Raw genomic sequence first — 46,972 nt, 5'->3', positions numbered from 1 at the left:
AGATGGATTGTGGAAAGAACATTCTCATGGATGGATTACAATAGAAGGCTCTGCCGAAACTATGAACTAACATTCGACTCGGCAGAGGAAATGGTCAAATTAGCCAGTATAAGATTATTATTGAGGAAAATTTAAACAGGCTCTAAACCTTTATTGCTATCGTTGTAAAATGGCTGGTAATGTCTTTTATAGATGTGCTTATTTACTTGTGTCTTCTTTTTGAGGACGGCTTATTATGTACTTTTTCTATTTAAATGTATATCATTCAAAAAAAAAGAGTATTTTTGGTCTATCTTTTAAGAACATTTTTAAAACAATTGTGCAATATGGAGACTCAAGAAAATAATAATGGACAGCTTCAGATAGAATTGAAAGAAGAAGTGGCGCAAGGTACGTATGCCAATCTAGCTATTATAACCCATTCCAGTTCGGAATTTATTCTCGACTTTATCCGCGTGATGCCGGGTATGCCAAAGGCTGGCGTACAATCGCGCATTGTTTTGGCACCCGAACATGCCAAGCGGTTGTTGCGTGCACTCGAAGAAAATATCGGAAAATATGAACGCTCATTCGGATTGATTCGCATGCCGGATGAACAAACATTCCCGCCACTTCCCAACATCAAGGGTGAAGCGTAGAATAAAAAAAACTTGTAGTGCATTGATTATTCAAAACTTATTAGTATCTTTGCAGCCCAAAAGTGTATAGTTTTGAATTAATATAAACAATAATATATAACTAAAAACAATTAAAATGCCTACAATTCAGCAATTAGTAAGAAAAGGACGCGAAGTGCTGGTGGAGAAATCAAAGTCTCCCGCATTGGATTCTTGTCCTCAAAGACGTGGCGTTTGCGTGAGAGTGTATACAACCACTCCGAAGAAACCGAATTCAGCTATGCGTAAAGTAGCTCGTGTGCGTTTGACCAATGGTAAAGAGGTGAACTCTTATATTCCGGGAGAAGGTCACAACTTGCAGGAACACTCTATTGTGCTGGTACGTGGTGGTCGTGTGAAAGACCTTCCGGGTGTGCGTTATCACATCGTACGTGGTACTTTGGATACTGCAGGTGTTGCAGGACGTACGCAAAGACGTTCCAAATATGGCGCAAAACGTCCGAAGCCGGGTCAAGCTCCTGCTAAGAAGAAATAATCAGGTAGCCTGATGTCCTAAAACAGAAAAATTAAAAGTAATAACTTACGTTTTAGTTTGTTGGAAATGCTGGCGGTTGAGTAAATCCTCCGGAGGGAGAGTTGAAGAAGACAGAAGTAAACAACCAAGAACGAAAAACATTATTCTTTCAGAAAATGAGAAAAGCAAAACCCAAAAAACGCGTTATCCTGCCGGATCCCGTGTTCAATGATGTAAAAGTTTCCAAGTTTGTGAATCATCTGATGTATGATGGAAAGAAGAATACTTCTTATGAAATCTTCTATGCTGCTTTGGAAACAGTGAAGAATAAAATGCAGAATGAAGAGAAGTCCGCTCTTGAAATCTGGAAAAAAGCTCTGGATAATGTGACTCCTCAAGTGGAAGTTAAGTCTCGCCGTGTGGGTGGTGCTACTTTCCAGGTTCCTACAGAAATTCGTGCTGATCGTAAGGAATCAATTTCCATGAAGAACTTGATAATCTTTGCACGTAAGCGTGGTGGTAAATCAATGGCTGATAAACTGGCTGCCGAAATCATGGATGCTTTCAATGAACAGGGCGGTGCTTACAAACGTAAAGAAGATATGCATAGAATGGCAGAAGCTAACCGTGCATTTGCTCATTTCAGATTCTAAATACTATAAGAGACTACTAATTAGAAGATTAAAAACTTAAAGTAAGAGAATTAGAAAATGGCAAAGAGTGATTTACATTTGACACGCAATATCGGTATCATGGCTCACATTGATGCCGGAAAGACAACAACCTCTGAACGTATTTTGTTTTACACGGGTTTGACCCACAAAATCGGTGAGGTGCATGACGGTGCCGCTACAATGGACTGGATGGAACAAGAGCAGGAACGTGGTATTACTATCACTTCTGCGGCTACCACTACTCGTTGGAAATATGCAGGTGATACTTATAAAATTAACTTGATTGACACTCCGGGACACGTTGACTTTACCGCTGAGGTAGAACGTTCTTTGCGTATTCTTGATGGTGCCGTTGCTGCTTATTGTGCAGTCGGTGGCGTTGAACCGCAATCTGAAACAGTTTGGCGTCAGGCTGACAAATATAGCGTACCGCGTATTGCTTACGTTAATAAAATGGACCGTTCGGGTGCTGACTTCTTTGAAGTAGTTCGCCAAATGAAGGACGTTTTGGGTGCTAATCCGTGTCCTATCGTTATTCCTATCGGTGCTGAGGAGTCTTTCAAAGGTCTGGTGGACCTTATCAAAATGAAAGCTATCTATTGGCATGATGAAACAATGGGTGCTGATTATACTGTAGAGGAAATCCCTGCAAACTTGGCAGACGAAGCTAACGAATGGAGAGATAAGATGCTCGAAAAAGTGGCTGAGTTTGACGATGCTTTGATGGAGAAATATTTCGATGATCCTTCTACCATTACGGAAGAAGAGGTTTTGAGAGCTCTCCGTAACGCAACAGTGCAAATGGCTGTAGTTCCGATGCTTTGCGGTTCTTCATTCAAGAATAAAGGTGTACAGACGTTGCTCGACTACGTTTGTGCATTCTTGCCTTCCCCGTTGGATACAGAAAACGTTGTGGGTTCAAATCCCGAAACTGGCGCTGAAGAAGATCGTAAACCGAGCGAAGATGAAAAGACTTCTGCTTTGGCATTTAAAATTGCAACTGACCCGTATGTGGGTCGTTTGACTTTCTTCCGCGTTTATTCGGGTAGGATTGAGGCTGGTTCTTATATCTATAACTCTCGTTCTGGTAAGAAAGAGCGTGTATCTCGTTTGTTCCAGATGCACTCAAACAAGCAGAACCCGGTAGAAGTTATTAGTGCTGGTGATATTGGTGCTGGCGTAGGTTTCAAGGATATACATACTGGTGATACATTGTGTGACGAAACTGCACCGATTGTATTGGAGTCTATGGACTTCCCGGAACCGGTAATTGGTATCGCAGTTGAGCCTAAGACCCAGAAGGATATGGATAAACTGTCAAATGGTTTGGCTAAGCTGGCTGAAGAAGACCCGACGTTCACAGTTAAGACTGACGAACAGACTGGGCAGACAGTTATCTCTGGTATGGGTGAACTTCACTTGGATATTATTATCGATCGTCTTAAGCGTGAGTTCAAGGTTGAATGTAACCAAGGTAAGCCTCAGGTTAACTACAAGGAAGCCATTACTAAGACAGTTAACTTGCGTGAAGTTTACAAGAAGCAGTCTGGTGGTCGTGGTAAGTTCGCAGATATTATCGTGAACATCGGTCCGGTTGATGAAGACTTCAAGGAAGGTGGATTGCAATTCGTTGACGAAGTGAAGGGTGGTAATATTCCTAAGGAATTTATCCCGTCTGTGCAGAAGGGCTTCACTACTGCCATGAAGAATGGTGTGTTGGCAGGTTATCCGTTAGATTCACTGAAGGTAACTTTGATTGATGGTTCTTTCCATCCGGTTGACTCTGATCAGTTGTCTTTCGAAATCTGTGCTATTCAAGCATACAAGAATGCTTGTGCTAAGGCAGGTCCGGTATTGATGGAGCCTATTATGAAGCTGGAAGTTGTTACTCCGGAAGAAAACATGGGTGACGTTATCGGTGACTTGAACAAGCGTCGTGGTCAGGTAGAAGGTATGGAATCCAGCCGTTCTGGTGCACGTATTGTAAAGGCAATGGTTCCGTTGGCAGAAATGTTCGGTTACGTAACAGCTTTGCGTACCATTAGTTCTGGCCGTGCAACCTCTTCAATGGTATACTCTCACCATGCCCAAGTTTCCAACTCTATTGCCAAGGCTGTATTGGAGGAAGTGAAAGGTCGTGCTGACTTAATCTAAAAAAACTTGAAGTCCCGTAGGTTAGCGAATGACTCTTAGCCTGCGGAACTTCATCTTATATATAACTATTTAATAACTAAAGACAGTAATGAGTCAAAAAATTAGAATCAAACTGAAATCTTACGACCACAACTTGGTTGACAAGTCAGCTGAGAAGATTGTAAGAACGGTAAAGACAACGGGCGCCATCGTTAGCGGTCCGATTCCTCTCCCTACGCACAAGCGTATCTTTACCGTGAATCGTTCGACTTTCGTTAACAAGAAGTCGCGTGAACAATTCGAACTCTCTTCTTACAAGAGACTGATTGACATCTATAGTTCAACAGCTAAGACAGTAGATGCTCTGATGAAGTTGGAGTTGCCGAGTGGTGTGGAAGTAGAAATCAAAGTGTAAGTATTAAAAAAATAAGTGAAATGCCAGGATTATTAGGAAAAAAAATCGGAATGACATCCGTTTTCAGTGCCGAGGGTAAGAATGTACCATGCACTGTTATCGAAGCAGGTCCTTGTGTTGTTACTCAAGTGAAAACTGTAGAAAAGGACGGTTATGAAGCTGTTCAGTTGGGCTTCCAGGATAAGAAGGAGAAGCACACTACAAAGCCTTTGATGGGGCACTTTAAGAAAGCTGGAGTAACTCCCAAGAAACACTTGGCTGAGTTCAAGGAATTTGAAACAGAATTGAATCTGGGTGACACTGTTACCGTAGAATTGTTCAATGGCGCAACTTTTGTTGATGTTGTAGGTACTTCTAAGGGTAAAGGTTTCCAAGGTGTAGTAAAACGTCATGGTTTCGGTGGTGTAGGTCAGACTACTCACGGTCAGCATAACCGTGCTCGCAAGCCGGGTTCTATCGGTGCTTGTTCTTATCCCGCAAAGGTATTCAAGGGAATGCGCATGGGTGGACAGCTTGGTGGCGACAGAGTGACTGTTCAAAACCTGCAGGTATTAAAGGTAATCGCGGAGCATAATCTTCTTTTGATTAAGGGTTCTGTTCCTGGTTGCAAAGGTTCAATCGTAATAATTGAGAAATAATGGAAGTTAACGTATATAACATTAAAGGTGAAGACACTGGGAGAAAGATTACGTTAAACGAGTCTATCTTCGGAATTGAGCCCAACGACCATGCTATCTACTTGGATGTTAAACAGTTTATGGCTAACCAGCGTCAGGGTACACACAAATCAAAGGAAAGAAGCGAAATCAGTGGTTCTACTCGTAAAATCGGTCGCCAGAAAGGTGGTGGTGGTGCACGTCGTGGTGACATGAACTCACCGGTACTGGTTGGTGGTGGACGCGTATTCGGTCCGAAACCGAGAGATTACTACTTCAAATTAAATAAAAAAGTAAAGGCTCTGGCTCGTAAGTCGGCTTTGTCATACAAGGCTCAGAACAACGCGGTTGTAGTAGTAGAAGACTTCTCTTTTGAAGCTCCGAAGACTAAAGATTTCGTTGCAATGACAAAAAATCTTAAAGTATCTGACAAAAAGCTGCTTATGATTTTACCAGAAGCAAATAAAAACGTATATTTGTCGGCTCGTAATGTGAAGGGCGCTAATGTGCAGACTGTCTCAGGGTTAAATACTTACAGAGTATTGGACGCTGGGGTTGTTGTGTTTGCTGAAAGTGCACTTTTTGCTATCGACAATATCTTAATGTAAAAAGGAGGCTTAAATAATGGGAATTATTATTAAACCGTTAGTGACAGAGAAGATGACTGCAATTACTGATAAGACGAACAATCGTTTCGGCTTTATCGTGCGTCCTGAAGCTAATAAACTGGAAATTAAGAAGGAAGTTGAAGCCCTTTACAACGTTACAGTAGTTGATGTGAATACAATGAAGTATGCTGGCAAGAACAAGAGCCGCTATACTCGTGCCGGTATCATCAACGGACGTACGAATGCGTTCAAGAAGGCTATCGTTACGTTGAAAGAAGGAGATACTATTGATTTTTATAGCAATATTTAATAAAAATGGCAGTACGTAAATTTAAGCCCACAACACCGGGGCAAAGACATAAAATTATTGGTACTTACGAAGAGATTACTGCACGGGTACCAGAAAAGTCTCTTGTATTTGGTAAGAAATCTTCAGGTGGTCGTAATAACGAAGGTAAGATGACCATGCGTTACATTGGTGGCGGTAGTAAGAAGATTATTCGTATCGTAGATTTCAAGAGAAATAAAGACGGTGTGCCTGCAGTGGTTAAAACAATTGAATACGATCCGAACCGTTCGGCTCGTATCGCTCTGTTGTTTTATGCAGATGGAGAAAAAAGATATATTATTGCTCCCAATGGATTGCAAGTTGGTACAACTTTGATGTCAGGTGAAACTGCTACTCCGGAAATCGGAAACGCACTTCCGCTTCAGAATATTCCGGTCGGTACTGTAATTCATAATATCGAATTACGCCCGGGACAAGGCGCTGCCTTGGTTCGCTCGGCTGGTAACTTTGCTCAGTTGACTTCTAGAGAAGGTAAATACTGCGTTATCAAGTTGCCTTCAGGCGAGGTTCGTCAGATTCTCAGCACATGTAAGGCTACTATCGGTAGTGTAGGTAACTCAGATCATGGATTGGAAAGTTCAGGTAAGGCTGGACGTTCTCGTTGGTTAGGACGTCGTCCGCGTAACCGTGGTGTTGTTATGAACCCGGTTGATCACCCGATGGGTGGTGGTGAAGGACGTGCTTCAGGAGGACACCCGAGATCTCGTAAGGGATTGTACGCTAAGGGTCTTAAGACAAGAGCTCCGAAGAAACAATCGTCTAAGTATATTATTGAGAGAAGAAAGAAGTAATCTGATTAATTGAGTAAATTATGAGTCGTTCATTAAAAAAAGGTCCGTATATTAACGTTAAGCTTGAGAAGAAAGTGCTTGCCATGAATGAATCGGGCAAGAAAGTGGTAGTTAAGACCTGGGCCAGAGCTTCAATGATTTCGCCTGATTTCGTAGGCCATACTGTTGCAGTTCACAACGGAAATAAATTTATTCCTGTTTATGTTACCGAAAATATGGTAGGACACAAGTTGGGTGAATTTGCTCCAACTCGTACTTTCAGAGGACACGCTGGTAACAAGAAAAAATAGAACAGGATTTATCTGAAATAATAAAGTAATAATATAATGGGAGCAAGAAAAAAAATATCGGCTGAAAAAAGAAAAGAAGCCCTTAAGACCATGTATTTTGCGAAATTGCAAAATGTTCCTACTTCCCCCCGTAAAATGCGTCTCGTGGCTGACATGATTCGCGGGATGGAAGTGAACAGAGCACTCGGCGTCCTGAAGTTCTCTTCAAAAGAGGCTGCCGCAAGAGTGGAAAAGTTGCTGCGCTCTGCAATTGCTAACTGGGAGCAGAAAAACGAACGTAAAGCTGAAAGTGGCGAGCTGTTCGTAACCAAGATTTTTGTTGATGGTGGTGCTACGCTCAAAAGAATGAGACCGGCTCCGCAGGGTAGAGGTTACAGAATTCGTAAACGTTCAAACCACGTAACGTTGTTCGTTGGTTCTAAAAGTAATAACGAAGATCAAAATTAAGGTAAATGGGACAAAAAGTTAATCCAATAAGCAACCGTTTAGGAATTATCAGAGGATGGGATTCCAATTGGTATGGTGGAAAGAATTACGGCGACTCTCTGCTGGAAGATAGCAAGATTCGTAAATATTTGAACGCTCGTCTGGCAAAGGCTAGTGTGTCAAGAATTGTAATTGAACGTACACTGAAACTCGTGACTATTACCGTTTGTACTGCACGTCCGGGTATCATTATCGGCAAAGGTGGCCAAGAAGTTGACAAGTTGAAGGAGGAGTTGAAGAAGGTTACGGATAAGGATGTGCAGATTAATATCTTCGAAGTTAAAAGACCTGAGTTGGATGCTGTTATCGTGGCTAACAACATTGCCCGTCAGGTTGAAGGTAAAATTGCCTACCGTCGTGCTATCAAGATGGCCATTGCCAATACCATGCGTATGGGTGCGGAAGGTATCAAGATTCAGATTTCAGGACGTTTGAATGGTGCAGAAATGGCCCGTTCTGAAATGTATAAGGAAGGAAGAACTCCGTTGCACACTTTCAGAGCAGATATTGACTACTGTCATGCAGAAGCATTGACAAAGGTTGGTCTTCTCGGTATTAAAGTTTGGATTTGTAGAGGTGAAGTTTATGGTAAGAGGGAGTTGGCTCCGAACTTTACGCAAAGCAAGGAAAGTGGTCGTGGAAGCAATAGCGGAAACAATGGCGGAAAGAACTTCAAAAGAAAGAAAAATAATCGCTAACGAATTTGATTTTTAGGAATTATGTTACAACCGAAAAAAACAAAATTCAGAAGACAACAAAAAGGCCGTCAAAAGGGTAATGCCCAAAGAGGAAACCAGTTGGCTTTCGGATCTTTTGGTATTAAGGCCTTGGAAACGAAATGGATTACAGGCCGTCAGATTGAAGCTGCGCGTATTGCAGTGACAAGATATATGCAACGTCAAGGACAGATTTGGATTCGTATTTTCCCCGATAAACCTATTACCAGAAAGCCTGCTGATGTACGTATGGGTAAAGGTAAGGGTGCACCGGAGGGATTCGTAGCCCCTGTTACACCGGGTAGAATTATTATCGAAGCCGAGGGAGTATCTTATGAAATCGCTAAAGAGGCTTTGCGCTTGGCTGCACAGAAGCTTCCTATCACAACCAAGTTTGTGGTTAGACGTGATTATGATATTCAAAATCAAAATGCGTAAGGAGTATGAAAATAGCAGAAATTAAAGAGATGCCTACCAACGACTTGGTAGAAAGAGTAGAAGCAGAAGTAGCTAATTACAACCAAATGGTTTTAAATCATTCTATTTCTCCTTTGGATAATCCTGCTCAAATCAAACAATTACGCAGGACTATTGCGCGTATGAAAACAGAATTACGCCAAAGAGAACTTAACAATAAATGATGAGCTTGATGGAAGCAAGAAATTTAAGAAAAGAAAGAACTGGGGTTGTGCTGAGCAACAAGATGGATAAGACCATTACGGTAGCAGCTAAGTTTAAGGAGAAACACCCCATATATGGTAAGTTCGTTAGCAAGACGAAGAAGTACCATGCTCATGATGAAAAGAATGAGTGCAATGTCGGCGATACTGTACACATCATGGAAACTCGTCCTTTGAGCAAGACTAAGAGATGGAGATTGGTAGAAATAATTGAAAGAGCTAAGTAATTATGATACAAGTAGAATCCAGACTTACAGTATGTGATAATAGTGGGGCAAAAGAGGCTCTCTGTATCCGCGTTTTGGGTGGTACAGGTCGCCGCTATGCTTCAGTAGGGGACGTGATTGTCGTTTCTGTAAAGAGCGTTATCCCTTCAAGTGATATTAAAAAAGGTGCAGTGTCTAAAGCTTTGATCGTACGTACTAAGAAAGAAATCCGTCGTGCTGATGGCTCTTACATACGTTTTGATGATAATGCTTGCGTGTTGTTGAACAATGCAGGTGAAATTAGAGGTAGTCGTATTTTCGGTCCGGTAGCTCGTGAACTTCGTGCTACTAACATGAAAGTTGTGTCACTCGCTCCTGAAGTACTTTAATATTGTAAAAGATTTGAGTAATGAGTAAATTACATATTAAAAAAGGCGATACAGTTTATGTAAACTCCGGTGAAGACAAGGGTAAGACTGGTCGTGTATTGAAGGTTCTTGTTGATAAAAACCGTGCAATTGTTGAAGGTATCAACATGGTGTCTAAGAGTACAAAACCGAATGCTAAAAATCCGCAAGGTGGCATCGTGAAGCAGGAGGCTTCTGTCCACTTGTCAAACTTGAACCCCGTTGATCCAAAGACTGGCAAAGCAACGCGTGTTGGAAGAAAAGTAAGTGCTGATGGCACTTTAGTGCGTTATTCTAAAAAATCAGGAGAGGAGATTAAGTAATGAGTAATACTGCTAGCCTTAAGAAAGAATATGCAGAGCGTATTGCGCCTGCATTGAAATCACAGTTCCAGTATTCTTCTTCAATGCAGATACCCGTACTTAAGAAGATTGTTATCAATCAAGGTCTGGGTATGGCTGTTGCCGACAAGAAGATTATTGAAGTGGCAATTAATGAAATGACTGCTATTACTGGTCAGAAAGCCGTGGCAACCATTTCTCGTAAGGATATTGCGAACTTTAAGTTACGTAAGAAAATGCCGATTGGTGTTATGGTAACTCTGCGTCGTGAGAGAATGTACGAATTCCTTGAAAAGCTGGTTCGTGTAGCTCTGCCTCGTATTCGCGACTTCAAGGGTATTGAAAGTAAGTTTGATGGTAAAGGTAATTATACCCTTGGTATTCAGGAACAAATCATTTTCCCTGAAATTAATATTGATAGTATTACCAGAATTCTCGGAATGAATATTACCTTTGTAACCTCTGCGCAAACAGATGAAGAAGGGTATGCCTTGTTGAAAGAATTCGGTTTACCGTTTAAAAACGCTAAAAAAGATTGATAATATGGCAAAGGAATCAATGAAGGCACGTGAAGTAAAGCGTGCTAAATTAGTAGCCAGATATGCCGAGAAAAGAGCTGCGTTGAAGCAAATCGTTAGAACTGGTGATCCTGCTGAAGCTTTTGAAGCTGCACAGAAATTGCAGGACTTGCCTAAGAATTCTAATCCGATTCGTATGCACAACCGTTGCAAGCTGACTGGTCGTCCTAAAGGATATATCCGTCAGTTTGGTATCTCAAGAATCCAATTCCGTGAGATGGCTTCCAACGGTCTTATTCCCGGTGTAAAGAAAGCAAGCTGGTAATTTGTTTTTTTAAATATTGTCAGGGTAGGCCTGATTAATTTAATTTATTTTTTATATGACTGATCCAATAGCAGATTATTTGACGAGGTTGCGGAACGCTATTCAAGCGAAGCACAGAGTTGTGGAAGTTCCGGCTTCAAATTTGAAAAAAGAAATCACTAAGATTCTTTTTGAAAAGGGCTACATTCTTAATTATAAGTTTGTAGAAGATGGTCCTCAAGGTACAATCAAGGTTGCCTTGAAGTATGATTCGGTAAACAAGGTTAACGCTATCAAGAAGCTGGAGAGAATCTCTTCTCCGGGTTTGCGTCAATATACCGGTTATAAAGACATGCCGCGCGTTATTAATGGTTTGGGTATTGCTATAATATCTACTTCCAAGGGTGTAATGACCAACAAAGAAGCCGCTGAACTGAAAATTGGTGGTGAAGTTTTGTGTTATGTATATTAATAGGAGGAATTAGCAATGTCAAGAATAGGAAAATTACCCATTAGTATTCCCGCTGGAGTAACAGTTACTCTGAAAGATGACGTGGTTACCGTTAAGGGACCCAAAGGCGAAATGAGCCAATATGTAAATCCTGCTATCAATGTTACCATCGAAGACGGTCATGTTGTTTTGGCTGAGAATGAAAATGCAATGCTGGATAATCCCAAGCAAAAGCATGCATTCCATGGATTATACCGTTCATTGGTACACAATATGGTTGTTGGTGTATCAGAAGGATATAAGAAAGAATTGGAACTTGTCGGTGTAGGTTACCGTGCCTCTAACCAGGGAAATATCATTGAACTGGCTTTAGGCTATACTCACAGTATCTTTATACAGTTGCCTCCTGAAGTTAAAGTTGAGACTAAGTCTGAAAGAAACAAGAATCCTTTGATTATATTGGAATCTTGCGACAAGCAGTTACTTGGTCAAGTTTGCTCTAAAATACGTTCTTTCCGTAAGCCTGAACCGTATAAGGGTAAGGGTATTAAGTTTGTTGGCGAAGAAATTCGTAGAAAGTCTGGTAAATCAGCCGGTGCTAAATAATCATTTAAATTGATATTATTATGACAACAAAAATAGAAAGACGTATAAAGATCAAATATAGAGTACGCAACAAAATTTCAGGTACTACTGAATGCCCGCGTATGAGTGTATTTAGAAGTAATAAGCAAATCTATGTTCAGATTATCGACGATTTGTCCGGTAAGACGCTGGCTGCCGCTTCTTCTTTGGGTATGACTGAAAAAATGCCTAAGAAGGAACAAGCTGCTAAAGTGGGTGAACTGATTGCGAAAAAGGCTCAAGAAGCAGGTATTACTACTGTTGTTTTCGACCGTAATGGTTACTTGTATCATGGGAGAGTAAAAGAGGTGGCTGATGCTGCCCGTAACGGTGGACTTAAATTTTAATCATTATGGCAGGACTTAATAATAGAGTTAAGATTACAAACGATATAGAGCTGAAAGACAGATTGGTTGCTATTAATCGTGTAACCAAAGTAACCAAAGGTGGTAGAACTTTTAGTTTCTCTGCTATTGTGGTAGTAGGAAACGAAGAAGGTATCATCGGATGGGGCCTTGGTAAAGCTGGTGAAGTAACTGCTGCTATTGCCAAAGGTGTTGAATCAGCAAAGAAGAACTTGACAAGAGTGCCTGTATTGAAGGGTACAGTTCCTCACGAACAGTCCGCTAAGTTTGGTGGTGCTGAGGTATTTATTAAACCGGCTTCTCATGGTACCGGTGTCGTTGCCGGTGGTGCAATGCGCGCTGTATTGGAAAGTGTCGGTGTGACAGACGTTTTGGCTAAGTCAAAAGGCTCTTCCAACCCGCACAACTTGGTAAAGGCTACTATCTTGGCATTGAGCGAAATGCGTGATGCCCGTATGGTTGCCCAGAACAGAGGAGTTAGTATGGAAAAAGTATTTAGAGGATAAGGAGGAAGAATATGTCGACTATAAAGATTAAACAAGTTAAAAGTAGAATTGGTGCTCCTGCTGATCAGAAGAGAACTCTCGATGCACTGGGACTTCATAAGTTGAATCGTGTGGTTGAACACGAATGCACTCCTTCAATTCTTGGAATGGTGGATAAGGTTAAACACTTGGTTACCATTGTTAAGTAATTATTTGTTGAATATAAAACGAATTACAATATGAACTTAAGTAATTTAAAACCTGCAGAGGGATCTACTAAAACAAGAAAGAGAATTGGACGTGGTCCGGGTTCTGGCTTGGGAGGTACTTCTACTAGAGGTCATAAAGGAGCTAAATCAAGATCTGGATATTCTAAGAAAATCGGTTTTGAAGGTGGTCAGATGCCTCTTCAACGTCGTCTTCCTAAGTTTGGCTTTAAAAACATCAATCGTGTAGAGTATAAGGCTATCAACTTGGATACAGTTCAGAAATTGGCTGAAGCAAAGAACTTGCAGACTGTAGGTATCAGTGACTTCATTGCCGCTGGTTTCATTTCTGCAAGCCAGTTGGTAAAAGTATTAGGTAACGGAACTTTGACTGCTAAGTTGGATGTACAAGCACATGCGTTTTCTAAAACTGCTGTTGCTGCCATCGAAGCTGCTGGTGGACAAGTAGTAAAACTCTAATTCGATGAGAAAAGCTATTGAAACATTAAAGAATATATGGAAAATTGAGGATCTGAGACAACGGATCCTCATTACCATATTGTTTGTGGCAATTTACCGTTTCGGTTCGTATGTCGTTTTGCCGGGTATCAATCCGTCAATGCTGGCACAATTGCATCAACAGACAAGCGAAGGTCTTTTAGCCTTGTTAAACATGTTTTCCGGAGGAGCATTTTCCAATGCCTCTATTTTTGCATTGGGTATCATGCCGTACATCTCTGCCTCCATTGTGATTCAGTTGCTGGGTATTGCGGTTCCGTATTTCCAGAAATTGCAGCGCGAAGGTGAGAGCGGTAGAAGAAAGATGAATCAATATACTCGTTATCTGACGATTCTTATTCTTTTGGTTCAGGCTCCTTCTTATTTGCTCAATCTTAAGATGCAGGCTGGTCCTTCTTTAAATGCTTCATTAGATTGGACTCTGTTTATGTTTACTTCTACCATTATTTTAGCGGCTGGAAGTATGTTTATTTTGTGGCTTGGTGAGAGAATTACGGATAAGGGTATCGGTAATGGTATTTCGCTGATTATCATGATTGGTATCATCGCCCGTCTGCCGCAGTCTTTATTCCAGGAATTGATTTCCCGTATGACGGACAAGACTGGTGGTTTGGTAATGTTCCTGATTGAGCTTGTTGTTCTGCTGGTTGTCATTGCATTCGCTATTCTTTTAGTGCAGGGAACTAGAAAGATTCCTGTTCAATATGCGAAGAAGATTGTGGGTAACAAGCAATATGGCGGTGCTAGACAGTATATTCCTTTGAAGGTGAATGCTGCTAACGTGATGCCTATCATTTTTGCTCAGGCTATCATGTTTATTCCTATCACTCTTGTTGGGTTCTCGAATGTAAATGATGCAAGCGGTTTCGTACGTGCATTGACTGATCATACAAGCTTTTGGTATAATTTGATTTTTGCAGTGTTGATTATATTGTTTACGTATTTCTACACTGCAATTACTATTAACCCGACTCAGATGGCTGAAGATATGAAGAGAAACAATGGTTTTATTCCGGGTATCAAGCCAGGAAAGCAAACTGCCGAGTATATTGACGTGATTATGTCACGCATTACTCTGCCTGGTTCTTTCTTCTTGGCCTTGGTTGCCATTATGCCTGCGTTTGCCGGTATATTCGGTGTGAAAGCTGAGTTTGCTCAATTCTTTGGCGGTACATCTTTGTTAATCCTTGTGGGTGTGGTTCTTGATACTCTCCAGCAAGTAGAAAGTCATTTGTTGATGAGACATTATGACGGTTTGCTGAAATCCGGGCGTATTAAAGGCCGCAGTGGTAATGTAGCTGCATATTAATCTTTTTTGAAGAATGATATTTCTTAAAACAGAAGATGAAATAGAGTTGCTCCGCAAGAGTAATTTGCTTGTTGGAAAGACGCTGGCTGAGATAGCTAAGGTTATAAAGCCCGGAGTGACAACAAAAGAGCTGGATAGGGTGGCAGAAGAGTTCATCAGAGACAATGGTGCGGTTCCAACCTTTAAAGGTTTTCCGAATCAATATGGCGATTCTTTTCCAGCTTCTATTTGTACATCTGTAAATGATCAGGTGGTGCATGGAATTCCGGGAGACGATGTGGTACTGAAAGAAGGGGATGTTGTATCTGTTGATTGTGGTACTTACATGAATGGCTTTTGCGGTGATTCGGCCTATACGTTTTGTGTGGGTGAAGTTGATGATGAGATTCGCAAATTGCTGAAGGTTACTAAAGAGGCATTGTACATAGGAATACAGAATGCCGTTCAAGGCAAGCGGTTGGGCGATATCGGATATGCGATACAACAGCACTGTGAGTCTAATTCTTATGGTGTAGTGCGTGAGTTTGTCGGTCATGGGATAGGTAAGGAGATGCATGAAGACCCACAAGTCCCTAATTACGGAAAACGTGGTTATGGAACAATGTTGAAGAAAGGTTTGTGCATTGCTATTGAGCCGATGATAACTTTGGGTAGCCGACAAATAGTAATGGAGCGTGACGGCTGGACGGTGAGGACAAAAGATCGCAAATGTGCTGCTCATTTTGAACATACGATAGCAGTCGGAGCTGGTGAAGCTGATATATTGTCGTCATTCGAGTTCATTGAAGAAGTATTAGGAGATAAAGCAATTTAAAAAATTAATATGGCAAAGCAATCTGCAATAGAACAAGATGGAGTTATAGTTGAAGCATTGTCTAATGCAATGTTTCGTGTTGAATTAGAAAACGGACATGAGATTACTGCACATATTTCCGGTAAGATGCGGATGCATTACATCAAAATTCTGCCAGGGGATAAGGTTAGAGTCGAAATGTCTCCTTACGATTTATCGAAAGGAAGAATTGTATTTAGATATAAATAAAATTAAGATATGAAAGTAAGAGCATCCTTAAAGAAACGTACGCCAGAGTGTAAGATTGTTAGACGTAATGGCCGTTTGTATGTTATTAACAAGAAAAATCCTAAGTATAAACAACGTCAAGGATAATATTATTATTTTTGCAAAAAAAATAATTTAGTATATGGCTATAAGAATAGTTGGTGTCGATTTGCCTCAAAACAAGAGAGGTGAAGTTGCGTTGACCTATGTATATGGTATAGGTCGTAGTAGTTCAGCAAAAATTTTGGATAAAGCAGGTGTTGACAGAGACCTGAAAGTAAAAGACTGGACGGATGATCAGGCTGCCAAGATTCGTGAGATCATTGGTGCAGAGTATAAGGTTGAAGGTGATCTTCGTTCTGAAGTTCAATTGAACATTAAGCGTTTAATGGATATCGGTTGTTATCGTGGCGTTCGTCATCGTATTGGTCTTCCTGTAAGAGGTCAGAGCACGAAGAACAATGCCCGTACTCGCAAGGGTAGAAAGAAAACCGTTGCTAATAAGAAAAAAGCTACTAAATAATAATTGTTGATATGGCAAAAAAAACAGTTGCAGCAAAAAAGAGAAATGTGAAGGTTGATGCTAATGGACAGTTGCATGTTCATTCATCTTTTAACAACATTATTGTTTCTCTGGCAAATAGCGAAGGTCAGATTATTTCTTGGTCTTCTGCCGGAAAGATGGGTTTTAGAGGTTCAAAGAAGAACACTCCCTACGCAGCACAGATGGCTGCTCAAGATTGTGCTAAGATAGCATACGATCTTGGCTTGAGAAAGGTAAAAGCATATGTGAAGGGTCCGGGTAACGGACGTGAGTCTGCTATCAGAACTATCCATGGTGCAGGTATTGAAGTTACTGAAATCATTGATGTGACTCCGCTTCCGCATAACGGTTGTCGTCCTCCGAAAAGACGTAGAGTTTAAAATTTACCTTTAATAGAAGTGAGACTTGATTTTGTTATTGGATTGTAAACTTTCTCTCTGCAATCGCGGCTGCAACAAATTGAGTTCATGAATAAACAATTAAATATTTAAAAGAAATGGCTAGATATACTGGACCAAAATCAAGAATAGCCCGTAAATTCGGTGAAGGTATCTTTGGAGCAGATAAAGTATTGTCAAAGAAGAACTATCCTCCCGGACAGCACGGTAATTCCAGAAAGAGAAAGACTTCTGAATACGGTGTTCAACTTCGTGAGAAACAGAAAGCCAAATATACTTATGGCGTTTTGGAAAAACAATTCCGCAATTTGTTCGAAAAGGCAGCTACTGCTAAAGGTATTACCGGTGAGGTGCTTCTTCAATTGTTAGAGGGTCGTTTGGACAACATTGTTTTCCGTTTGGGTATTGCTTCTACTCGTGCAGCTGCTCGTCAGTTGGTGAGCCACAAGCACATTACTGTAGATGGTGAAGTTGTGAATATTCCTTCTTATGCAGTAAAACCGGGTCAGGTGATTGGTGTTCGTGAAAGATCCAAATCATTGGAAGTTATCGCTAACTCATTGGCTGGCTTTAACCATAGCAAATATCCTTGGTTGGAATGGGATGATAACTCTAAGGTTGGCAAATTGCTGCATGTACCTGAGAGAGCAGACATTCCTGAAAACATTAAAGAGCATTTGATTGTAGAATTGTATTCTAAATAATAATTAATTTCATGGCGATATTAGCATTTCAAAAACCTGATAAAGTATTAATGTTGGAAGCGGACTCTAGATTCGGAAAATTCGAATTTCGTCCGTTGGAACCCGGTTTCGGTATTACCGTGGGTAATGCACTGCGCCGCATCCTGCTTTCTTCATTGGAAGGTTTTGCTATCACTACTATCAAGATAGACGGTGTTGAGCATGAATTTTCCAGTGTTCCGGGAGCAAAAGAGGATGTTACTAACATTATCTTGAATCTGAAACAGGTGAGATTCAAGCAAGTAGTTGAAGAATTCGAGAGTGAGAAAGTAAGTATTACAGTCGAGAATTCAAGTGAATTTAAAGCAGGTGACATAGGTAAGTATTTGACTGGATTTGAAGTGTTAAATCCTGAATTAGTTATTTGTCATTTAGATTCAAAGTCGACTATGCAGATAGATATTACGATTAACAAAGGTCGTGGTTATGTTCCTGCTGATGAAAACCGCGAATATTGCACTGATGTGAACGTAATTCCTATCGATTCTATTTATACTCCGATACGTAATGTGAAGTATCAGGTAGAGAACTTCCGTGTAGAGCAGAAGACCGACTACGAGAAACTGGTACTTGAGATTACTACCGACGGTTCCATCCATCCGAAGGAAGCTCTGAAAGAAGCTGCGAAAATTCTGATTTATCACTTCATGCTCTTTTCTGACGAGAAGATTACGCTGGAAACAAATGATGTTGACGGTAACGAAGAATTTGATGAAGAAGTATTGCACATGCGTCAGTTGCTGAAGACCAAGCTTGTTGATATGGATCTCTCTGTACGTGCCCTCAACTGTTTGAAGGCTGCGGATGTAGAGACTCTCGGTGACTTGGTGCAATTCAACAAGACGGATTTGCTGAAGTTCAGAAACTTCGGAAAGAAATCGCTTACCGAGCTTGATGATTTGCTGGAAAGTCTGAATCTGTCGTTTGGAACTGATATTTCTAAATATAAATTAGATAAAGAATAAAAGATGAGACATAATAAGAAATTCAACCATTTGGGTCGTACTGCCTCTCATAGAAACGCTATGTTGGCTAATATGGCGTGTTCTTTGATTAAGCACAAAAGAATCACTACGACCGTTGCAAAGGCTAAGGCTTTGAAGAAGTTTGTTGAGCCTTTGATTACAAAGGCTAAAGATGATACGACTAATTCTCGTCGTGTTGTATTTAGCAATTTGCAAGACAAGTATGCTGTAACTGAACTGTTTAAAGAAATCTCTGTGAAGATTGCTGATCGTCCGGGTGGTTACACTCGTATTATCAAGACTGGTAACCGTTTGGGCGACAATGCTGAAATGTGCTTCATTGAACTCGTTGACTATAACGAAAACATGGCTAAGGAAAAGGTTGCCAAGAAAGCTACCCGTACTCGCCGTTCAAAGAAGTCTGCCGCTGCTGAAGCTGCTCCTGCTGCCGAAACTGCTGCACCGGTTGCCGAGGTTCCTGCTACTGAGGAAGCTAAAGCTGAATAATTCAACTATTCTTTTTAATATATGGAAGCCGTCCCAATTTGTTTGGGGCGGCTTTTTTTAGTGATAGTCAGAAGTTGTTTTCCGGGGGCATAACGCATTTTGGTAAGCATCAACGTACGCATCAACCGAAGTACATATTTTGAAGGTTATAGGTGTGATGCAATTTTGCAGCCTAATATTGCAACAACTATAACCTTTTTATTTATGACAAAATAGTAGTGGTGCGATAAAAATCTAACCATAATTATTAAACAATTAGTATTTAGAGCCTGCTTAAATTTTGCCCGACACTGTTTTGCGATTTGTTTTCGAGGATATTTTTCAGTTTTTGTGAGGAACATAACGGGCTATGTGCCGAATAGAAACAGGAAAACAGGACGAAAATAAACTCAAAAGAAGCTGAATAAAGAATTTTCTAAGCAAAATTTGAACAGGCTCTTAGTTAAATACAAGGGTATATTGATTTTTTGATTTGAATTTGATTTACTTATGACCAAGCAGGACTCGGCAATCAATTCAAATCAAGAGTCAAGGTGCTCTCTTTATTTGATGATTTTAAGGAGGGTGTGTCAAAACCCTCTTTTTAACAAGATCATCCTTGCTGCAGATATCTGTGACAGGGGTGATTTTTCATATTTTTGGTGTTTTTACACATCCCCAGTAATGACAAAACAAGAGTTTTTAGAGATTCAATCCGAAGTATTATCTGGTGGGAAACCGTTAAAGTTTATTTTAGCAGAGCTTGGAGTTCCTTATTCAACTTATAACTACTGGCGCAATAAATTTACATCCAAGGATGAGAATTTGCCCAAAGCACCTATGTCTATAAAGGAACCGGAAGTTACTGAAAGTTATTCAACTTCTGAGAATGTAGATGTAACCGGTGTCGTGTTGTTTTTTTCTAATGGATTCCGAGTTCATTTCGGTCGTGGAGGTGACCATATTTTAATGGAACTGCTAAATAAGAGTGTAAGCCATGTTCCGTCCGAATGATACAATGCGTTATCATCTGTGTTCCGGATGCACGGATATGCGCAGGGGCTTATTGCTCCCATGCCTTTGTTGCCTATTATACAAGGATGTTCCCGGAGCAAGCCTTCCGGCTGAAATTCTCTTGCAGAAATATGAATACCACATGCCGTTCTACTGCCGGATCAAAGAGTTGGCACATTTGGGTATGGCCGGGCTGAAGGAAGCGACCATTACCGGCTGGTTCAATCGTTCGATGGAAGTGTTGCGGCCTCTGTATAATGCTTTGGTAAAGGAAATGCTGAAAAGTGACTACTGTCAGGCTGATGAGACGACCACCAATGTAATCAATTCTGAAAAGCATGCTACAGACCGTGAATATGTCTGGATGATACGTGCCGTTACGGAGAAACTTGCAGCCTTCTTCTATGAGGAGGGCTCCAGATTCGGAAAAGTTATAAAGAATCTCACAGACAGGCACAATTGCAACGGATATCTACAGTGTGACGGTTTTGCCGGTTATACTTCTGCCTACAAGCCTCATATCCTTCACCTTAGATGATAATGGACTGTATGCGAGTCGTTTATGGTGAAACTTGATTTGAAGGATGACAGCATTTAAGAGCGTGCTGCATTGAACAAAATCGGAGAAAGAACTGTTTTAATTTGCATATGGATATGACCGGATTTTTAAGACTCATAGGATTCATGGTGTTTGCATTGGCTGTATGGCAAATAGCGGACGATGTATTTGCTGGCGAGGCAGCAAATAGAGGGAATGTTGTAGATGCGAAGGTGATTCTGGTACATGAAGAGACGGATTCTTGTGTTTCGGTGCCTCCATTGCCTTATTTACCGGATGCAGAGCTGGCGGGTATCGGTGGGCAGGTACGTTTGCTGGCATATTCTCGTATAAAGCGTTTTTCTCCTGCAGAATATATCTTTTCCTTAAAAGATAGGGTGGGCGGATTGGCTCGAAGAGAGCTTGCTTTGTCCCGATGTCGTGAGAGGCTTTATGAAACTGCTGTCTATTATCGTTGCCAGCCGGTGTGCGAATATTACATTTTCACACTGAGGCGTATTCTCATTTAGTGTTTTATCGAATCTCTCTTTTTCCCTTGTGTATGGTCAGACTATGTGTTTTTGCAGGGGGATACTGTATTTTCATTTCTGATAAATTCATTAAAGCATATTATAATTATGGCAACTCAAACTATTGACGCAACTCTTTTTGCGTCTTCACATCCCGATATTGTAAAGCGTACCAGTGTTTCAGGACTTGTCTTTTCAGTAGCTATGCTGCTGGTCGGTATTTTTATCTTTGCATCTATTTTTAAGATGAGTGACAGATCTTCCACCCTCAGTATGGCTTTGATGGTGCTGGCTACGGCATTCGTCTTGCTTGGCGTGTTCCGTCTGTTCTGGAAATCGAAGGAAGTGGTTTATTTGCCGACGGGCAGTGTGACCAAGGAACGCAGTGTTTTCTTTGATTTGAAATATTTGGGCAGACTCACGGATATGATTGAGAATGAACAGCTGAATGGCGAGACTGAAATACGAAGTAGCGGCAGCGGAAATGTGCGCATGGATGTCATGATTTCGCAGGACAATAAATTTGCGGCTGTACAGTTGTATCAGTTTGTGCCTTACGCGTATACTCCGGTAACTTCCGTACGCTACTTTACGGGTAGCGATGCGGTTGCGGTGTCTACTTTCCTGGAGAAGTGTAAAACTGCATAATCAGTCAAAGAGTTGGACTTGACTTCAACTGCAGCGGGGATTAGTCGGCAACGGCAATCCCCATTTTTTTCATCAAGAAGCAGGCGTTCATGTTTTGGGCGACGCCCGGGCGCAAGCGGTAGGAGAAGGTCAGTTCATTGTCTGTAATGTCTGCTTCGAAGCGATAGTTGCGGATGTCATCGGGGAAGAGGTCGATGAGCGTTCCCAGCAGCAGGTCGTGGGTGGCAATGATACCATTGGCCTGCAAAGTCATGAACTGCTTGATAAGGGCAAAGGAGCCTTTCTGCTTGTCCATGGAGTTGGTGCCTTTCAGAATTTCGTCGAGGATAATGAAAAGCTCCTCGCCGGCCTGCAGCTTGTCTATGATGAGTTTCAGACGTTTGAGTTCGGCAAAGAAGTAGGACTCGTTGTCGTTCAGCGAATCCGAGGTGCGCAGGCTGGTGACGAGCCGGGCCGGGCATATTTCCATTTGGCGGGCACAGACGGGAGCGCCGATGCAGCCGAGGAGGTAGTTGATGCCTACGGTGCGCAGATAGGTGCTTTTTCCTGCCATGTTGGCGCCGGTGATGATGATGAAGAACGGCCGTTTCGCCATATCGATGTCATTGCGTACACAGCGGTCGCGGTTCATCAGCGGGTGTCCCAGGGCTTCGGCGCGTAGACGGAAGGGGGAGGGAAGAGGGTTGCTTTGGCATGTGGCAGAGTCGGCTTTTGCATTGACTTTTGTGCCGGCCTGGGTCTCTACATCGCCTTCTACTCCTGCATTGGCTTCTGTTTGCTGGATGGAGGGATAAATATAGTCCGGATGATTATAGGCAAATGTTGCCAGCGAGTTGAGCGCATCCATTTGTCCGATGGCATCGAGCCACCCGGGCAGTTCAGCGGCATACTGCTCTTTCCAGGCTTCAATGCGCATGATTTGACGCAGTTCCCAGAAGAAGAGGCCGTTCAGAATGACGTACATGAAGACATTGTTGCGTTGGTCGAGTTCATCCATGAGCTTGTTCAGCCTGCTGATGGAGTGGGAGGCTTTCCGTTTTTCTCCGCCAATCTGTTGTTTTATCTCTTTGAGCAGGGCGGCTTGCGCAGGCTGTTTTTCCATGAGGTGGAGCAGGGCGGCGTAGGCGGAGAGGATTTGCAGTTTTTTGCCATAGATGGCCTGCATCTTGGTGACTTTGCCGGTGAAGCCGAAGCCGGCGATGACGAAGCAGGTCCAGATGATGCCGCAGATACTTGCGGGCAGCATTCCTGTCATGGCAAGTGCGAGGCAAATGAGGTTGGTTCCCGCCACCAGTACCGGCAGGAGGCGCAGCAGTTTCCGGCTCCGGAAGATGCACGGACTTTCCGCCCAGTGGCACAGTTCCGTTTCATCGGCGGCTTTTCCTTTGTACAGCAGGCCGAGGATGCGGAAGCGCTGGCGGAATTTCAGTTCCGGAGCCAGTTCGCCGACGGCTTCCTGGCGTCGGATGATTTCTTCCTTTCTCTCGAGATGTTTCCCCAACCAGAGGGCGAGGCGGTGTTTCCCGGGCTGCGTGCAGGTGCGGTTGATGTACTGGAAAAGGGAATGCGGGCCGAAAACATCCAAGTCATAGGTGTAGAGATGGGCGGGGTCGACGTATGCTTCGCCGTCATCGAAGGAAGACGTGTCGTAATCCAGCGCGGCGAGTTCCTGCTCGTTGATTTCCATCTTCTTCTCCAGATAGTCCTTGCGATGGAACAGCCGGTTGTGGTATTTCATTAAAGACAGGAACGGCAACAGAGTGACGAGGGCGATGCCTGCCAGTATGCCCCAGCTCTCGCTCCGGAAGTAGATGATTCCTGCTGCTCCCGCCACGAACAGCAGCAGGCGCAGGGTGCCGATGCGGTAAATCTTCTGTTGCACTTTATTCAGTTCTTGTCTGGCCTCTTCGGCCGTGTTGCGGTAGGCGGCGCTGATTTTGTCTATCGTATTCATTTACTCCATACATGTTAAGTTCAAGGCAAAGATATACATTCTAATTGTTTTTTTTCACGATTTTTTGTCTACTTCCGATAAAAAATGTACCTTTCGCTCGCTAAAACAAAGTTTCAGAAAAGAGGAGGTTGGGATATGAAGAAGAGTTGGTTGTCAGGCGTTCTGATGTTGCTGGCGGTTTTGCCGGCGGCGGCGCAACAGGTTATGTATTCCAATCTGAAGGAGTTGGCGGAGAACCGTGGCGATACGGTCACCGCACTGAAGATCGAGAAGCGTACAAAGAACCAGATTTGCCTCATGGGCGGTGCCGATTATCGTATTACGGCAGACGGCAATCCCGGTCTTTGCCGCTACCTGAAGTCCCGTTGTTATGCAGTACGGGCAGATACCTCGCTTTATGTCAATTGCCGTAAGATGCGCTATAAGCGCTATCGCTTTGGGCAGTGGTATGCGCCTGCCATGTGGCTCGGCGGAAAGGTTTACTTCTGTGCACAGCCCGTGGGGCAAGCGGCCGCCAGCACCATGGCTCCCGATGATGCCACCCGATTGGGGGGTGAAGTGGGCGATGCCATCAATGCTTCGGGACTGGTGCATGCCCGCGTCTATTACGAACTGAATCCGGAAACCGGAAAGTCCGAGTTCGTGGGGCGGAGACAGATGATGCGACTGCTTGACGGATACCCGGCACTGCGCGCCGAATTCGAGAAAGAAACAAGCGAGTCGGCAGAGGTCATCGGCAAATACCTGCGTGCACTTCGCCCGTTAATCACTACCATTAATCACTAATCATTAATAAGATGATATTATTGCAAGATGTGCCCGATGGGTACGAATACTGCTTTGCGGGTAACGGAAAGTGCCCCAAAGCCTCTTCCTGCCTGCGGGCGATAGCGGCACAGCTGTTATCCGAGAGTGAAGATCCCCAACCACAGTCCGTTCGTGCGGTGAATCCTTTCTACGTGGGCAGTTTGTCCGGTTCCTCCACTTGTGCCCGTTACCGCTCCAACGAGCAGCTGCACTACGCCCGCGGCATGACGCGTATTTTCGACGAAGTGCCCGCCAAGCTGCTTTCCACCGTGCGCCATCGCGTGATGGGATGCTTCTCTTGCGAACGCTATTACTATCATTGCCGCAAGGGCGAACGCCCTATCTCTCCCGAAGAACAGCAACGGATAGCCCGGGTATTCAAGGCAGTAGGCATAAGCACCAAGCCTAAGTTCGACCGATACGAGTATGCGGTGGCTTGGTGACCGGCTGCAAAGTCACTGCACACCTTTTGCAGCGTCACTGCAAACCCGTTGCAGTCGCGCTGCAAAGCAGTTGCAGTATCACTGCAAATAGGTGTGCAGCGACGCTGCAAAAGGCTTGCAGTAGCACTGCAAAAAGCATGCACTTGCTTTGCAGTGAAAAGTCGCTGTCTATCATGTGGTTACGGATGAATGCAATGAGCCCTTCTCTCCCCCCCCCTCTACAGATTGCAGAAGAAAGATGCGAACGGGGATATTCATAAAATAAACAGGAGAGGCTGAATCTTTGCAGAAACAGCCTCCTGATGTAACAAAGTTAAACACTGTTTGTGTACCTCCGGTTAAAAGTCAAGAGAGAATTGTTCTTATTATGGTACACACATGGCCAGTTCCGGACATTTCAATCAATGGCCGGATACTGCCTGTCATTATTTCTGTCATTGTGGAGTTTCACGCCAGATGCTTGGATTATAGAGCTTGAGCAAAGAACCGACCGATGTGGCGCTTGACGGAGCTCCGCTGAAAACGCGGAAAGACATGAAATCAATCGGACGGCTCCACGTTCCTGTATCCTGCATGTCGAAGAACGTAATACCTGATTCTGCGTCATAATCAAGGGGGAACAGCATGTATACCGTTGTCGACCATGTGTAATAGCCGCTTCCTTCTACAATGTTGTATACATCGTTTCCTTCGAATTCACCCATCTTGCTTGCGTTGTACATCACGAATCTTGTCTTTTCCGGTTCAAACGTAACCGGTATTGTCCAGCCATAATCCGGAAGTGCCAGTTCGGTTTCGGAAAGGACGGCATTCATAGCCTGGAATTTCCCGTCCTGTGTGCGGAATGTCAGGTAGCAAGGGCCTGCAATATCCTTGTCAAAGTCATACTGTGTCACTTTCAGTGAGCCGGAGAAAGTCTCTGATGAATATTTGAGAATTCCTATGCGGGCATGTCCGGTTGTATTTTCTTTAAAGTTTATTTTCAGATGTTCTCCGTCGGAAGTTACGTTGAACCAGTCTTCGTTCGGTTCAAAAGTCAGGGGTACGTTGGCCGACATCTCATAGGTCAGCGAATGTGCCTCGTCAGAGTTGGTTGCGATTTCGCTGCCCGCACTCAACTGAAAGACCAGTCCGTTTTGTTGTACCATCACATGTACGGAATCTGGGCCGCAACGCAATATCAGTTGCGCGGTACGTCCTTCCAGGTTGCCGTTTTCGGTTACGGATACATTCACGGTGTTTCCGTTTATGGTGGCTGTGCACCAATTGCAATCGGTCTCGACGGTGACTGCTTCGGAGGCATTGAATACCACTGTACCGGTTCCGGCGGCAGCCTGGAACAATACGTCCGACTTTATAACCTGTATCAAGCTTTGGCCTTCCATTCCCCAATCTTTATCTTCGGAGCAGGCCGTGAAGCCTGCTACTACGAGGGCTGCCAATAAATAATATATGTGTCTTTTCATAATCAGTTGATTTTAGTCATTGTTGTTACGTGTGGCATGCGGCAGGATTTAGTACCTGCAATGTACCATGAAGAGTTGGTGAATGCTCCTGCGCTGCTGCCTCCGGACAATTGCCACATGATGTACGAATTCACTGTGTATCCGGCCCATGTTCCATAATCTTTCCAAGTGTACACGGGAGATTGTTCATTCTCGTTCCATTCGGTGCGCATGCCTATTGCCGTATTCCATGTCAACTGGCCGGGACCTGCATCCCAGGCGCATAGCCATATTTCATTTTTGCCGTTATTGCCAATCTTTTGCGATTGCCACGTCAAAGTTCCTGATGAACGTTGGTAGTTTAAGGTCACTGTAAATTTGTCATTCAATCCGCTCATTATGTAAGAAGCACCGTCTTCGGCAGGAGTCAAAGTAACGTTGACTTGTTCTTTGCCGTTGAATGAGAGCGTATAATTCCCGGCATAATCTGCATAGCCACGCCATCCTTTTGGGAAGACAGCGTTGAATACTACGCCGGTTCCGCTATTGTCGGTCAGCGAGTTCGTTTCCGGATTTATGATAAACTCCTCGAAAGTCACTCCCGCCACTTCTGTAGGATGATACAAACGCAACCCTTGGTCGGTTATTACGTAAGCCGCCTTTACCGGATCGCTGTCTGCCGGTGCGAAAGAAATCTGCCGGGAATCGACATCGATGGTACCGGCAACTTGTGTCCCTCCCACAGTTCCACTGAATCCGCTCAGAATCATGCTTTCGATAAGTCGTCTCATTTTGTCGAGGTAGGATTGCGATTTTTCCGTCATTTTGCGCATATACATGACATTGTTGGTCTTCTTTCCTCGCAAAGTCACCAAGTCGGGGGTGATTTTCAAGATTACAAACTCAAATTCCCCTTGAAAAGCCTGATAGGCATTGGAATTGGGAGTGGAAAGATAATGCAGTAACAGATTGTAAGTGTCGAAACTTAGCACCGGCCCGTCATCGTCCGTCATTTTGTAGAGGCTTTCTACTTCCAGACTGCTGTCATCGACCAATTCTGTGCTGGCATACACTTTCTCCTCGTCAAAGCGTACAACGAATGCATATCCGCCATAGCTTTGGCTCGGATGCGGATACATCTCTAGCAGCCAACCGTTTTCGGCACTCGTCAGCACCTTTTTTGCTTCTGAAATATATTGCTGCAAGCGTTCGGACGGATTCTTGTCGAACACTTCTTCGTCATCTTTCAAGCAAGACTGGAATGTCAGTGCGCAAAGCAGCATTCCCCATAGTGCCACATATAATTTATTTGTTTTCATGCTTCTTGCCTCCATTATTTAAGGGTTAAATCGTTCAAATCAATTCTCCCGGCTTCCAAATCTGCTGAGCGCCGTTGTATGCTGCTGCGCAATCTGTCCAAATCTATATTCCAGCTGTCGGCCATGTATTGCTTCACCAGAGTCAGTTTGGAGTTTATCAGAGAAGCGCCTTCCTCTCCTGCCTCGTCCATCCACGCTTGCCACTGCGATGCCGGATAACAAACGTATAAGGAAAGCATCTCCGCAAAGTCTTCGCCATGCTCCATCTGCGCGTAAGAGCTGATGAATCCACGTTTCAGATATCCCGCATTATAAGGAGATTCGCTCCATTTGTCTGCCACGTAGCTATTGCCGGTAATGAACTGGTAGGCTGTAGGCATCTCCTTGGTCTGGTTCATGATATGCGTAAACTCATGGTGAATGGTTTTCAGATAATAATGGTTCAGCGAGGCAATGCTGTTTTTATATTGGTTCAAATAGTTGACTCCGGCCAACAGGACTTTTTTTCCTCCTTCGGCCGTACCAAGGATAAAGGTTCCGTTGTTTTTGTACTCCCACTCACCGATTAAGAAAAACTCCTTCGGGAAGTATGCGCGCGTAAAGTTGATTCCGGCCACTTCGTCGTATGCTTCTACACAGATGTACTTTACGATATGCGCCAGTTGCACGGCTTGCTCATACTCTGCCGGTACGGTGTAGTAGTTGAGGTCGGACTCCATCTCTTCATAGCGGTATTTGAAAGCTATATTGTAAGGATTCACATAGTTTGCCACGAGCCAGCGGTCGAAGTCGTTTTCCACCTTCTCGCCTGTAGTAATGACACTTGCAGGATTTAAGTCGTCTTCCGAGCAAGAAGTGAAAGCCCCTGCAAGCATGCATATCAACAATGCGTATAATGTATAATGTTTTTTCATGGTTTCTGTCTGTTTTGAATATTCATTTACTCAGGTTCTAGTTTCTCGGATTAGGCTCATAACCTGCATCGCGTACCTTTTGTGGAATCTGCATGGCACGACGCGGGTCATCCACAGTCAGTATGTCTGTCTGCTTCTCCGGTTTTCCGGCGGCATTCATCATACGACGGCAAATCTCTATGCCATATCGCTTTACGTCAAACCAGCGCAAACCAAGTTGTAGCGTCTCGATGCGTTTGAATCCCAGCACGCATTGCAACATACACTCTTGTGTGCTTCCTTCGGCATCGATGCTGAAAGCCGGATGCAAGTGCTTTTTCTGTGTGGACTCCAGCGGTTCGGCATACTCAATGCTATTGTAAAATGATGTCACTAATTCGGGAGTCACCTTTACATTCGTATCCATAATGTTGTGCATCCACAAATCTAAGTCTTCCGCAGCTTCGTTATACCGTTTCAGCATCACCTTGGCTTCTGCTCTGTTCAATAAGCATTCATCCGTTGTCAGGGTGGGGAATACACAGCGGGTGTAGCCCACTCCTGCCACGGCATCCGTGTATTCGAAAAGGTAGGGAAGTCTCCAGAAAATCACATACGAGGAGTTGGTGGCATTGTAGGATTTCAGTCCCGAATAATATTTTGCCGAACTTCCCCAGATGTTGGGCGCTCCGGCATCTTCGGTCGATGCCAAATAAGGACTGTGGGCGAAACGTTTCCAAGTGGAATAGTTGCCCATGACGATTCCCATTCTGGAGTAGCCGGTGGTCAGCAGTAGATTGCAATTCAATGTAGCGTCAATGTAATGTTGCGCCACGGCTTGTATTTGCTGAGTCATGGTTCCCATGTAAGCATAGTCGCGCAACATGCTTTTCGGTGAGCTTCCCAACACTTTGTCGGCATATTCTATCGCCTTTTCCCATTTTTCATAGTAGAGGTAGAATCGGCACGCAAAAGCGTAGGCGGCTGTAGGATTGAAATGGTATTTGGGAACAGACATGTAAGAGTCTCCCACATAGGGCAATGCCTCTTCCAAATCTTGTTCCACCATCTTGTATACTTCTGCCACCGAGTTGCGTTCATAATTCACAAGTACCGTCGTCTCCGGTTTGGTCATATAGGTGATTCCGAGGTCTTTGTCGGCGGTAGCGCTGTTGTAGTGGAGCGAGAACGTATTTACCAGCATGAAATGGTTGTAAGCACGGCATATCAACGCTTCCGCTTTGGCTTGTTTAAGTTTTTCAGTAGTGGCTCCACCCATTTCTTCAATAGCTTGTAACGCATGGTTGGCTGCGGATATTGCTTCGTAAGAGGATTGCCAGAAACGTTCGGGCGATTCGTTGTCGCTTTCGGTCACGTCTTGCCAAGAATATACCTGCTCGATGAAACGTGTAGTGTTGGGATTGGCTTCTCCCATGTCATCTACGTTGTCGGACATAAATTCCGAAAGCAAGTAGTATCCGTTTTTCGGATAGGCAGATACGAGCAGGCTCGTAATCTTGTCTTCCGTATCAATCTGGGCCCGATTGTCCGGCATTGTGCTGAGGAAATCATCGCAGGCACCCAAAGTAACCAAGGTGATGCTACAAGCCAAAATTGTGATGTATCTATTGTATTTTTTCATAATTCCTACTTTTTATCAGATTCCTAATTTAAGTGTAAGCGTAAACTGACGTGGTAAGGGAGTTGCCACACCGCCGGTATTGAAGAATTCCGGATCTTGGCCGTTGAGTTTTTTATCGGCATAAATCAAGAAAAGATTGGCGGCTTGAAGCTTTAATGACAAATTGCTAATCCTCAATGCATTGACTACGCTTTTCGGGAAATCGTATGCTACGGAGATTTCTTTCATGCGGATGAAGTCGCCTTTCGCGATTCGTTCGGTTGAGTAGTTATAGGCATTGTAAGCATAACTCAGGTTCGAATCGTTTTTGTTTTGTCGTTTGCTGGCAATGACAGGTACTGTGGTGTACTTTTCGTCACCAGGAATCGTCCAACGATTCTTGAACTCTTTCGGTGTGGAAGTAAGGTCGGTATAGGTGTTCTTGAATACCGGGTCCAGACGAACAACATTTCCAAAAGAATAGGTAATGAATACATTTAGCGAGACTCCTTTCCACTTGAAGAAGTTACCGAAACTGCCCACATCCGTCGGGTCGGCACAACCGGAGTATTCAAGGAAAGAAAGCTTGTCCGGAGTGCTTGTCTGAAAGTAAATGCCTGTGGTGGTGACGTTTCCGTCTTGGTCGAGGAATGTGGGCAAGCCTTGCTCGTTCAGTCCGCGGAACGGGATGGAGAAGATACTACGTACCGGATATCCTTCCATGGCAAACCCCGTTCCCGATACCAAGTCAATTACACGCTTGTTGGTTTCCAATTCGGTTACTTCGTTATGTACATGAGAATAAATGATATTGGTGCTCCAAGTGAAATCCTTTGTCTTGATGTTGGTAGTAGATAAAGTCAACTCAATACCGCTTGACTTCATGGAAGCGATATTTCCGAATTTCTGTACCTCTCCACCGATTCCTTGTGTGGTGGCAAGTCCTATCAGGTCAAAGTTGTTACGCTTATACCAGTCTCCTTCCAAGTTGATGCGGTTGTCAAGAAATCCCAAGCTGAGTCCTAAGTTGAACTCATGTTTTTTCTCGTAAGTAAGGTCGTTGTTGGCCAATTGTGAAATATAAAGTTCGCTCTCCTTGACACTGGTGAACGGACGCCAAGGATTGGCACTGGAAATCACTACGTTGGAATTTGTCACGTTGGAAGGACCACGGTCGGCGGTCAATGAGTAAGAGAGCTTCAGCGCGGCATGGCTGAGTGTTGGCATTACCGGCTTGAACCACTCTTCTTCGTGGATATTCCAGGCTCCGGATATATTCCATGTGGGCAACCAGCGTGCCGATCGGCTTTTTCCTAACTTGTTGGTGCCCTCATATCTCACGGTTCCGTTCAGTGTATATTTTCCCAGATAAGAGTAGGTGACGTTGCCGAAGAAGGCTACGCTGCGTTCATGCTTGTTGGTTAGCGTATAATAGTTGGCATTATCTTCTGCTCCTTTCTTGAATGCTTGGTAGGCATAATTGGGAATTTCTCCCATGCTGTATTGCATGCCCCAACCACGGAACCAATTGGAATGACGGTCAATCAGATTGGTTTCCATGCCGGAGTAGAAGTTGAAGATATGGTCTTCATTGAATACGTCATTGTAGCTTAGTGTGGCCCTGAAGTCTTTGCCAATCATGCTGTTGTTGGTGCGTTCGTAGATACCTCCGTCGGGCAGAATGCTGATGGGCAATGCATAGATGTTGTCAGGGTCGGTGTAAAGTAACGGATTCCTGTCGCGGATGGTAGAAGTACCCATTTCACGGTAAGCAAGTGCTTGGTTGGAAGAGTCTAAGATGTAGTGCTCCTGTGACGTGGCAGAGTATTTCACCGCTCCCAGGATGCCGACTTCCAACTGGCTGATGGGCTTGTACTTCAATTCGCCTTGTACGCGCAAGTCGAAAATGTCATAATCCATGTAATTATTATCCAACTCGTGGAAGATGTTGAACGGAGCGTAATTGCGGGTGTAAAATGTATTGGCATCCAATGCTCGGGAGGTGTTCATTGCATACGAATAGGGGTTGATGTCAAAGTCGCGTTTCACCTCGCCGCTTACGGCATCTATGTCGCTGCTCAGGGTTCCAGGGGCCTTTTGCTTACGATAACTGGCGCTACTGATAAGAGATGCTGTGATTTTCTTTGAAATATTATAATTGGAATTCAGGTTGGCTGTATAACGTTCCACTTTGCTTGCCTTGGTCCATCCGGGATCCACCATGGCACTGAGCGAGGCATAATATTGTGCCTTGTCTGTACCGGAAGAGATGCTGATGGAATGGTTGTGTTGCACGGAATTGGAAAAGAGCAAGTCGAACCAATCGGTATTGCGATATTCGGCTGCACGTAGATAAGCCGCTCTGGCTTCATCGGTATTGGCTAATCCGAACTGTCCTGTTATGGGGTCGTAAGTGCTGATAAGTTCATACATCTTCCCATAGATACCGCTGTCGGCAGAGTTGGATACCGTAGCATAATTCAGGTATCCTTTCTGCTGCAATTCTTGATAAACGGACATTTGGTCTTGTGAATTCATAATGTTGAACTGCCGGTAACTGGGCTTTAGTCTCATCGTATATTCACCGGTGTAGCTAATGCGGCTTTGTCCGCTTTTACCTTTCTTGGTCGTAACTACAATTACGCCTGCCATGGCACGTGCTCCATATATAGAAGTGGCAGAGCCGTCTTTCAAAATCTGGAAACTTTCGATGTCATCCGAGTTTAAGCCGGCAATGGCCGAAGAAATCAGCGTATTCGGGTCACCGGAAGAGAGTTCGTCGGCACTGACATCGACTACGTCGTCCATAATGACACCGTCTACCACCCATAAGGGTTTGGAACTACCGTAAATGGAGGTAGCACCACGTACGCGGATTTTCGGTGCGGTACCGAAAGTTCCGGACACATTTTGTACTGAAACACCGGCTGCACGTCCTTCAAGTGAGCGACTGATGTCGGCCATACCGTCCAATTTCACATTCTCGCTGTTCAGCTTGGTGGCAGCACCTGTGAATAGTCGCTTGTCCATTTTCTGCATACCTGTTACTACTACTTCATCAAGTAGCTCGCTGTCACTTTTCAGTACAATCTTTAAAGCCTTGCCGGTAATGGCTACCTCTTGCGTTTTCATTCCGACAAACGAGATTACAAGTGTTTTGGCTGAAACCGGCACATTCGTCAACTTGAAATTGCCGTCGGCATCAGTGATAATACCTGTTTTTGTTCCTTTTACCTGCACAGACGCTCCGATAACCGGGAGTCCGTCTTCTTCTGCGGTTACAGTGCCTGTCACTTGTCTATCTTGGGCAATTGCTAAGGTTGCCCGAAAACACAAACAAACCAACAAGAAAATTAACTCTTTTTTCATAAGTAACAGTTTTTAAGATTAAATAAAATTATGTGTTTTTATGCAATGATTTGTTGTCTGTGTGCAAATATATTAATTTTATTGTGAGAAGCAAATAAAAAAAAGAAAAACATGCTTTATTGAAAAGAAAACTTATATATTTATACCTAAGCGGTGCTTTGTGGTTTATAAAGCAAGCGGGTTATCGAATCTTTTTAAGCTATTTTTTAGTTTTATGGAAATTATATAAATGAATTGTTGCGAAAATAATCGGTTGATGAAATTAATTCATTGTCACATTACGAATATTGGGATTGTCTTTATATTGCGACAGATAGAATCTTTGTGGACTGTCACTTTGTAAATCCTTAATCTTTATAGGTGGAGTTTGATTATTAACACTTTCCCAATAAATCTGCCGGAAATATAATATTTATTAATCTATAGAACAAAAGAAGAAAACTCAAATGCTGTTTTGAGTTTTCTTTCTATATTTGCCCCGTTTTTATTCCGATAATGAATAAGAAGCTGAAGAAGGCCGGTATTAAGAATAAGTAGGGACAGCTTCCGGAAAAGCATTAATTCAAGGAATTTTAAAGAAAGGAAGAAATGGGCGAACACATCAAACATGCCACTTCGCGGTCTGAATTGAGAGAGCGAATCATTAGCGTTGCCGCAGAATTATTTTCCGCATCGGGAATCAAGTGCGTTACGATGGATGAAATAGCCGCTTCTTTGGGAATCTCCAAACGTACGTTGTACGAAGTGTTTTCCGACAAGGAAACCCTGTTGGAAGCATGTATTCTGAGAGAGCAGCGGGAGACGGATGCATTTGTCGTCGAAATCATCAAGAAATCAGAAAATGTGCTGGAAGTGTTGCTGAAACTCTATCTGCGCGGCATTGAGAAATTCCATGCTACAAACAAAAGCTTCTTTGAAGACATCAAGAAGTATCCCAAGGCATGCGAACTGCTGAAATGCGACAATAACCGGAATCACGAAGATGCCATCAACTTCTTCAAACAAGGTGTGTCGCAGGGCATTTTCCGCGACGATGTGAACTTTGCCATCATAGGCTTGCTGGTGCGCAAGCAGTTGGACGTGCTGATGGAAACCGACCTTTGCGACAGGTACTCTTTCCTCGAAGTGTATGAATCAATCATGTTCACCTTCTTACGAGGCATTTCTACGGAAAAAGGAGCGGCTGAGCTCGAGATATTTATCCATGACTATCGTAAAAGGCAACTCTCTGCTGAAGAAGAGAAGAAACAATAAACAAAAATAAACCAATTATTTATGAAGATGCAGAAAATTCGGGTTGGCAAAATGTTGTTGCTGGCGGCGATAATGCTGTCTGTGGGCCATGCCCTGCGGGCACAGGAAGCCAAAGAGACACTGACCCTGAACCTTGACCGGGCTTTGGAAATAGCCCTGAGCGACAATCCCATCATTAAAGTGGCTCAAGAAGAGATTGCGCTGAAGAAAGTGGCCCATAAGGAAACGTGGCAGAACTTGTTGCCCGAAGCGAGTGTTTCAGGCAGTATGAGCCATACCATCACGGCACCGCAGTTCAGTATCGGAGACCAGACTGTGAAAATGGGTAAAGACAAGGCGAATACAGTCACCGGAGCGTTGAACATCAGTCTGCCTCTGTTTGCCCCGACGGTATATCGCGCCATGTCGATGACCAAGACGGACATTGAGCTGGCGGTGGAGAAGTCGCGGGCTTCCAAGCAAGATCTGGTAAATCAGGTGACCAAAGCCTACTATCAGCTGATGCTGGCGCAAGACTCGTATGAGGTGTTGCAAAATAGTTATAAACTGGCGGAAGACAATTTTAATATCGTCAACGCCAAATATCAGCAAGGTGCTGTCAGTGAGTTTGACAAAATTACTGCTGAGGTGCAGATGCGCAGCGTGAAACCGAGTCTTGTTTCTGCAGGCAATGCCGTGACGCTTTCCAAATTGCAACTGAAGGTGCTGATGGGTATTACCGCTGATGTGGATATTGATATTGACGATAGTCTGGCTGCTTATGAAGGCGTGGTGTTTGCCAATCAGCTGGACAACACGGTTCATGAGGGTTTGGCAAACAACTCTACCATGAAGCAGCTGGAACTGAACCGCCTGATGCTTCAGAAGAACATCAAATCGCTGCGTGCCAACTTCATGCCGACCTTAGGCTTGGGATATTCTTATCAATACCAGTCTATGAATAATGACACCTGGAATCTCTTCAACTATAATTATGGAAGCAGTTCCTCACTGGTATTCAATCTGAGCATTCCTTTATATAAGGCAAGCAACTTCACGAAGCTGAAAACGAATCGCATCCAGATGCGTCAGTTGGAGCAGAACCGCATTGATACGGAACGCAAGCTGAATATGCAGATAACGAGCTATCAAGACAATATGGCAGCCAGTTCGGAGCAGGTGTCCAGCAACAAGGAGAATGTGATGCAGGCCGAAAAGGCGGTTCAGATTGCCGGCAAGCGTTACGAGGTGGGCAAGGGAACCGTGCTCGAGCTGAATTCCTCGCAGGTACAGCTCACCGAGGCGGAACTCACTTACAACCAGTCCATATACGATTATCTGGTAGCGAAGGCCGATCTTGACCAGGTGTTGGGTAGAGACTATATCATTAAAAATCAGAAATAAAATAAGAACGACGATATGAAAAAAAGTTTTCAATTAGTTGCCCTGCTGTCTGTAGTCATGCTGGGCGCATGTAGCGGAGGCGGCGAAAAAGTTGCAGCAGAGAAAGTGGACGAGAAACCGAAAGTGAAACTGGCGGGTGTGACCTCCCGTCCGGTAGACCAGATTCAGGAATATACGGCTACCGTAGAGGCTGAAGTGAAGAATAACATCGCTCCCTCTTCACCGGTGCGCATAGACCGCATTTTTGTCGAAGTAGGCGACCGTGTGGCAAAGGGACAAAAGCTTGTCAGCATGGATGCCGCCAGTCTGAAGCAGGTTAAATTCCAGCTGGACAACCAGCGGATTGAGTTCAGCCGTGTGGACGAGCTTTACAAGGTGGGCGGAGCCTCCAAGTCGGAATGGGATGCCGCCAAGATGAACCTCGATATACGCGAAACCTCTTACAAGAACTTGCTGGAGAACACAGCCTTGCTAAGCCCCATTAACGGTGTGGTGACAGCGCGCAATTATGACAACGGTGACATGTACGGTGGTGGCGAACCTGTCCTTGTGGTAGAGCAGATTACTCCCGTGAAGTTGCTTATCAACGTTTCCGAAGGTTACTTTACGAAGGTTGCGAAAGGAGCTTCCGTCACGGTAAAAATAGATGTCTATGGTGATGAAGAGTTTGAAGGCAAGGTAAGTCTGGTGTATCCGACGATTGATTCCGCCACACGTACGTTCCCCGTAGAGGTGCAGCTTGCCAATCGTGACCGGCGCGTGCGTCCGGGTATGTTTGCCCGTGCCACGCTCAACTTCGGTACGCAAGACCATGTTGTGGTGCCCGACCTTGCCATTGTGAAGCGTGCCGGTTCTGGCGACCGCTATGTATATGTCTACAAGGATGGTAAGGTATCTTATAATAAAGTGGAACTGGGTCGTCGCATGGATACTGAATACGAGTTGATTTCCGGTGTGGACAACAACTCTCAGGTAGTCATTGCCGGACAGTCCAAACTTGCCGACGGAGTGGAAGTAGAAGTAGAAAAATAATCAAGAATGGATGATGCGGCATTGTCCTTATTGCCATTATCAGTGGCCTGCCAATTCTTGACTATCAGTTATCAACTATCAATTATCAAATAGAAAAAATGAGTTTATACGAAGGAGCGGTTAAGAAACCGATTATGACCTCGCTCTGCTTCCTGGCAGTGGCGATATTTGGTCTGTTCTCTTTGTCGAAGTTACCGGTGGACCTCTATCCGGATATCGAGACCAATACCATTATGGTAATGACCTCGTATGCGGGCGCCAGTGCGTCGGACATTGAGAACAACGTGACCCGTCCGTTGGAGAATACGCTGAATTCTGTCAGCAATCTGAAACATATCACTTCGCGTTCGTCGGAGAATATCTCTGTGATTACGCTGGAGTTTGAGTATGGCTACGACATTGATGTACTGACGAACGATGTGCGCGACAAGCTGGACATGGTCAGCTCCATGCTGCCCGATGAGGTGGAAACGCCCATCATCTTCAAGTTCAGTACGGACATGATTCCCATCCTCCTGCTCTCCGTGCAGGCGGAAGAGAGCCAGCCGGCACTTTACAAGATACTGGATGACAACGTTGCCAATCCTTTGGCGCGTGTGCCGGGTGTGGGTACGGTATCCATCTCGGGTGCGCCCAAGCGCGAAATCAATGTTTATTGCGACCCCAATAAACTGGATGCCTACGACCTCTCGGTAGAAACCATCAGCTCCGTCATCAGTGGTGAGAACCGCAACACACCGGGCGGTACGTTCGATGTGGGTAGCAACACCTATTCGCTACGTGTGGAAGGTGAGTTCAAAGACCCGAAAGAGATGGAGAACATCGTAGTGGGTACCCACAACGGGGCTTCCGTTTATCTGCGCGATGTGGCAAGGGTGGTGGACTCTGTGGAAGAACGTGCGCAGAAGACCTACAGCAACGGTGTGCAGGGTGCCATGATTGTGGTGCAGAAGCAGTCGGGTGCCAACTCTGTAGCCATCTCGCAGAAGGTAATCGACATGCTGCCGCAGTTGCAGAAGTCTTTGCCGAGCGACGTGAAGCTGGGCATCATCGTCAATACGTCGGACAACATCCTGAATACGATTTCCAGTTTGGAGGAAACCATCATTTACGCCATGCTGTTCGTTATCCTGGTGGTGTTCGTCTTTCTGGGCCGTTGGCGTGCCACGGTCATCATCTGCATCACCATTCCGATGTCTTTGGTGGCCTCGTTCATCTACTTGGGCATTATCGACGGCGGTTCGCTCAATATCATTTCGCTTTCGTGTCTTTCCATTGCCATTGGTAATGTGGTGGACGACGCCATTGTAGTGCTCGAAAACGTCACCACCCACATCGAGCGCGGCTCCGAGCCGAAGCAGGCGGCGGTGCATGCCACGAACGAGGTGGCCATTTCGGTTATCGCCTCTACGCTGACGATGATTGCCGTATTCTTCCCGCTGACGATGGTAAGCGGTATGTCGGGCGTGTTGTTCCGCCAGTTGGGCTGGATGATGTGCGTCATTATGACCGTTTCCACCATATCGGCTTTGTCATTCACTCCGATGATGTGTTCGCAGCTCCTGCGTTTGCAGAAGAAGCAAAGCAAGTGGTTCATCGCTTTCTATAAACCCATCCAGCTTGCGTTGGATGCCCTCGATGTATGGTATCAGAATCGTTTGAACTGGGCTGTGCGCCATCGTAAGACTATTGTGTTGGCCTGTGCCGGCTTGTTTGCCCTCAGTCTGATGTGCGCCAAGTACATTGGCTCCGAGTTCTTCCCGGCGGCAGACAACGCGCGCATTGCCGTGAAGCTGCAGCTGCCTATCGGTGCCCGCGTGGAGCGTGCGCAGGCATTGGCTTCGGAATTGACCGATTTGTGGATGAAGCGCTATGAAGGCGTGCTGAAAGTGTGCAACTACACCGTAGGCCAGGCCGACTCGGACAATACCTTTGCTTCGATGCAGGACAACGGCAGCCACATCATCAGCTTCAATATCAGTTTGGTGAGCGTGGGCAACCGTGATGTCACGCTGGAGGCCGTGTGCGATGAAATGCGCCAGGACCTCAAAGGCTATCCCGAACTGGACAAGGCACAAGTCATCATGGGCGGAAGCACAGGTGGCATGAGTGCCCAGGCAAGTGCCGATTTCGAGGTCTATGGATATGACTTCACGGCTACAGACCGCGTGTCGGCCGAACTGAAGGAGAAGCTTCTCAACGTGAAGGGCGTGAGCGAGGTGAACATCAGCCGTCAGGACTACCAGCCCGAATACCAGGTGGACTTCGACCGCGAGAAGCTTGCCCTGCACGGGCTGAATCTCTCTACGGCATCGGGTTACCTGCGCAACCGCGTGAACGGTGCCTTGGCTTCCTACTACCGCGAGGACGGTGACGAGTACGACATCCGTGTGCGCTACGCTCCCGAATTCCGTACGAAGATCGAGGACCTGGAGAACATCCTTATCTATACCCCTGCCGGAAAGGCTGTCCGTGTAAAAGACCTGGGCAAAGTGGTGGAACGTTCCGCGCCTCCTACCATCGAGCGTAAGGACCGCGAGCGCATCGTTACCGTATCGGCCATCATCTCCGGCGCTCCGTTGGGCGACGTGGTGGCGGAAGGAAATGCCATTATCGACAAGATGGACCTTCCGAGTGGCGTTTCCATCCAGATTTCCGGTTCGTACGAAGACCAGCAGGAGTCGTTCATGGATTTGGGTACGCTGGCGGTGCTCATCGTCATTCTGGTGTTCATCGTGATGGCGGCGCAGTTTGAGTCGCTGACCTATCCGTTCATCATCATGTTCTCCATTCCGTTCGCTTTCAGCGGCGTGCTCATGGCGCTCTTCTTTACGGGCACCAACCTGAATGTGATGAGCCTGTTGGGAGGCATCATGCTGATTGGTATCGTGGTGAAGAACGGTATCGTGCTGATAGACTATATCACGCTCTGTCGCGAGCGCGGCATGGCTGTGCTCCACTCGGTGGTTACGGCAGGCCGCAGCCGTCTGCGTCCGGTGTTGATGACGACACTTACTACCGTTCTCGGTATGGTGCCGATGGCCGTGGGCCAGGGTGAAGGTGCCGAGATGTGGCGCCCGCTGGGTGTGGCGGTTATCGGTGGTCTGACGGTATCTACCATCCTGACATTGATTCTTGTGCCCGTGCTCTACTGCTCGTTTGCCGGTACCGGTATCAGGCGTGCACGCCGCAAGATAAAGAAAGACCGTGAGTTGAACGAGTATTACCTCACGCATAAGGAGAAGATGACGAAACCCCGCAAACAATAATCCTGTCTTCGCGTCCTTCCTTCCCCGGCGCGGGAGGGCGGGCGCGGAGATGCTTTTTATAACTTATAGAAGAAACAAACAATGAAATCCGTATTTATCACATTCGACCAAGCCTTCTACGAGCGCATCATGGCACTGCTCGACCGCCAGAACTGCCGCGGCTTCAGCTATTGGCAGCAGGTGCAGGGACGTGGCAGCAAGACCGGCGAGCCGCACTACGGCAGCCATGCCTGGCCCAGCATGTGCTCTGCCATCATCACAATGGTGGACGATGCCAAGGTAGACCCTCTGCTCGAAGCACTTCATAAGATGGACCGGGAAACGGAACAGCTGGGGCTTCGAGCCTTTGTATGGAACGTGGAGAAGACTATCTGACAAGAGAGTACATCATATCCGAATACTGAACTACCCCTGCCGCAACGATGTGTGTGGCAGGGGTAGTTGCATTCTCAGGCCTCAGACACCTGTTGTGAGAAGCTCTCTCTATACTTGTCGGATTGTCTCTCTCACATACCAAGTCTGTTTCGGCCTAAGGAGAAAGTTTATCTTAACTGTGAAGATGTACATCTTCACAGTTAAGATATATATATTCAGCCTTAAGATATACATCTTGACTGTGAAGATAAACTTTTTCTTTAGGATGAAGCAAACTGTTGACCGGACTGTGTATACTTCGTTATCATATCTGTACCACTCTCTCATAGGAGTGTGACCGGGAGAGGACAAGAGACCCAAGAACCTCATGGCACGGCTTTTCATTTCAAAGAGTTATCGCCCTTCGGGCTAAGGAGTTCGTTAAGAGCCGATCGCTCTGCTGATGTATAGCTGTGTTATCGGCTTTTAACTCCCGATAAACCCCTCCGACTCCCGTAAATGAAAAAGCCGTGGCTTATGATTATTTTTATAATTGGAATATAGCAATCCCCCGTATGAATTCTCTATCTTTGCGGGCACGTAAAAGATAAGTGCATGGAGCATGGAGAAAAGTGTATTGCGACATACGGGATTGTTTGTGTTCATTGTGACGGGCTTATTGCTGTTGATGAACGGGTTGCCGGGATTGACGTGGCGTGGTCGTGTGCTGCGGCGCGTAGACATACTGGGGGATGTGCGTCCTCCTGTCGAAGCGCTGCACGATGCAGACAGTCTGCTTCCTCCTCCGCCTGAGGTGAAACCCGCGTTCGTGGATACCTGCCGTACGGGCATGACTTGTATCGAGGACTACAGCGACTCTACCCTGCGGGGCATGACTGCATTCTACCGCGCCTTGGACGACCTTGCCAAGCGTCCCCGCCATGTGCGTATAGCCTACTTCGGCGACTCATTCATCGAAGCCGACATCCTGACGGCCGACCTGCGGGAAAAGCTGCAACAGAAATACGGTGGTTGCGGTGTGGGCTTCGTCACCATCACCTCCATGACCAGCGGATACCGTCCCACAGTGCGCCACTCCTTCAGCGGGTGGAGCAGCCATTCCATCATGGATTCTGTCTTTTTCGACCGTAGCAAGCAGGGCGTTTCGGGTCATTACTTCGTGCCCCGTGGCGGTGCCTATGTGGAACTGCGCGGGCAGACTGCTTATGCCTCAAGGCTCGACACCTGCCGACGTGCCAGCATCTTCTTCTATAACCGGGGCGAAACAACCCTCTCCGTGCAGGTGAATCGGGGCGAGGTTGTCACGCGTTCCTTCCATCCGGTGGGCGATTTGCAGGAAATGGAGGTCGACGGTAACATCGGTTCCGTCCGATGGCAAGTGGAAAAGGCCGATTCCACACTGTTCTACGGGCTTGCCCTGGACGATACGGCAGGCATATCGCTGGACAATTTCTCGTTGCGCGGCAGCTCCGGACTGACTTTGCGTTCCGTGCCCGTGTGGATGATGTGCGAGTTCAACCGGCAGCGTCCCTACGACCTGATAATTCTGCAATATGGCCTGAACGTGGCTACCAAACGGGGGAGTAATTACGACCGCTACATCGCAGGCATGCAGACCACGCTGCAGCATTTGAAAGAGGCTTTCCCGCAAGCAGGCATACTGGTGGTCAGTGTGGGAGACCGCGACTATAAGACCGAGGACGGTAGCCTGCGCACCATGCCGGGCATCAAGAATCTGGTGCGCTATCAGCAGAATCTGGCTGCGGATGAGGCTGTGGCTTTCTGGAATATGTTCGAAGCAATGGGAGGAGAAGGAAGTATGGCAGAGATGGTACATGCCAAGCCTTCGATGGCCAATTACGATTATACGCACATCAACTTCCGCGGAGGAAAGTACTTGGCCGGACTGCTGTATGAAGCACTGGTTTACGGTAAAGAACAGTATGACAGGAGGAGGGCTTATGAAGAAGAGTAGGATATGGCGCTTTTGCCTCTTGTTTCTGTTCTTGGGGTTGACGGGAGCCCCCTTGGGAGCGCAGGACAAGGTTCCGGAAACGCTTTGTCCGCAGCTTGCGGCAGCGGATTGCGATACGCTTCTCACCTGCAGGCAACGCACGGACACGGTGCCGGTGCCGCTTGTCACCCTTCCGCCTGCCTTCCGGGAAGTGCGCAAAAATTGCCTGACGGACAGCATCGGTGTGCTCAATGCCTTTTGGGAGAAACTTCGCCTGCTGCGCCTCGGCGCCTCTGCCGATACGGTGCGCATCGTCCATGTGGGCGACAGCCATATCCGCGGGCATATCTTTCCCCGTACTACGGGCGAACTGATGCAGCAGGTTTTCGGTGCGCTGACCTCTACGGATGTGGGTATCAACGGCGCGTTCTGTGTCACCTTCACCCGTCCCGACCGCGTGGAAGAGATTGCTGCCTTGCATCCTGACCTGCTGATTCTTTCGTTCGGGACAAACGAGAGTCACAATCGGCGCTACAACGCCTTGCTGCACCGTCGCCAGATGGACGATCTCGTGCGTATGCTTCGCGACCGCATGCCCGGTGTGCCGATGCTGATGACCACACCACCCGGCTCGTACGAAAGTTTCCGCCAGCGCAGACGGAAGCGGACGTATAAGTTGAACCCGCGTACTGCCGTCGCTGTGCAGGAAATTCTCAGGTATGCCGATGAGAACGGGTTGGCCGTGTGGGACATGTACGGAATATTGGGCGGCATGCGCCGTGCCTGCCTCAATTGGCAGGAAGCAGGGCTGATGCGCCCCGACCATGTACACTATATGCCCGAAGGATATCGCCTGCAGGGCGAGTTGCTTTTTCAAGCCTTATTAAAAGCCTATAATGATTATGTGGAATATTGACGGATTGTTTTCTACGCTTAACATAGACCCGGAGCGGTTGCGCAGTGTGTTCATATACGACCCTCAGGCACCGATGATTTTCAGTAGCGGTATCTTTCTCTGGTTGTTTGCCGCCTTCATGCTGGTCTATCTGGTGTTGCAGCATCGCGCTACGGCACGTCTGCTGTTTGTCACTCTGTTTTCCTACTACTTCTATTACAAGAGTAGCGGCACTTACTTTTTCCTGTTGGGGCTTGTCACCGTTTGCGATTTCTTTATTGCCCGGCTGATGGTCCGCGAACCGGTTCCTTTGCTGCGCAAGGCGTGGGTGGGGGTCAGCCTGAGCATCAATCTGGGCTTGCTGTGTTATTTTAAGTACACCAACTTCCTGGGCACTTTCCTTGCCTCGCTGACAGGGGGACTCTTTGAACCGCTGGACATATTCCTGCCTGTGGGCATTTCTTTCTTCACTTTCCAGTCGTTGAGTTACACGATAGATGTGTATCGTCGCCAGATAACGCCTCTGACCAGTCTGCTGGATTATGCTTTTTATGTCTCTTTCTTTCCCCAGCTGGTGGCAGGACCTATCGTGCGTGCACGCGATTTCATTCCGCAAATCCGCCGTCCGCTGTTTGTCTCCAAGGAGATGTTCGGGCGTGGAATCTTCCTCATTGTCAGTGGACTCTTCAAGAAAGCGGTCATATCAGACTATATCAGCGTCAATTTTGTAGAACGTATCTTTGATAATCCTACTCTCTATTCGGGGGTGGAGAATCTGATGGGGGTCTATGGCTATGCCTTGCAGATTTATTGCGACTTCTCCGGTTACAGTGATATGGCTATCGGCATTGCCTTGTTGCTGGGCTTCCACTTCAATATCAACTTTGATTCTCCTTATAAGTCCGCTTCCATTACGGAATTCTGGAGGCGGTGGCATATTTCGCTTTCCAGCTGGCTGCGCGATTACCTTTATATCTCTTTGGGTGGCAACCGGAAGGGGAAAATCCGCCAATATGTCAATCTCATCATTACCATGTTCCTGGGTGGCTTGTGGCATGGCGCTTCGTGGAATTTTGTCCTTTGGGGGATGATGCACGGCGTTGCGCTTGCAGCCCATAAGTTCTGGATGACGCTTACCGGGCGTAAGAAGGGGACGGAGAGCCGTGGCATCCGCCGCTTCTTCGGAGTGCTTGTCACTTTCCATTTTGTTTGTTTCTGCTGGATATTCTTCCGTAATGCGGAGTTCTCCACATCAATGGATATGCTGAAGCAGATATTCACAACTTTTCGTCCGCAGCTCTTCCCGCAGTTGGTGGCAGGCTATTGGGAAGTGTTCGCATTGATGGCATTGGGATATTTTCTGCATTTTGTGCCCGACAGTTGGGAACGTGCCTGCACAAAAACAGTAGTCCGCCTCCCCTTATTGGGAAAGGCGCTACTGATGCTTGCTGTAATCTATCTGGTCATTCAGATGAAAAGTTCGGAAATACAGCCGTTTATCTATTTCCAGTTCTGATTATTACTGCTCAGTCGCTGTGGAGTCTGCCTGCTGTCGGAAAGGTTCCCGGTAGCTGAGTCCGGTGGCAGTTAATGGCTGTTCTCTCTATCCGCAAGGAGGTAAGATAGAAACTGTCGGTGGTGTAATTGATACTTCCTACGGGTACGGTCAGTCCGCGTGTCGGGATTGCTCTCATCCAGGTGCTCTCGCCCTCTCTCAATCCGGCATTTCCTTTCTTGTGGGAATTCGGTGGCAGAGGTGGGGGCATATAAGCGGGCAATGGCAAAAAAATACGGCTTCCTGCCGTCAAACCGGGACAAACTTTATAACTTTGCAGCATACGACATAAAAATCTATTTATTATGAACTGCAAATCCTTGTTTTTTCTGGTTGTTTTTTCCCTGGCCCTTGTATCAGGGGTGTTTGCTCAGAAGAAAGTTTCTATCCTTGGTGATTCCTATTCCACCTTTTACGGTCATGTCTCTCCTGCCGCCAATCTCTGCTGGTATGGAGTTCCCGGCGAAAAGAAGGAAAATGATGTGACGAAGGTGGAGGAGACCTGGTGGCACCGTTTCATCCATGAGCACGGCTTTCAGTTGGAACGCAACAATTCCTATTCCGGTTCTACCGTCTGTCATACCGGTTACGAGAAAGCCGATTACTCCGACCGTTCTTTTATCACCCGTATTCATAACCTCGGTGTCCCCGACATAATCTTTGTTTTTGGTGGTACCAATGACAGTTGGGCAGGTGTCCCCATTGGCACATACCAATATAATGGTTGGATGAAAGCCGATTTGTATAGCTTCCGCCCTGCCTTTTGCTATCTGCTTGCATCTCTCAAGCAGCTCTATCCTGCGGCCAAGATTTATAATATTACCAATTCTGAATTATCCGAAGAGATAACTGATTCCATGGATGAAATTTGCCGGTACTATGCCATCGAGAATATTCGTTTGCACGACATTGATAAACAATGGGGGCATCCTTCTGTACAAGGAATGCGGTCTATCAATGTCCAGGTTTGGGAGTCTGTCTCCCCGATATTGGAGCCTTCTGTTCCTTGGCCTGCCAAGAACTAAGGAGAGGCCCATTGGGAGTTATCCTTGTTCTATCCCGATTTTTGATTATCCCAATTTGTATTAAAGCCTGTTTAAATTTTATTCAGCATTCTTTTAAGAGTTCTTTTTTGAGAATGTTTTTCTGTTCTAATGAAGAGCATAGCGGGCTATGTGACGAATAGAAACAGAAAAACAGACTGGAAAGAAGCTTGGGAAGAAGCTGAAAAAACTTTTTGAAGAAAATTTAAACAGGCTCTTAATCCTTTCTTTATTGTGTTAATTAATTCCCCTTGTCGGTTTTGACAGTGTTTTTTTTTGTAGTTGCTTTCCTTGTTTTGTGGTTATTGGCTGTCTCAGGCTGTCCTGTCCTCTTCACCCGCGTTCGTTCGGAGTCTTCCCGTCCGTTTCTCGTCGTCAGGGGTATCTGTTCGTCTGGGTATTTGCATTGATTTGTCGGTTCCTGGGTTATTCTCCGACGTGTTTCCTTGTTTTTTGTATTCATATCAATGGTTGATTGTTCGGTATTATCTCGCTCGCATATATATAATGTGTTTCTTATTTTCTGTATTCTTTTTCCTTCAAGGATTATGTTTTAAAACATATCTGGCAGTCAGTATTTTATAGAAAAGTTTTCAAAAATCCTCAAAAAAAGCTTGTATATATTTTGCAGATGTCCTTAAAAGCTCTACTTTTGCATCCGCTTTCGGGAACGAGGGCAGCGATAGTTTGACATTCTGACAGCAAAACGGAGCTATAATCTATCATTTTTCTTCTCTTTGCCATAGGTTTCTTTCGGAGCTTGGGTCTTGG

At 45.5% G+C, this 46,972-nt stretch carries 55 protein-coding genes and 1 pseudogene; 49 read left to right on the top strand and 7 right to left on the bottom strand.

Annotated features, from left to right (window positions below):
- Positions 1-326 precede the first annotated feature (326 nt).
- The 38 genes and pseudogenes from M1B78_RS13520 to M1B78_RS13335 all read left to right on the top strand — a co-directional run bounded on the left by M1B78_RS13520 (position 327) and on the right by M1B78_RS13335 (position 21,590).
- Positions 327-638, top strand: a complete 312-nt coding sequence (locus M1B78_RS13520; RefSeq protein ID WP_136010241.1) for a DUF3467 domain-containing protein — start codon at positions 327-329, stop codon at positions 636-638.
- 115 nt (positions 639-753) lie between these two features.
- Positions 754-1,152 carry a 30S ribosomal protein S12 gene (rpsL, locus tag M1B78_RS13515; protein ID WP_136010242.1) on the top strand — a complete coding sequence of 133 codons (399 nt, stop codon included), beginning with the start codon at positions 754-756 and terminating at the stop codon, positions 1,150-1,152.
- Between the two features lie 155 nt (positions 1,153-1,307).
- Entirely contained in the window at positions 1,308-1,784 is a 477-nt protein-coding gene (rpsG, locus tag M1B78_RS13510; protein ID WP_005825710.1) for a 30S ribosomal protein S7, read from the top strand.
- 57 nt (positions 1,785-1,841) lie between these two features.
- Positions 1,842-3,959 carry an elongation factor G gene (gene fusA / locus M1B78_RS13505; protein WP_257940946.1) on the top strand — a complete coding sequence of 706 codons (2,118 nt, stop codon included), beginning with the start codon at positions 1,842-1,844 and terminating at the stop codon, positions 3,957-3,959.
- Positions 3,960-4,047: 88 nt separating this feature from the next.
- A complete protein-coding gene (gene rpsJ, locus M1B78_RS13500) occupies positions 4,048-4,353 on the top strand; it encodes a 30S ribosomal protein S10 (RefSeq protein WP_004291244.1) in 306 nt (101 codons plus the stop codon).
- A 20-nt stretch (positions 4,354-4,373) separates the two neighbouring features.
- Complete coding sequence (gene rplC, locus M1B78_RS13495; protein ID WP_136010244.1) at positions 4,374-4,991, top strand: 50S ribosomal protein L3; 618 nt, start codon at positions 4,374-4,376, stop codon at positions 4,989-4,991.
- Positions 4,991-5,617, top strand: a complete 627-nt coding sequence (gene rplD, locus M1B78_RS13490) for a 50S ribosomal protein L4 (protein WP_257940945.1) — start codon at positions 4,991-4,993, stop codon at positions 5,615-5,617. The genes rplC and rplD overlap by 1 nt, the downstream gene beginning before the upstream one ends.
- Positions 5,618-5,633: 16 nt before the next feature.
- Positions 5,634-5,927, top strand: coding sequence for a 50S ribosomal protein L23 (gene rplW / locus M1B78_RS13485; protein ID WP_005825706.1), 294 nt, complete (start codon positions 5,634-5,636; stop codon positions 5,925-5,927).
- A 5-nt stretch (positions 5,928-5,932) separates the two neighbouring features.
- A complete protein-coding gene (gene rplB / locus M1B78_RS13480) occupies positions 5,933-6,757 on the top strand; it encodes a 50S ribosomal protein L2 (protein ID WP_136010246.1) in 825 nt (274 codons plus the stop codon).
- A gap of 20 nt (positions 6,758-6,777) precedes the next feature.
- Positions 6,778-7,047 carry a 30S ribosomal protein S19 gene (rpsS, locus tag M1B78_RS13475; RefSeq protein ID WP_002558070.1) on the top strand — a complete coding sequence of 90 codons (270 nt, stop codon included), beginning with the start codon at positions 6,778-6,780 and terminating at the stop codon, positions 7,045-7,047.
- 36 nt (positions 7,048-7,083) lie between these two features.
- Positions 7,084-7,494: a 50S ribosomal protein L22 gene (rplV, locus tag M1B78_RS13470; protein WP_004291236.1), complete on the top strand. Its 411-nt coding sequence runs from the start codon at positions 7,084-7,086 to the stop codon at positions 7,492-7,494.
- A gap of 5 nt (positions 7,495-7,499) precedes the next feature.
- Positions 7,500-8,231 (top strand): 30S ribosomal protein S3, encoded by a 732-nt coding sequence (rpsC, locus tag M1B78_RS13465; protein WP_136010247.1) that lies wholly within the window; start codon positions 7,500-7,502, stop codon positions 8,229-8,231.
- 21 nt (positions 8,232-8,252) lie between these two features.
- Complete coding sequence (gene rplP / locus M1B78_RS13460) at positions 8,253-8,687, top strand: 50S ribosomal protein L16 (RefSeq protein WP_004291234.1); 435 nt, start codon at positions 8,253-8,255, stop codon at positions 8,685-8,687.
- A 5-nt stretch (positions 8,688-8,692) separates the two neighbouring features.
- Entirely contained in the window at positions 8,693-8,890 is a 198-nt protein-coding gene (gene rpmC, locus M1B78_RS13455) for a 50S ribosomal protein L29 (protein ID WP_025835822.1), read from the top strand.
- The gene (rpsQ, locus tag M1B78_RS13450) at positions 8,887-9,156 is read left to right on the top strand and encodes a 30S ribosomal protein S17 (RefSeq protein ID WP_176468734.1); all 270 of its coding nucleotides are present in this window, start codon (positions 8,887-8,889) and stop codon (positions 9,154-9,156) included. The genes rpmC and rpsQ overlap by 4 nt, the downstream gene beginning before the upstream one ends.
- 2 nt (positions 9,157-9,158) lie before the next feature.
- Positions 9,159-9,524 (top strand): 50S ribosomal protein L14, encoded by a 366-nt coding sequence (gene rplN / locus M1B78_RS13445; RefSeq protein ID WP_005825700.1) that lies wholly within the window; start codon positions 9,159-9,161, stop codon positions 9,522-9,524.
- Positions 9,525-9,544: 20 nt separating this feature from the next.
- Positions 9,545-9,865, top strand: a complete 321-nt coding sequence (rplX, locus tag M1B78_RS13440) for a 50S ribosomal protein L24 (protein WP_136010248.1) — start codon at positions 9,545-9,547, stop codon at positions 9,863-9,865.
- Complete coding sequence (gene rplE, locus M1B78_RS13435; protein ID WP_013546680.1) at positions 9,865-10,422, top strand: 50S ribosomal protein L5; 558 nt, start codon at positions 9,865-9,867, stop codon at positions 10,420-10,422. The genes rplX and rplE overlap by 1 nt, the downstream gene beginning before the upstream one ends.
- A 4-nt stretch (positions 10,423-10,426) precedes the next feature.
- Complete coding sequence (gene rpsN, locus M1B78_RS13430) at positions 10,427-10,726, top strand: 30S ribosomal protein S14 (protein WP_005825697.1); 300 nt, start codon at positions 10,427-10,429, stop codon at positions 10,724-10,726.
- Between the two features lie 55 nt (positions 10,727-10,781).
- Positions 10,782-11,177 (top strand): 30S ribosomal protein S8, encoded by a 396-nt coding sequence (gene rpsH / locus M1B78_RS13425; RefSeq protein WP_257931823.1) that lies wholly within the window; start codon positions 10,782-10,784, stop codon positions 11,175-11,177.
- A gap of 15 nt (positions 11,178-11,192) precedes the next feature.
- The gene (gene rplF, locus M1B78_RS13420) at positions 11,193-11,762 is read left to right on the top strand and encodes a 50S ribosomal protein L6 (protein WP_005825696.1); all 570 of its coding nucleotides are present in this window, start codon (positions 11,193-11,195) and stop codon (positions 11,760-11,762) included.
- Between the two features lie 20 nt (positions 11,763-11,782).
- Complete coding sequence (rplR, locus tag M1B78_RS13415; protein ID WP_005656518.1) at positions 11,783-12,127, top strand: 50S ribosomal protein L18; 345 nt, start codon at positions 11,783-11,785, stop codon at positions 12,125-12,127.
- A gap of 5 nt (positions 12,128-12,132) precedes the next feature.
- Positions 12,133-12,651: a 30S ribosomal protein S5 gene (gene rpsE, locus M1B78_RS13410; RefSeq protein WP_005825693.1), complete on the top strand. Its 519-nt coding sequence runs from the start codon at positions 12,133-12,135 to the stop codon at positions 12,649-12,651.
- An 11-nt stretch (positions 12,652-12,662) separates the two neighbouring features.
- The gene (gene rpmD / locus M1B78_RS13405) at positions 12,663-12,839 is read left to right on the top strand and encodes a 50S ribosomal protein L30 (protein WP_004291222.1); all 177 of its coding nucleotides are present in this window, start codon (positions 12,663-12,665) and stop codon (positions 12,837-12,839) included.
- Between the two features lie 30 nt (positions 12,840-12,869).
- Entirely contained in the window at positions 12,870-13,316 is a 447-nt protein-coding gene (gene rplO, locus M1B78_RS13400) for a 50S ribosomal protein L15 (protein WP_136010249.1), read from the top strand.
- 4 nt (positions 13,317-13,320) lie between these two features.
- A complete protein-coding gene (gene secY / locus M1B78_RS13395; RefSeq protein ID WP_136010250.1) occupies positions 13,321-14,664 on the top strand; it encodes a preprotein translocase subunit SecY in 1,344 nt (447 codons plus the stop codon).
- Positions 14,665-14,677: 13 nt separating this feature from the next.
- Positions 14,678-15,478, top strand: coding sequence for a type I methionyl aminopeptidase (gene map, locus M1B78_RS13390; RefSeq protein WP_136010251.1), 801 nt, complete (start codon positions 14,678-14,680; stop codon positions 15,476-15,478).
- Positions 15,479-15,487: 9 nt separating this feature from the next.
- On the top strand, positions 15,488-15,706 hold the full coding sequence (gene infA, locus M1B78_RS13385) for a translation initiation factor IF-1 (RefSeq protein WP_002558052.1): 219 nt from the start codon (positions 15,488-15,490) through the stop codon (positions 15,704-15,706).
- A 9-nt stretch (positions 15,707-15,715) separates the two neighbouring features.
- The gene (gene ykgO / locus M1B78_RS13380; protein WP_002558051.1) at positions 15,716-15,832 is read left to right on the top strand and encodes a type B 50S ribosomal protein L36; all 117 of its coding nucleotides are present in this window, start codon (positions 15,716-15,718) and stop codon (positions 15,830-15,832) included.
- A 34-nt stretch (positions 15,833-15,866) separates the two neighbouring features.
- Positions 15,867-16,247: a 30S ribosomal protein S13 gene (gene rpsM / locus M1B78_RS13375; protein WP_004291218.1), complete on the top strand. Its 381-nt coding sequence runs from the start codon at positions 15,867-15,869 to the stop codon at positions 16,245-16,247.
- An 11-nt stretch (positions 16,248-16,258) separates the two neighbouring features.
- The gene (gene rpsK, locus M1B78_RS13370) at positions 16,259-16,648 is read left to right on the top strand and encodes a 30S ribosomal protein S11 (RefSeq protein WP_002558049.1); all 390 of its coding nucleotides are present in this window, start codon (positions 16,259-16,261) and stop codon (positions 16,646-16,648) included.
- Positions 16,649-16,764: 116 nt separating this feature from the next.
- Complete coding sequence (rpsD, locus tag M1B78_RS13365; protein ID WP_257940944.1) at positions 16,765-17,370, top strand: 30S ribosomal protein S4; 606 nt, start codon at positions 16,765-16,767, stop codon at positions 17,368-17,370.
- An 11-nt stretch (positions 17,371-17,381) separates the two neighbouring features.
- Positions 17,382-18,374 carry a DNA-directed RNA polymerase subunit alpha gene (locus tag M1B78_RS13360; protein ID WP_005825683.1) on the top strand — a complete coding sequence of 331 codons (993 nt, stop codon included), beginning with the start codon at positions 17,382-17,384 and terminating at the stop codon, positions 18,372-18,374.
- A gap of 3 nt (positions 18,375-18,377) precedes the next feature.
- Positions 18,378-18,881 carry a 50S ribosomal protein L17 gene (rplQ, locus tag M1B78_RS13355; RefSeq protein WP_257940943.1) on the top strand — a complete coding sequence of 168 codons (504 nt, stop codon included), beginning with the start codon at positions 18,378-18,380 and terminating at the stop codon, positions 18,879-18,881.
- Between the two features lie 489 nt (positions 18,882-19,370).
- The gene (locus M1B78_RS13350; protein WP_257940942.1) at positions 19,371-19,874 is read left to right on the top strand and encodes a hypothetical protein; all 504 of its coding nucleotides are present in this window, start codon (positions 19,371-19,373) and stop codon (positions 19,872-19,874) included.
- Positions 19,875-19,922: 48 nt separating this feature from the next.
- Positions 19,923-20,412: pseudogene (locus M1B78_RS13345) on the top strand (IS66 family transposase); the annotation flags it as partial.
- Positions 20,413-20,528: 116 nt separating this feature from the next.
- A complete protein-coding gene (locus tag M1B78_RS13340; protein WP_257940940.1) occupies positions 20,529-20,942 on the top strand; it encodes a hypothetical protein in 414 nt (137 codons plus the stop codon).
- A gap of 108 nt (positions 20,943-21,050) precedes the next feature.
- On the top strand, positions 21,051-21,590 hold the full coding sequence (locus M1B78_RS13335; protein ID WP_257932394.1) for a hypothetical protein: 540 nt from the start codon (positions 21,051-21,053) through the stop codon (positions 21,588-21,590).
- 40 nt (positions 21,591-21,630) lie between these two features.
- Here the strand turns inward: M1B78_RS13335 and M1B78_RS13330 are convergent, their stop codons facing one another.
- A complete protein-coding gene (locus M1B78_RS13330; RefSeq protein ID WP_257940939.1) occupies positions 21,631-23,544 on the bottom strand; it encodes a MutS family DNA mismatch repair protein in 1,914 nt (637 codons plus the stop codon).
- Between the two features lie 135 nt (positions 23,545-23,679).
- Between M1B78_RS13330 and M1B78_RS13325 the strand changes: the two genes are divergently transcribed.
- Together M1B78_RS13325 and M1B78_RS13320 are read left to right on the top strand one after the other, a co-directional pair.
- Entirely contained in the window at positions 23,680-24,330 is a 651-nt protein-coding gene (locus M1B78_RS13325) for a DUF6563 family protein (RefSeq protein ID WP_346015120.1), read from the top strand.
- Positions 24,331-24,341: 11 nt separating this feature from the next.
- Positions 24,342-24,794, top strand: a complete 453-nt coding sequence (locus M1B78_RS13320; RefSeq protein ID WP_136010259.1) for a DUF6078 family protein — start codon at positions 24,342-24,344, stop codon at positions 24,792-24,794.
- A gap of 434 nt (positions 24,795-25,228) precedes the next feature.
- Here M1B78_RS13320 and M1B78_RS13315 read toward each other — a convergent pair whose 3' ends face one another.
- The 5 genes from M1B78_RS13315 to M1B78_RS13295 are packed head-to-tail and all read right to left on the bottom strand — an operon-like array spanning position 25,229 to position 33,441.
- Positions 25,229-26,260 carry a BACON domain-containing protein gene (locus M1B78_RS13315; protein WP_257940937.1) on the bottom strand — a complete coding sequence of 344 codons (1,032 nt, stop codon included), beginning with the start codon at positions 26,258-26,260 and terminating at the stop codon, positions 25,229-25,231.
- A gap of 2 nt (positions 26,261-26,262) precedes the next feature.
- The gene (locus tag M1B78_RS13310) at positions 26,263-27,558 is read right to left on the bottom strand and encodes a DUF4302 domain-containing protein (RefSeq protein WP_257940936.1); all 1,296 of its coding nucleotides are present in this window, start codon (positions 27,556-27,558) and stop codon (positions 26,263-26,265) included.
- A gap of 14 nt (positions 27,559-27,572) precedes the next feature.
- Complete coding sequence (locus M1B78_RS13305) at positions 27,573-28,472, bottom strand: zinc-binding metallopeptidase (RefSeq protein ID WP_136010262.1); 900 nt, start codon at positions 28,470-28,472, stop codon at positions 27,573-27,575.
- Positions 28,473-28,509: 37 nt separating this feature from the next.
- Positions 28,510-30,093 carry a RagB/SusD family nutrient uptake outer membrane protein gene (locus M1B78_RS13300; protein ID WP_136010263.1) on the bottom strand — a complete coding sequence of 528 codons (1,584 nt, stop codon included), beginning with the start codon at positions 30,091-30,093 and terminating at the stop codon, positions 28,510-28,512.
- Between the two features lie 15 nt (positions 30,094-30,108).
- Positions 30,109-33,441, bottom strand: coding sequence for a SusC/RagA family TonB-linked outer membrane protein (locus M1B78_RS13295; protein WP_257940935.1), 3,333 nt, complete (start codon positions 33,439-33,441; stop codon positions 30,109-30,111).
- A 588-nt stretch (positions 33,442-34,029) separates the two neighbouring features.
- Between M1B78_RS13295 and M1B78_RS13290 the strand changes: the two genes are divergently transcribed.
- The 8 genes from M1B78_RS13290 to M1B78_RS13255 all read left to right on the top strand — a co-directional run bounded on the left by M1B78_RS13290 (position 34,030) and on the right by M1B78_RS13255 (position 45,119).
- A complete protein-coding gene (locus M1B78_RS13290) occupies positions 34,030-34,695 on the top strand; it encodes a TetR/AcrR family transcriptional regulator (RefSeq protein ID WP_257932407.1) in 666 nt (221 codons plus the stop codon).
- Positions 34,696-34,716: 21 nt separating this feature from the next.
- Positions 34,717-36,078, top strand: coding sequence for a TolC family protein (locus M1B78_RS13285; protein WP_257940934.1), 1,362 nt, complete (start codon positions 34,717-34,719; stop codon positions 36,076-36,078).
- Positions 36,079-36,093: 15 nt separating this feature from the next.
- On the top strand, positions 36,094-37,110 hold the full coding sequence (locus M1B78_RS13280; protein ID WP_136010267.1) for an efflux RND transporter periplasmic adaptor subunit: 1,017 nt from the start codon (positions 36,094-36,096) through the stop codon (positions 37,108-37,110).
- 98 nt (positions 37,111-37,208) lie between these two features.
- Positions 37,209-40,379 (top strand): efflux RND transporter permease subunit, encoded by a 3,171-nt coding sequence (locus tag M1B78_RS13275; protein ID WP_257940933.1) that lies wholly within the window; start codon positions 37,209-37,211, stop codon positions 40,377-40,379.
- 81 nt (positions 40,380-40,460) lie between these two features.
- Positions 40,461-40,754, top strand: coding sequence for a PG0541 family transporter-associated protein (locus M1B78_RS13270; protein WP_136010269.1), 294 nt, complete (start codon positions 40,461-40,463; stop codon positions 40,752-40,754).
- A gap of 601 nt (positions 40,755-41,355) precedes the next feature.
- Positions 41,356-42,729, top strand: a complete 1,374-nt coding sequence (locus tag M1B78_RS13265; RefSeq protein WP_257940932.1) for an SGNH/GDSL hydrolase family protein — start codon at positions 41,356-41,358, stop codon at positions 42,727-42,729.
- Positions 42,716-43,624: an SGNH/GDSL hydrolase family protein gene (locus tag M1B78_RS13260; protein ID WP_257940931.1), complete on the top strand. Its 909-nt coding sequence runs from the start codon at positions 42,716-42,718 to the stop codon at positions 43,622-43,624. Before M1B78_RS13265 ends, M1B78_RS13260 begins: the two co-directional genes overlap by 14 nt.
- A complete protein-coding gene (locus M1B78_RS13255; protein WP_136010272.1) occupies positions 43,611-45,119 on the top strand; it encodes an MBOAT family O-acyltransferase in 1,509 nt (502 codons plus the stop codon). Before M1B78_RS13260 ends, M1B78_RS13255 begins: the two co-directional genes overlap by 14 nt.
- A gap of 10 nt (positions 45,120-45,129) precedes the next feature.
- Here M1B78_RS13255 and M1B78_RS13250 read toward each other — a convergent pair whose 3' ends face one another.
- Positions 45,130-45,441 carry a hypothetical protein gene (locus tag M1B78_RS13250; protein WP_257940930.1) on the bottom strand — a complete coding sequence of 104 codons (312 nt, stop codon included), beginning with the start codon at positions 45,439-45,441 and terminating at the stop codon, positions 45,130-45,132.
- Between the two features lie 22 nt (positions 45,442-45,463).
- Between M1B78_RS13250 and M1B78_RS13245 the strand changes: the two genes are divergently transcribed.
- Entirely contained in the window at positions 45,464-46,183 is a 720-nt protein-coding gene (locus M1B78_RS13245; RefSeq protein ID WP_257940929.1) for an SGNH/GDSL hydrolase family protein, read from the top strand.
- The last annotated feature ends 789 nt before the right edge of the window (positions 46,184-46,972 follow it).

It is taken from the genome of Bacteroides muris (ex Fokt et al. 2023), from assembly GCF_024704895.1.
In the GTDB taxonomy this organism is placed as follows: Bacteria; Bacteroidota; Bacteroidia; order Bacteroidales; family Bacteroidaceae; genus Bacteroides; species Bacteroides muris.
Note: the sequence above shows the minus strand (reverse complement) of the source record. Positions and strands in the feature narration are given on the sequence as shown.

Excerpts from the sequence above, each read along its gene's own strand:
- M1B78_RS13520 (WP_136010241.1), top strand. The coding sequence starts at position 327 with ATGGAGACTCAAGAAAATAATAATGGACAGCTTCAGATAGAATTGAAA.
- rpsL (WP_136010242.1), top strand. The coding sequence starts at position 754 with ATGCCTACAATTCAGCAATTAGTAAGAAAAGGACGCGAAGTGCTGGTG.
- rpsG (WP_005825710.1), top strand. The coding sequence starts at position 1,308 with ATGAGAAAAGCAAAACCCAAAAAACGCGTTATCCTGCCGGATCCCGTG.
- fusA (WP_257940946.1), top strand. The coding sequence starts at position 1,842 with ATGGCAAAGAGTGATTTACATTTGACACGCAATATCGGTATCATGGCT.
- rpsJ (WP_004291244.1), top strand. The coding sequence starts at position 4,048 with ATGAGTCAAAAAATTAGAATCAAACTGAAATCTTACGACCACAACTTG.
- rplC (WP_136010244.1), top strand. The coding sequence starts at position 4,374 with ATGCCAGGATTATTAGGAAAAAAAATCGGAATGACATCCGTTTTCAGT.
- rplD (WP_257940945.1), top strand. The coding sequence starts at position 4,991 with ATGGAAGTTAACGTATATAACATTAAAGGTGAAGACACTGGGAGAAAG.
- rplW (WP_005825706.1), top strand. The coding sequence starts at position 5,634 with ATGGGAATTATTATTAAACCGTTAGTGACAGAGAAGATGACTGCAATT.
- rplB (WP_136010246.1), top strand. The coding sequence starts at position 5,933 with ATGGCAGTACGTAAATTTAAGCCCACAACACCGGGGCAAAGACATAAA.
- rpsS (WP_002558070.1), top strand. The coding sequence starts at position 6,778 with ATGAGTCGTTCATTAAAAAAAGGTCCGTATATTAACGTTAAGCTTGAG.
- rplV (WP_004291236.1), top strand. The coding sequence starts at position 7,084 with ATGGGAGCAAGAAAAAAAATATCGGCTGAAAAAAGAAAAGAAGCCCTT.
- rpsC (WP_136010247.1), top strand. The coding sequence starts at position 7,500 with ATGGGACAAAAAGTTAATCCAATAAGCAACCGTTTAGGAATTATCAGA.
- rplP (WP_004291234.1), top strand. The coding sequence starts at position 8,253 with ATGTTACAACCGAAAAAAACAAAATTCAGAAGACAACAAAAAGGCCGT.
- rpmC (WP_025835822.1), top strand. The coding sequence starts at position 8,693 with ATGAAAATAGCAGAAATTAAAGAGATGCCTACCAACGACTTGGTAGAA.
- rpsQ (WP_176468734.1), top strand. The coding sequence starts at position 8,887 with ATGATGAGCTTGATGGAAGCAAGAAATTTAAGAAAAGAAAGAACTGGG.
- rplN (WP_005825700.1), top strand. The coding sequence starts at position 9,159 with ATGATACAAGTAGAATCCAGACTTACAGTATGTGATAATAGTGGGGCA.
- rplX (WP_136010248.1), top strand. The coding sequence starts at position 9,545 with ATGAGTAAATTACATATTAAAAAAGGCGATACAGTTTATGTAAACTCC.
- rplE (WP_013546680.1), top strand. The coding sequence starts at position 9,865 with ATGAGTAATACTGCTAGCCTTAAGAAAGAATATGCAGAGCGTATTGCG.
- rpsN (WP_005825697.1), top strand. The coding sequence starts at position 10,427 with ATGGCAAAGGAATCAATGAAGGCACGTGAAGTAAAGCGTGCTAAATTA.
- rpsH (WP_257931823.1), top strand. The coding sequence starts at position 10,782 with ATGACTGATCCAATAGCAGATTATTTGACGAGGTTGCGGAACGCTATT.
- rplF (WP_005825696.1), top strand. The coding sequence starts at position 11,193 with ATGTCAAGAATAGGAAAATTACCCATTAGTATTCCCGCTGGAGTAACA.
- rplR (WP_005656518.1), top strand. The coding sequence starts at position 11,783 with ATGACAACAAAAATAGAAAGACGTATAAAGATCAAATATAGAGTACGC.
- rpsE (WP_005825693.1), top strand. The coding sequence starts at position 12,133 with ATGGCAGGACTTAATAATAGAGTTAAGATTACAAACGATATAGAGCTG.
- rpmD (WP_004291222.1), top strand. The coding sequence starts at position 12,663 with ATGTCGACTATAAAGATTAAACAAGTTAAAAGTAGAATTGGTGCTCCT.
- rplO (WP_136010249.1), top strand. The coding sequence starts at position 12,870 with ATGAACTTAAGTAATTTAAAACCTGCAGAGGGATCTACTAAAACAAGA.
- secY (WP_136010250.1), top strand. The coding sequence starts at position 13,321 with ATGAGAAAAGCTATTGAAACATTAAAGAATATATGGAAAATTGAGGAT.
- map (WP_136010251.1), top strand. The coding sequence starts at position 14,678 with ATGATATTTCTTAAAACAGAAGATGAAATAGAGTTGCTCCGCAAGAGT.
- infA (WP_002558052.1), top strand. The coding sequence starts at position 15,488 with ATGGCAAAGCAATCTGCAATAGAACAAGATGGAGTTATAGTTGAAGCA.
- ykgO (WP_002558051.1), top strand. The coding sequence starts at position 15,716 with ATGAAAGTAAGAGCATCCTTAAAGAAACGTACGCCAGAGTGTAAGATT.
- rpsM (WP_004291218.1), top strand. The coding sequence starts at position 15,867 with ATGGCTATAAGAATAGTTGGTGTCGATTTGCCTCAAAACAAGAGAGGT.
- rpsK (WP_002558049.1), top strand. The coding sequence starts at position 16,259 with ATGGCAAAAAAAACAGTTGCAGCAAAAAAGAGAAATGTGAAGGTTGAT.
- rpsD (WP_257940944.1), top strand. The coding sequence starts at position 16,765 with ATGGCTAGATATACTGGACCAAAATCAAGAATAGCCCGTAAATTCGGT.
- M1B78_RS13360 (WP_005825683.1), top strand. The coding sequence starts at position 17,382 with ATGGCGATATTAGCATTTCAAAAACCTGATAAAGTATTAATGTTGGAA.
- rplQ (WP_257940943.1), top strand. The coding sequence starts at position 18,378 with ATGAGACATAATAAGAAATTCAACCATTTGGGTCGTACTGCCTCTCAT.
- M1B78_RS13350 (WP_257940942.1), top strand. The coding sequence starts at position 19,371 with ATGACCAAGCAGGACTCGGCAATCAATTCAAATCAAGAGTCAAGGTGC.
- M1B78_RS13340 (WP_257940940.1), top strand. The coding sequence starts at position 20,529 with ATGACCGGATTTTTAAGACTCATAGGATTCATGGTGTTTGCATTGGCT.
- M1B78_RS13335 (WP_257932394.1), top strand. The coding sequence starts at position 21,051 with ATGGCAACTCAAACTATTGACGCAACTCTTTTTGCGTCTTCACATCCC.
- M1B78_RS13330 (WP_257940939.1), bottom strand. The coding sequence starts at position 23,544 with ATGAATACGATAGACAAAATCAGCGCCGCCTACCGCAACACGGCCGAA.
- M1B78_RS13325 (WP_346015120.1), top strand. The coding sequence starts at position 23,680 with ATGAAGAAGAGTTGGTTGTCAGGCGTTCTGATGTTGCTGGCGGTTTTG.
- M1B78_RS13320 (WP_136010259.1), top strand. The coding sequence starts at position 24,342 with ATGATATTATTGCAAGATGTGCCCGATGGGTACGAATACTGCTTTGCG.
- M1B78_RS13315 (WP_257940937.1), bottom strand. The coding sequence starts at position 26,260 with ATGAAAAGACACATATATTATTTATTGGCAGCCCTCGTAGTAGCAGGC.
- M1B78_RS13310 (WP_257940936.1), bottom strand. The coding sequence starts at position 27,558 with ATGAAAACAAATAAATTATATGTGGCACTATGGGGAATGCTGCTTTGC.
- M1B78_RS13305 (WP_136010262.1), bottom strand. The coding sequence starts at position 28,472 with ATGAAAAAACATTATACATTATACGCATTGTTGATATGCATGCTTGCA.
- M1B78_RS13300 (WP_136010263.1), bottom strand. The coding sequence starts at position 30,093 with ATGAAAAAATACAATAGATACATCACAATTTTGGCTTGTAGCATCACC.
- M1B78_RS13295 (WP_257940935.1), bottom strand. The coding sequence starts at position 33,441 with ATGAAAAAAGAGTTAATTTTCTTGTTGGTTTGTTTGTGTTTTCGGGCA.
- M1B78_RS13290 (WP_257932407.1), top strand. The coding sequence starts at position 34,030 with ATGGGCGAACACATCAAACATGCCACTTCGCGGTCTGAATTGAGAGAG.
- M1B78_RS13285 (WP_257940934.1), top strand. The coding sequence starts at position 34,717 with ATGAAGATGCAGAAAATTCGGGTTGGCAAAATGTTGTTGCTGGCGGCG.
- M1B78_RS13280 (WP_136010267.1), top strand. The coding sequence starts at position 36,094 with ATGAAAAAAAGTTTTCAATTAGTTGCCCTGCTGTCTGTAGTCATGCTG.
- M1B78_RS13275 (WP_257940933.1), top strand. The coding sequence starts at position 37,209 with ATGAGTTTATACGAAGGAGCGGTTAAGAAACCGATTATGACCTCGCTC.
- M1B78_RS13270 (WP_136010269.1), top strand. The coding sequence starts at position 40,461 with ATGAAATCCGTATTTATCACATTCGACCAAGCCTTCTACGAGCGCATC.
- M1B78_RS13265 (WP_257940932.1), top strand. The coding sequence starts at position 41,356 with ATGGAGAAAAGTGTATTGCGACATACGGGATTGTTTGTGTTCATTGTG.
- M1B78_RS13260 (WP_257940931.1), top strand. The coding sequence starts at position 42,716 with ATGAAGAAGAGTAGGATATGGCGCTTTTGCCTCTTGTTTCTGTTCTTG.
- M1B78_RS13255 (WP_136010272.1), top strand. The coding sequence starts at position 43,611 with ATGTGGAATATTGACGGATTGTTTTCTACGCTTAACATAGACCCGGAG.
- M1B78_RS13250 (WP_257940930.1), bottom strand. The coding sequence starts at position 45,441 with ATGCTGCAAAGTTATAAAGTTTGTCCCGGTTTGACGGCAGGAAGCCGT.
- M1B78_RS13245 (WP_257940929.1), top strand. The coding sequence starts at position 45,464 with ATGAACTGCAAATCCTTGTTTTTTCTGGTTGTTTTTTCCCTGGCCCTT.